The 54,346-nt window shown below is 60.0% G+C and carries 61 protein-coding genes and 2 pseudogenes (1 of these 63 cut by a window edge); 22 read left to right on the top strand and 41 right to left on the bottom strand.

The features are described 5' to 3' along the window. From AA105894_RS12700 to AA105894_RS12645, 12 genes are all read left to right on the top strand, one after another. A protein-coding gene (locus AA105894_RS12700) for a papain-like cysteine peptidase (protein ID WP_267312070.1) crosses the window boundary here: on the top strand, positions 1-254 show its end. 523 nt of this gene lie to the left of the window's left edge; 254 of the gene's 777 nt are visible here — the last part of the coding sequence; its start codon lies beyond the left edge, outside the window; it ends in the stop codon at positions 252-254. Continuing rightward, positions 251-685 carry a DotD/TraH family lipoprotein gene (locus AA105894_RS12695; RefSeq protein WP_267312069.1) on the top strand — a complete coding sequence of 145 codons (435 nt, stop codon included), beginning with the start codon at positions 251-253 and terminating at the stop codon, positions 683-685. Before AA105894_RS12700 ends, AA105894_RS12695 begins: the two co-directional genes overlap by 4 nt. Continuing rightward, entirely contained in the window at positions 678-1,601 is a 924-nt protein-coding gene (locus tag AA105894_RS12690; protein WP_267312068.1) for a type IV secretion system DotC family protein, read from the top strand. Before AA105894_RS12695 ends, AA105894_RS12690 begins: the two co-directional genes overlap by 8 nt. Continuing rightward, on the top strand, positions 1,598-2,734 hold the full coding sequence (locus AA105894_RS12685) for a secretion/conjugation apparatus DotM-related subunit (protein ID WP_267312067.1): 1,137 nt from the start codon (positions 1,598-1,600) through the stop codon (positions 2,732-2,734). The genes AA105894_RS12690 and AA105894_RS12685 overlap by 4 nt, the downstream gene beginning before the upstream one ends. Further along, complete coding sequence (locus AA105894_RS12680) at positions 2,731-3,111, top strand: hypothetical protein (protein WP_267312066.1); 381 nt, start codon at positions 2,731-2,733, stop codon at positions 3,109-3,111. The genes AA105894_RS12685 and AA105894_RS12680 overlap by 4 nt, the downstream gene beginning before the upstream one ends. Then, the gene (locus AA105894_RS12675; RefSeq protein WP_267312065.1) at positions 3,098-4,264 is read left to right on the top strand and encodes a type IV pilus twitching motility protein PilT; all 1,167 of its coding nucleotides are present in this window, start codon (positions 3,098-3,100) and stop codon (positions 4,262-4,264) included. Before AA105894_RS12680 ends, AA105894_RS12675 begins: the two co-directional genes overlap by 14 nt. Position 4,265: 1 nt before the next feature. Further along, the gene (gene icmT / locus AA105894_RS12670; protein ID WP_267312064.1) at positions 4,266-4,514 is read left to right on the top strand and encodes an IcmT/TraK family protein; all 249 of its coding nucleotides are present in this window, start codon (positions 4,266-4,268) and stop codon (positions 4,512-4,514) included. A gap of 13 nt (positions 4,515-4,527) precedes the next feature. Further along, positions 4,528-4,938 (top strand): hypothetical protein, encoded by a 411-nt coding sequence (locus AA105894_RS12665; RefSeq protein ID WP_267312063.1) that lies wholly within the window; start codon positions 4,528-4,530, stop codon positions 4,936-4,938. A 256-nt stretch (positions 4,939-5,194) separates the two neighbouring features. Beyond that, positions 5,195-5,656 (top strand): hypothetical protein, encoded by a 462-nt coding sequence (locus AA105894_RS12660; RefSeq protein WP_267312062.1) that lies wholly within the window; start codon positions 5,195-5,197, stop codon positions 5,654-5,656. Positions 5,657-5,660: 4 nt separating this feature from the next. Further along, positions 5,661-7,910, top strand: a complete 2,250-nt coding sequence (locus AA105894_RS12655) for a type IV secretory system conjugative DNA transfer family protein (protein ID WP_267312061.1) — start codon at positions 5,661-5,663, stop codon at positions 7,908-7,910. 90 nt (positions 7,911-8,000) lie between these two features. After that, a complete protein-coding gene (locus AA105894_RS12650; RefSeq protein WP_267312060.1) occupies positions 8,001-8,282 on the top strand; it encodes a hypothetical protein in 282 nt (93 codons plus the stop codon). A 65-nt stretch (positions 8,283-8,347) separates the two neighbouring features. Beyond that, positions 8,348-9,070, top strand: a complete 723-nt coding sequence (locus AA105894_RS12645) for a hypothetical protein (protein WP_267312059.1) — start codon at positions 8,348-8,350, stop codon at positions 9,068-9,070. A 306-nt stretch (positions 9,071-9,376) separates the two neighbouring features. Here the strand turns inward: AA105894_RS12645 and mobF are convergent, their stop codons facing one another. From mobF to AA105894_RS12625, 4 genes are all read right to left on the bottom strand, one after another. Next, positions 9,377-12,553 (bottom strand): MobF family relaxase, encoded by a 3,177-nt coding sequence (gene mobF / locus AA105894_RS12640; RefSeq protein ID WP_267312058.1) that lies wholly within the window; start codon positions 12,551-12,553, stop codon positions 9,377-9,379. Next, entirely contained in the window at positions 12,550-12,855 is a 306-nt protein-coding gene (locus tag AA105894_RS12635) for a hypothetical protein (protein WP_267312057.1), read from the bottom strand. Before AA105894_RS12635 ends, mobF begins: the two co-directional genes overlap by 4 nt. A 136-nt stretch (positions 12,856-12,991) precedes the next feature. Then, on the bottom strand, positions 12,992-13,414 hold the full coding sequence (locus AA105894_RS12630) for a type II toxin-antitoxin system VapC family toxin (protein WP_267312056.1): 423 nt from the start codon (positions 13,412-13,414) through the stop codon (positions 12,992-12,994). Further along, positions 13,414-13,671, bottom strand: a complete 258-nt coding sequence (locus AA105894_RS12625; protein WP_267312055.1) for a FitA-like ribbon-helix-helix domain-containing protein — start codon at positions 13,669-13,671, stop codon at positions 13,414-13,416. The genes AA105894_RS12630 and AA105894_RS12625 overlap by 1 nt, the downstream gene beginning before the upstream one ends. Positions 13,672-13,989: 318 nt before the next feature. Here AA105894_RS12625 and AA105894_RS12620 point away from each other — a divergent pair, with 318 nt between their 5' ends. The 3 genes from AA105894_RS12620 to AA105894_RS12610 all read left to right on the top strand — a co-directional run bounded on the left by AA105894_RS12620 (position 13,990) and on the right by AA105894_RS12610 (position 16,388). Then, positions 13,990-14,874, top strand: coding sequence for a hypothetical protein (locus AA105894_RS12620; RefSeq protein WP_267312054.1), 885 nt, complete (start codon positions 13,990-13,992; stop codon positions 14,872-14,874). Between the two features lie 90 nt (positions 14,875-14,964). Next, positions 14,965-15,741, top strand: a complete 777-nt coding sequence (locus AA105894_RS12615) for a hypothetical protein (RefSeq protein WP_267312053.1) — start codon at positions 14,965-14,967, stop codon at positions 15,739-15,741. After that, entirely contained in the window at positions 15,738-16,388 is a 651-nt protein-coding gene (locus AA105894_RS12610; RefSeq protein ID WP_267312052.1) for a hypothetical protein, read from the top strand. Before AA105894_RS12615 ends, AA105894_RS12610 begins: the two co-directional genes overlap by 4 nt. 227 nt (positions 16,389-16,615) lie before the next feature. Here the strand turns inward: AA105894_RS12610 and AA105894_RS12605 are convergent, their stop codons facing one another. Both AA105894_RS12605 and AA105894_RS12600 read right to left on the bottom strand, forming a co-directional pair. After that, complete coding sequence (locus AA105894_RS12605; protein ID WP_267312051.1) at positions 16,616-17,023, bottom strand: hypothetical protein; 408 nt, start codon at positions 17,021-17,023, stop codon at positions 16,616-16,618. Positions 17,024-17,166: 143 nt separating this feature from the next. Further along, positions 17,167-17,823, bottom strand: a complete 657-nt coding sequence (locus AA105894_RS12600; protein WP_267312050.1) for a hypothetical protein — start codon at positions 17,821-17,823, stop codon at positions 17,167-17,169. Positions 17,824-18,470: 647 nt separating this feature from the next. Here AA105894_RS12600 and AA105894_RS12595 point away from each other — a divergent pair. Both AA105894_RS12595 and AA105894_RS12590 read left to right on the top strand, forming a co-directional pair. Next, positions 18,471-18,986, top strand: coding sequence for a hypothetical protein (locus AA105894_RS12595; protein ID WP_267312049.1), 516 nt, complete (start codon positions 18,471-18,473; stop codon positions 18,984-18,986). Positions 18,987-19,016: 30 nt separating this feature from the next. Then, on the top strand, positions 19,017-19,217 hold the full coding sequence (locus tag AA105894_RS12590) for a hypothetical protein (RefSeq protein WP_267312048.1): 201 nt from the start codon (positions 19,017-19,019) through the stop codon (positions 19,215-19,217). Between the two features lie 106 nt (positions 19,218-19,323). Here AA105894_RS12590 and AA105894_RS12585 read toward each other — a convergent pair whose 3' ends face one another. The 9 genes from AA105894_RS12585 to AA105894_RS12545 form a co-directional block, all read right to left on the bottom strand. Beyond that, the gene (locus tag AA105894_RS12585; RefSeq protein WP_267312047.1) at positions 19,324-19,872 is read right to left on the bottom strand and encodes a hypothetical protein; all 549 of its coding nucleotides are present in this window, start codon (positions 19,870-19,872) and stop codon (positions 19,324-19,326) included. Positions 19,873-20,194: 322 nt separating this feature from the next. Further along, a complete protein-coding gene (locus AA105894_RS12580; RefSeq protein ID WP_267312046.1) occupies positions 20,195-22,204 on the bottom strand; it encodes an ATP-dependent helicase in 2,010 nt (669 codons plus the stop codon). 154 nt (positions 22,205-22,358) lie between these two features. Beyond that, entirely contained in the window at positions 22,359-23,720 is a 1,362-nt protein-coding gene (locus AA105894_RS12575; RefSeq protein ID WP_267312045.1) for a DUF1173 domain-containing protein, read from the bottom strand. Continuing rightward, entirely contained in the window at positions 23,717-24,199 is a 483-nt protein-coding gene (locus AA105894_RS12570; protein WP_267312044.1) for a transcriptional regulator, read from the bottom strand. Before AA105894_RS12570 ends, AA105894_RS12575 begins: the two co-directional genes overlap by 4 nt. 18 nt (positions 24,200-24,217) lie before the next feature. Next, entirely contained in the window at positions 24,218-24,910 is a 693-nt protein-coding gene (locus AA105894_RS12565) for a hypothetical protein (RefSeq protein WP_267312043.1), read from the bottom strand. A 10-nt stretch (positions 24,911-24,920) separates the two neighbouring features. After that, entirely contained in the window at positions 24,921-25,331 is a 411-nt protein-coding gene (locus AA105894_RS12560; protein WP_267312042.1) for a hypothetical protein, read from the bottom strand. After that, positions 25,328-26,302 (bottom strand): DUF3991 and TOPRIM domain-containing protein, encoded by a 975-nt coding sequence (locus AA105894_RS12555; protein WP_267312041.1) that lies wholly within the window; start codon positions 26,300-26,302, stop codon positions 25,328-25,330. The genes AA105894_RS12560 and AA105894_RS12555 overlap by 4 nt, the downstream gene beginning before the upstream one ends. A gap of 571 nt (positions 26,303-26,873) precedes the next feature. After that, a complete protein-coding gene (locus AA105894_RS12550) occupies positions 26,874-27,584 on the bottom strand; it encodes a hypothetical protein (protein WP_267312040.1) in 711 nt (236 codons plus the stop codon). A 4-nt stretch (positions 27,585-27,588) separates the two neighbouring features. Next, positions 27,589-28,164 (bottom strand): hypothetical protein, encoded by a 576-nt coding sequence (locus AA105894_RS12545; protein ID WP_267312039.1) that lies wholly within the window; start codon positions 28,162-28,164, stop codon positions 27,589-27,591. 144 nt (positions 28,165-28,308) lie between these two features. On the opposite strand from AA105894_RS12545, the gene AA105894_RS12540 reads away from it, so the two are divergent. Continuing rightward, complete coding sequence (locus AA105894_RS12540) at positions 28,309-28,557, top strand: WGR domain-containing protein (protein WP_306414314.1); 249 nt, start codon at positions 28,309-28,311, stop codon at positions 28,555-28,557. On the opposite strand, the gene AA105894_RS12535 is transcribed toward AA105894_RS12540, so the two are convergent. Next, a complete protein-coding gene (locus tag AA105894_RS12535) occupies positions 28,558-29,421 on the bottom strand; it encodes a DNA/RNA non-specific endonuclease (RefSeq protein WP_267312037.1) in 864 nt (287 codons plus the stop codon). Positions 29,422-29,483: 62 nt separating this feature from the next. Between AA105894_RS12535 and AA105894_RS12530 the strand changes: the two genes are divergently transcribed. Next, complete coding sequence (locus AA105894_RS12530; protein WP_267312036.1) at positions 29,484-29,963, top strand: hypothetical protein; 480 nt, start codon at positions 29,484-29,486, stop codon at positions 29,961-29,963. Here the strand turns inward: AA105894_RS12530 and AA105894_RS12525 are convergent. The 24 genes and pseudogenes from AA105894_RS12525 to AA105894_RS12410 all read right to left on the bottom strand — a co-directional run. Beyond that, positions 29,928-30,158, bottom strand: a complete 231-nt coding sequence (locus AA105894_RS12525) for a hypothetical protein (RefSeq protein WP_267312035.1) — start codon at positions 30,156-30,158, stop codon at positions 29,928-29,930. The genes AA105894_RS12530 and AA105894_RS12525 overlap by 36 nt on opposite strands. 32 nt (positions 30,159-30,190) lie before the next feature. Further along, entirely contained in the window at positions 30,191-30,373 is a 183-nt protein-coding gene (locus tag AA105894_RS12520) for a hypothetical protein (protein ID WP_267312034.1), read from the bottom strand. A 7-nt stretch (positions 30,374-30,380) separates the two neighbouring features. Then, a complete protein-coding gene (locus AA105894_RS12515) occupies positions 30,381-30,554 on the bottom strand; it encodes a hypothetical protein (RefSeq protein ID WP_267312033.1) in 174 nt (57 codons plus the stop codon). A gap of 323 nt (positions 30,555-30,877) precedes the next feature. Beyond that, positions 30,878-31,468, bottom strand: coding sequence for a hypothetical protein (locus AA105894_RS12510; RefSeq protein ID WP_267312032.1), 591 nt, complete (start codon positions 31,466-31,468; stop codon positions 30,878-30,880). A gap of 5 nt (positions 31,469-31,473) precedes the next feature. After that, positions 31,474-31,764, bottom strand: coding sequence for a DUF5983 family protein (locus tag AA105894_RS12505; RefSeq protein WP_267312031.1), 291 nt, complete (start codon positions 31,762-31,764; stop codon positions 31,474-31,476). Next, positions 31,761-32,162, bottom strand: a complete 402-nt coding sequence (locus tag AA105894_RS12500) for a hypothetical protein (RefSeq protein WP_267312030.1) — start codon at positions 32,160-32,162, stop codon at positions 31,761-31,763. Before AA105894_RS12500 ends, AA105894_RS12505 begins: the two co-directional genes overlap by 4 nt. Before the next feature lie 5 nt (positions 32,163-32,167). After that, positions 32,168-32,794, bottom strand: coding sequence for a hypothetical protein (locus tag AA105894_RS12495; RefSeq protein WP_267312029.1), 627 nt, complete (start codon positions 32,792-32,794; stop codon positions 32,168-32,170). A 58-nt stretch (positions 32,795-32,852) separates the two neighbouring features. Then, on the bottom strand, positions 32,853-33,533 hold the full coding sequence (locus tag AA105894_RS12490) for an LPD29 domain-containing protein (RefSeq protein WP_267312028.1): 681 nt from the start codon (positions 33,531-33,533) through the stop codon (positions 32,853-32,855). A gap of 592 nt (positions 33,534-34,125) precedes the next feature. Further along, a complete protein-coding gene (locus AA105894_RS12485) occupies positions 34,126-34,374 on the bottom strand; it encodes a hypothetical protein (protein WP_267312027.1) in 249 nt (82 codons plus the stop codon). A gap of 142 nt (positions 34,375-34,516) precedes the next feature. Continuing rightward, entirely contained in the window at positions 34,517-35,026 is a 510-nt protein-coding gene (locus AA105894_RS12480) for a DUF3085 domain-containing protein (protein ID WP_267312026.1), read from the bottom strand. A 9-nt stretch (positions 35,027-35,035) separates the two neighbouring features. After that, a complete protein-coding gene (locus AA105894_RS12475; RefSeq protein ID WP_267312025.1) occupies positions 35,036-35,419 on the bottom strand; it encodes a hypothetical protein in 384 nt (127 codons plus the stop codon). 168 nt (positions 35,420-35,587) lie between these two features. Continuing rightward, complete coding sequence (ssb, locus tag AA105894_RS12470) at positions 35,588-36,064, bottom strand: single-stranded DNA-binding protein (RefSeq protein WP_267312024.1); 477 nt, start codon at positions 36,062-36,064, stop codon at positions 35,588-35,590. Positions 36,065-36,380: 316 nt separating this feature from the next. After that, positions 36,381-36,686: a hypothetical protein gene (locus AA105894_RS12465; protein WP_267312023.1), complete on the bottom strand. Its 306-nt coding sequence runs from the start codon at positions 36,684-36,686 to the stop codon at positions 36,381-36,383. Continuing rightward, a complete protein-coding gene (locus AA105894_RS12460) occupies positions 36,686-36,817 on the bottom strand; it encodes a hypothetical protein (protein WP_267312022.1) in 132 nt (43 codons plus the stop codon). Before AA105894_RS12460 ends, AA105894_RS12465 begins: the two co-directional genes overlap by 1 nt. Before the next feature lie 229 nt (positions 36,818-37,046). Beyond that, positions 37,047-38,966: a ParB N-terminal domain-containing protein gene (locus AA105894_RS12455; RefSeq protein WP_267312021.1), complete on the bottom strand. Its 1,920-nt coding sequence runs from the start codon at positions 38,964-38,966 to the stop codon at positions 37,047-37,049. A 58-nt stretch (positions 38,967-39,024) separates the two neighbouring features. Continuing rightward, positions 39,025-39,516, bottom strand: coding sequence for a hypothetical protein (locus AA105894_RS12450; RefSeq protein ID WP_267312020.1), 492 nt, complete (start codon positions 39,514-39,516; stop codon positions 39,025-39,027). A 239-nt stretch (positions 39,517-39,755) separates the two neighbouring features. Next, positions 39,756-41,444 (bottom strand): DNA cytosine methyltransferase, encoded by a 1,689-nt coding sequence (locus AA105894_RS12445; RefSeq protein WP_267312019.1) that lies wholly within the window; start codon positions 41,442-41,444, stop codon positions 39,756-39,758. A gap of 238 nt (positions 41,445-41,682) precedes the next feature. Next, positions 41,683-42,195: a hypothetical protein gene (locus AA105894_RS12440; protein WP_267312018.1), complete on the bottom strand. Its 513-nt coding sequence runs from the start codon at positions 42,193-42,195 to the stop codon at positions 41,683-41,685. Further along, positions 42,192-42,608 carry a hypothetical protein gene (locus tag AA105894_RS12435; RefSeq protein WP_267312017.1) on the bottom strand — a complete coding sequence of 139 codons (417 nt, stop codon included), beginning with the start codon at positions 42,606-42,608 and terminating at the stop codon, positions 42,192-42,194. Before AA105894_RS12435 ends, AA105894_RS12440 begins: the two co-directional genes overlap by 4 nt. A gap of 51 nt (positions 42,609-42,659) precedes the next feature. Continuing rightward, a complete protein-coding gene (locus tag AA105894_RS12430) occupies positions 42,660-43,562 on the bottom strand; it encodes an ArdC family protein (protein WP_267312016.1) in 903 nt (300 codons plus the stop codon). 185 nt (positions 43,563-43,747) lie between these two features. Beyond that, positions 43,748-44,050, bottom strand: a complete 303-nt coding sequence (locus AA105894_RS12425; RefSeq protein ID WP_267312015.1) for a hypothetical protein — start codon at positions 44,048-44,050, stop codon at positions 43,748-43,750. Beyond that, positions 44,050-44,691 (bottom strand): hypothetical protein, encoded by a 642-nt coding sequence (locus AA105894_RS12420; RefSeq protein WP_267312014.1) that lies wholly within the window; start codon positions 44,689-44,691, stop codon positions 44,050-44,052. Before AA105894_RS12420 ends, AA105894_RS12425 begins: the two co-directional genes overlap by 1 nt. Before the next feature lie 12 nt (positions 44,692-44,703). Next, complete coding sequence (locus tag AA105894_RS12415; RefSeq protein WP_267312013.1) at positions 44,704-45,090, bottom strand: DUF6876 family protein; 387 nt, start codon at positions 45,088-45,090, stop codon at positions 44,704-44,706. Between the two features lie 189 nt (positions 45,091-45,279). Further along, positions 45,280-49,647 (bottom strand): annotated as a pseudogene (locus AA105894_RS12410) (DEAD/DEAH box helicase family protein); the annotation flags it as partial. Positions 49,648-49,776: 129 nt separating this feature from the next. Between AA105894_RS12410 and AA105894_RS12405 the strand changes: the two are divergent. The 3 genes from AA105894_RS12405 to AA105894_RS12395 are packed head-to-tail and all read left to right on the top strand — an operon-like array spanning position 49,777 to position 52,929. Then, positions 49,777-51,003, top strand: a complete 1,227-nt coding sequence (locus AA105894_RS12405; protein WP_267312012.1) for a tyrosine-type recombinase/integrase — start codon at positions 49,777-49,779, stop codon at positions 51,001-51,003. Next, complete coding sequence (locus AA105894_RS12400; protein WP_267312011.1) at positions 51,000-51,944, top strand: tyrosine-type recombinase/integrase; 945 nt, start codon at positions 51,000-51,002, stop codon at positions 51,942-51,944. The genes AA105894_RS12405 and AA105894_RS12400 overlap by 4 nt, the downstream gene beginning before the upstream one ends. Further along, on the top strand, positions 51,916-52,929 hold the full coding sequence (locus AA105894_RS12395; protein ID WP_306414313.1) for a tyrosine-type recombinase/integrase: 1,014 nt from the start codon (positions 51,916-51,918) through the stop codon (positions 52,927-52,929). Before AA105894_RS12400 ends, AA105894_RS12395 begins: the two co-directional genes overlap by 29 nt. A gap of 93 nt (positions 52,930-53,022) precedes the next feature. Here AA105894_RS12395 and AA105894_RS12390 read toward each other — a convergent pair. Further along, a pseudogene (locus AA105894_RS12390) lies at positions 53,023-53,751 on the bottom strand (lactate dehydrogenase); the annotation flags it as partial. Between the last annotated feature and the right edge of the window lie 595 nt (positions 53,752-54,346).

The following is a 54,346-nucleotide window of genomic DNA, read 5'->3' as shown; positions in this document are numbered from 1 at the left end:
TCAAGGAACTGGTCAATCATATCCGGGAAATGACACCACATGCCGAACTTCTGGCCATCCAGCTGCAGCCGCCCCGGGGCGGAGGGCAGAGCCTGAGCCTCGAACTCATCGAAGAGCGGGCGGGCTCGCGCCTCTATAATTTCCGACCGGCCTCCGATGAAAGCGGGTTGGGCTATTTCCCCGATATCGTCGATGAACTCGTCATCCTGCGCCTGGTCTGCGGCTATGCCCTTGATCTGAAGGCCTCCCCATGAATGGCCGACGTGTAATCGCGCGCCTGTCAGGCTGCGCTCTTGCTGTCAATCTCCTTGGATGCACTATGCCCCATCCCTCTCCCGCAGAGCCGATCGCGCAGGATATGGGACACGTTTTGCGTGGTTTCGATAAGATAGGCGCCATGCGTTTCCCGATGGTGCGGGACGGGTCAGTTCTGCCAGCCGAGCTACAGCGCCCCATGTCCTGGGTGTGGCGTGGCCCTGTTGATCAGGCCGTAAAGATCCTCGCAGAGCGGATCGGCTACAGGACCGTTATCGCGGACAAACCAGACGCGCCGACAGTCACATTCTCTGTCGATCATGGCACAGCAGCGACGATACTGGATGAAATGGCATCCGGGCTCGAAAATCGAGCCTCGATTATGATCGATGTCCCACAACATCTCATCAGGGTTGACTGGCATGCGTAAATCTCTGTGCCTGGTTGTCCTGGGTTTCGCCAGCTGCGTGAGTGCCCAGGCGCAGACCAACGGGCCGACGGACGATCAGGTCCCACCTGTTCCAAGTGCAACCCAACCCCGTGCAGCCAGTGCGCTGGATACGCCGATAGAGGGGGCACGTATCGCTCCCGAAATTCCGGATGTCGTTCACGCGCCATCCCTTGAGGAGCAGATGGCTCTGCGCCCTGGCTACGAACCAGGACAGAAAGACACGACCGCCCGCGATAACGCACTGAAGCAGGCGGGCTGGGCATATGGCGCTCGAGGCGGGCTTGCAGCGAGAAGCGAAGCGCTCAATGAGATGCTGCGTCGCTACGCGCCAACGCTCGATCGCGTGTTCGATTTTCGCACTGTCGTTCTTCCGATTGGTAATGGGGGCCTGCTGCTGCGCCCTCCTGTCGTGACCGAGGCGCAGATGGCCGTTGCGGTGGACCCTTCAGGACAGGCGGCGCGTGAAACCGGGCGGATCTATGAGATCACCCGTCAGGGCGCACTGGTTACCGCCCCGCCCCAATGGCGCACATGGCTTGTACGCAGCGTTGATGTACCGAGCGAGCCAGCGGAAACACTGCGCCCTAGAACACGCCACGAAGTAGAAATATGGGACGACGCTCTCGCCCGAGGACGCGCTGCGGGCGAGCGCCAGGCTGTCGAGATTTTTCTCGACGATCTCGCGCGACTACAGCGCGACCTCGTGGGCATGGCGCGCTACCGCCTGCTCTTGCAGGCCGGCAAGGTGCGTCCGCCTGAACTAACCTCTCACTATGCCTCCACAGAAGGAGGCCATGATCTCATGCGCATCGGGGATACAACACGCCGTATCCGTGAACAGCCCGGGCTCGATGCCGATCGAGCACACTGGAAAACAGAGGAAGACACACCTTGAGACCGATTCCGAACGGCGGCGGACTGCGTGGCAACGACGCAGAACGCATCATGGGTGTCCTGCTTGGCGGGCTGGTTCTACTGGTCGTTCTGGCGACCGGCCTATGGTGGCGGTTTCACACAGAAATGGCCCGTGCCCTGCTGGCTGAACAGCATCTGACCCTACGCGCCTTCTCGCTTGTCACGCATCGTTACGACGGATTGCGTCTCAGCCTCGAGGCGGCGTCGCCGGAACGGGTTACGGCGCTTAAACTCTGGCAGCTTTGCAATATCACGGGCAGCGCACTACGCTGGCCGCTCGCCTTGCTGATTGTGGGGCTGGCTGTCCTGTGTGTTCTTCGGGCCCCCCGAGAACAATATCGCGCGCGGTTCGGGCTTGATGGACTACAGAAAATCCTCGCCCGTATCCACCCGATCGGACATGCCTGGATCGGTAATGACGCTGTTCTGGTGGCTCCGCCCCCCCCCGGCGAGGCACTGCGCCCCCTCGATCCTGCCCTGCGGGCCGAAGAATGGGTAGACCGTTATTGTCGTACAGGCACCGTCCAGCAGCGCGTCAGTTCCGCTGAGGCGGCTTTGGGAAAGCAACTTGGCGCACCATGGTCGGGACCTCACGCAGCTACCCCCCTCATCCAATGCCTCTTCGTCGTCTTTGCGTGGCAGGCCGAACGCCGCAAGAAGGACGCTATCGGATTGCTAGGCGATCTGTCGAGATCTCTGTCCGGACAGTTCCACAAGGGGGCTCCCACCGCCCCGGTCGCTATTCCTCAGGCTTTTCGCCGGTCGATCGGACTGCATGTCGAACGGGGAGACTGGACCAAAGCCCTGGAGATCACGAACAGGCACGCTTATACCGTTCCGGCGTTGCTGAGCCTTTTGCAATATGCGCGTGTAAGGACCGGCGTGTTCAATCCGGGCCTGTTCGCCTGCATCCAGCTCGTTGATCGGGAGCTGTGGCTGGCGCTTTCGGCTGTGTCATATCCCAGAGACGGTCTGCCGCATCATATCATCTCGACAGCCTCTTGCCTCGAGGCCTCAGGAGCGCTCGAACACTGGCGCGCCGAGTGTGAAGAGGGCAAGCCGTTATCGCGCAAACATATCGAACATAGCGTCGATGCGCTGAACCTCCTATGAGCGCGCCGCTTCCTTTTGAATGCCATGGGTTCGGGCTGCGGTCGGCCTACCTGGCAGCGCGTAGTGCCTCAAAAGTCCTGATGCTCTGGCTGACAGACACTTACGATCTTGATGCCTCAGTCCTTGATCGCGAGCGCGCGCTTACCCCGGCGGCCCTTAGGCAAGTCAAGGATGAAGGACGTTTCCTTGGGTTCGATATCACTGACGCACCGCCCCTGCCTTTACTGGCCATGCGTGTCTATTTCGATCTCGTCACCTTCGACCACGCTGGCCGCCTCGCTCCTGCAGCTCTGACTCGGCATCGCAGCGGCGAAAACGCTGTGCTGGAAGTGGCGCTCCCCGATCTTTCAAGGACCATGCAGCATGGTATCGGATAAAATGCCTTACACGACGCAGGAGGATGGCGAGCTCGTCAATCTTTGGCCTGAAGACGGACGCAGTCTTTATCCAGAGATCCTCGACCGCCTCATCTCCTGGTCCCACGATTTAGGGGCCTCGAGGATCGATATCGAGACGGACCGGCATGTCACGCTGAACGTCCACGGACGTGTGATCCGCGTGACCTCAGACAAGGTACTTGAATCGGATGCGCATCAAGCGCTGGTCCATATGTATCAATCCCAGTCGGGCCTGACGACGCTCAGGAGTGGCGAGCCTCTGGACTTCGGGCATCGCTTCTGGCCGGAGCGCCGGAATGACGGCAAGCGCTACTGCTTTCGCGTCAACGCTTCGAGCTCGGTAATTGGCCCGGATAACGGGATCTCGATGGTCATTCGTCCGATCGTCGAAAACCCGCTGCGCCTCGCCCAACAGAATGTAGAGCCCGATATTCTGCAAGCGATCAATGCGGGCGACGGCTTCGGGATCATTTCAGGGGCGACAGGGTCGGGGAAAACCACGCTTGTGGGCGGGATCACCTGCTGGCGTCTTGAGGATCCGGACCAGCATGTGAACATCTTTGAAGGCTCCGCGCCGACCGAGCTCCTCTACGATCGTGTGCCCAGAATCAACGCCACGATCACCCAGGTCGAAATCGGTCGGGACGTGAAGACCTTCGCTGATTTCATTCGTGCCGGCATGAGACGCGAGCCAACCGATATCATCGTGCAGGAGATCCGCGACCCATCCTCCATGGAGGCCGGTATTCAGGCGGCCATTTCCGGTCATCGGGTTCTGACGTCTCTGCATACGAATGACTGTGCCGCCACAATCAGACGCGCGATCAACCTCTGCCCCGCAGAGCAGCGCGACAGTCTGACGATCGGGTTCGTCGAAAACCTCAGACTCCTCGTCAATCAACGGCTTCTGCCCTCGACGGATGGCAGACGCACACCGATACGCGAATTCGTGCCTGTCACCCGCAAACTGCGCAGCGCCCTGCTCGATTCATCGCGCGATCGCTGGCCGTCAATGGTACGCGAAGCCGTCGAGAAGGAAGGTCAGAGCTTCTCGCGTGCGATCGACAAGGCGCTACAGGAAGAGCGTATCTCACGCCAGACCGCCGAACGCGCCAGAATGGGAGAGCGCTAGAGTGTGGCGCAATACAGCGGATCCGGTGCGCATCGGGCCGGTCGATGCGCGGGCCCTTGCGCCCATGGCGGTCTTCCTTCCCCATTGGAGCTACACAACCTTCGGCATCGCTGTCGTCGGCGTCTTTATCTTTTCGGTATTAGCGTTTTTCGGCCTGACGCTGCCTGTCGCACTTCGGATGCTCAGAGTTATGATCGCCGGTCCCATCAGGCGGCATATTCCAGCGCATAAGCGTCGGGCCTATTTCTGAAAGAGCGTTTCCTATGGATGTTGATGATCTTGTCGGACCCATCACGCGGCTTTTATCAGCGCCGGAAAGAGCCATTTCGCGTGATGGCACATTGGAGCACACTTTTGCTCCAAAGGATCTGGCAAGGCCTGACGGTCTGCTTCCGGTGCTGCTGCGCATGGCCGAGGAACTCTGGCGGCGCGATACTGGCGTTGGCCTCTTCGGGCTCGTTCTGATCCAGGATGCGAAATCCTGGTCCGGGTACCGCATCACACGGATTTATCACGCTTCGGCCTCGATCGTTCTGCTCGCGATCGACGCCGTCATCGAGGAAATTCTCGAGATGGCTGGACAGACCACGATCACGCTTGCCCATTTCAATGCGTGGATCGGGCTTCACGCAGGCTCACAGGAAAAGCTTGAAAACCATAAACATTCAACCTGAACGACAATGAACGCCGACGGATCAGCGTTGTCATTCTTATAGTTTTCGGATCGTCTCTGTCATTGTATCGCACTCGTGATCAGGGTTGACACACAATAGCTTCGCTAGGGGAACCGTCACTGCCTCCGACATTTGACCAATGACACCACGATGAGCGTACTCAGGTCCTGTGGAGCGACTGTTTCGGAAGACCGACGCCGCACTCACATCGCACCGTCGTATCCTTTTGGGACGAACCTCAAAGGATACGCGGTCCATGCAAATCGAAATCCCCCTGCGCAGCGCCGTTACCGTGACGATCGATCCGGAGCGACACGTTCTGTGCATCACGGACCGGGAAGCGGACGTGCCAGTTTCGGGATCGGGACAGTCGCACCATGTGTGGCTAAGCAGGGAGCAGCATAGCACTGGCAGGAACCGGTTCAACCAGATCTCTCAGGAGCATGAGGGATACACGTTCGAAAAGCTTGTCGGCCGCCTGCTCAAGCGCAAGGTAGTCTGGGTCGCAACGATCGGCCTAACGTGCTTCCTCGGCTTCATGTATGCCCGGCACTCAGGCTCGTCTCATCAACGCGCCATGATTGTGGCACAGGAGCAACTGCACACCCTGCCGACGCCGGATACGACCCCATCCTTGCCTGGCACGCCTTTGCCATCAGTGCAGGCGCCGACGCAGCCGCTTCCCGCATCCCCTAACGCTGCTTTCGGACTGGATTGAACCCATGTCTGCGATAAGGCGCCGCATAGACGGCCCCCAGAACCAACATGAGCAGCGTGATGGCATCGTCTATCGCGATACGCGCCGTGTCGGGCAACAGCTCGCCGAGATGCTCACGACGGGGTTCTCGGCGGTGCCCCTTGCGGCGCTTGCCGGCCTCTGTCTCGTCGTGCCTGCGCTCTGCCCTGTCATAGCTGTCATTGCAGGCTCTTACGCGATGGTGGTCATGACCCGGCCGACGCAGCTGCCCTTGCGGTTGCCGGCCTCTGTCGGGGGCAAGGATCCGTTCAATATCGTCCCCGATCCAAAACGGGACGGGGGGGAAATACTCGGCCCTGCTGCTGGGGACTGGCTTCTTGGCTGGGATGAGGCTACCGGACAACAACTCTGGCTCGCAGGCAAGGATATGACCCTGCATGGCCTTCTCCCGGGTGCGACTGGTGCCGGCAAGACACAAACCATCTACAGCCTGCTTTGCAATGCCTTGGCGGCTGGCAGCGGCTTCACGCTGATCGACGGCAAGGCCTCGAACAATCTGGCGTTCAGCGTCCAGACCATGGCGCGCCGTTTCGGCCGTGAAGCCGATGTACGGGTGATCAATCTCCTCGTCTCCTCGGGCGACAAAAAAACAAACACCTGGAATCCTTTTGCGACAGTCAGCGCCGAGGGCATGACGGAGCTACTCAAAACGCTTTTTCTGCCCGATGAGGCAGCGGGCGGAGATGGCAGCAATCAGTATTTCCAGAGCAAGGCCGACTCTCTTTTCGCCGGCATGGCCTTCATATTCGTCTGGGTTCGCGACTGTCCGGGACTGCGTATCCCGATCACGTCCGAAACGATCCGCGTCACCTTTTCCGATATCGAGAAGCTGCGCGCGCTCGCAGAGGACAGGATTTTCCACTATTACGACTTTACGTCGCAGTCGGAATGCTTCGAGGTGCTCCCCGAAGACTTTCCTGACGTTCTGCTCAACCCCATCCGCTATTACGTCAAAGAGACGGGCGGCTTCAAGAAGGGGCAGTCGGTAGACGACCAGGCAAAAGTCCGCGAACAGCATAGTTATGTCGTCGGCGGCTTCGCCAAGACCTTCACCCAGATGGGCTCGACGCTGGGTCATGTCTTTCGGTGCTCGATCCCTGATGTCGATTTGCGCGATGTGCTCTATAATCGCCGCATCCTTGTCGTCATGCTGCCGTCTCTCGAAAATCATCCCGAGACCAATGCAGCCCTTGGCAAGGCTGTGATCACTGCCCTGCGCTACGCTCTCGCCGCAGCATTGGGCACATCGGTCGAAGGCGATTACGAGGACGTGGTTGTCAACCGCCCCTCCGCCTCCGACACGCCCTATCCCATGATCATGGACGAGTTCGGTTATTTCGCAACGCGTGGCATGGACACGATGATGGCCCAGGGCCGCGAGCTCAACGTGTCGCTTTGGCTCTCCTTTCAGGAGATCGGGACCATCTATGCAACGCTGGGGCGCGATCGCTCGGTGCCGCTGCTGGGCAATCCCGAACTACGAATTTTCCAGAATATCCGCGATCCGGGTCCGACCAAAGAGTGGGTCGAGCAGACAGGCGGCACGATGAACGTCTCGATGCTGCCCGGCTACGACAATTCCTCACCGATCGGTCTCTATGCCGATCAGGAACGTGCGGATATCCGTGAGGTCAAGCGTATCTCATGGAACGATATCTCAAGCCTGCGTCCCGGTCAGGCCATCATGCTCTGGCGGGGACAACGCATCTATATGCGCCTCTTCTATGCCGGCATCGAGCCAAAGGGACAGAACAGGGTCTTTCCGACCATTGCTCCCTCCTTCCAGAAAATCGGCGAAGACACGGCGCCAAAAGTGAGAACGCTGGACGATGTGACCAGGCAACTCGCGGCCGGCAGGCATTACATCCTCGAGGACCAGCTCGAAGCGCTACCAGGAGTTCTGGGCAAGGTCATGGAGCGTCTACCTCTGGTTCTCGGAACCATCGCAACGCCCATGCAGGATGCTGTGATCCTCCTGCGCGATCTGGCCACCGAGCAAGCGAACAAAGAGCCGGCACGCCCTTTTGCAGAGCTCTTTCACAACCGCCCGACGCCAGCACTATTGCAGCCGCCCAAAGGGCAGCCCCTGTCAAACGTGGAAGACCAGGCTTTGCTCGAGATCCTCTGCGAGGCGGACATGGCACTCGGAGAGGAAGATCCGAAAGACAGGATCGTCGCCATGCTCAACGCGAGGCGGACCTCCCAAGCAGGCTGAGACAGCCAACCTCCATCTCTTCTGCCAATACCCTGAGACGTAACAAGCTGGCCGTCTTGAGCTGGCGCGGACCATCGAAAGAAAGACCGAATGTCGTTTTTCCGTATCAATATCCTGATCGTCATGGCCAGCCTGTTATTGGGACTTGGCTGGGTAATTGCCCCCGAGGGCGCCAGACTGATCTGGATCATGATCGCTCAGGCCAGCTTCCTCGGCCTTGCCCTGTTCACCGTCATTGTCACGATAACCCGCAGAGCGGAAATTGATCGGACAACTGCGTTGCGGCTGATCCTTCTTGTTCCTCTCTGGCTAGGTTTGGGTCTCTTGAATCTAGCCTTCGCCGACACCTTGCATAAAGCTTGGCTGCCGTGAAACACTAATGCTCAGGCAAGGTTTCGGGTCGACTATCGGGAGGCAATATAGCGATGCAGCCGAGCATGATCCCCTTATGCGTCCCTTTCGAGCGCCGGGCCGAAGTTGCTGCCCGGGGCGCAGTATTCGATAGAGAGGAAAAATGCTGGGTCGTCGTTCGCGACACTGCAGTCGGCTTCGAGGCTTTTCTTCCATATCGCTACCGCGCAGATCGGACTGCGCCCTATATCCGCCCGTGGATGGTACCGCAGTCACTCTGGGGCCATAATCTACGCGCACTTCTTGCCAAAGAAGACTGGGATCGTATTCGCAAGGATACCTATGCCCGTGCCGGCTCACGGTGCCGCGTTTGCGGAGGGCGCGGTCCGAAATGGGCGGTCGAGGCCGATGAGGGCTGGGCCTATGACGATACACGCCGGATTCAGACCCTCAAGGGAGTGATCGCGCTATGCCCCGATTGCCATGCCGTGCGGCACTGGGGAAAGACCATGACTGAGGGGCGGAGCGAACAGGCACTCGACTGGATGGTCGAGATCAATGGCTGGACACGCGATCAGGCACGACAATGCGCCGATGAGGCTATGGCGCTCTGGCATAGACGCAGTGATCACACGGATTGGCAATGCGACATTACTTGGGCTGTACGGAACTACGGTGTCACGCCTCTTGAGGTCGGCACGCGCGCGGCGCGCGAGCTCAACCGGAAATTCGTGGCTCAAGCCCAAGCGCGTTTTGACGCGCGACCTGATCGCCGGGATGATCTCGACCACCACATCACCCATAAATAAATCTTCCGCCTACTTCATCATAATCAAATTTTGCGCCTGTGATCGGGATATCTCTCGTCATTCAGATGGCGGACCCGCGCAACATGAGGCGTATAGCCGCGGTTTTTCAACGCCTCGATAGAAGCCGCCTGAGTTCGAGAAGCTTGAAGAACACTGTTGGTATGATCTTCGACGACAAAACCTTTGATCGCTGCGGCTAGCACTTAACGGCGAAATCCGGCAACGGACAGTCTCTGCGCACCCGGATCGTCCGTTACCTATCAGCATGTTCACCAAGACGTTTATCAGTACCAGGGGTAAGGCGGCTCAACGCCCTCTCCCTGAATCCCTATCTTGCAGGGTGCCGCGCGGGAGGTTCAATATCGGCTGCGCCAAATCGCGACGCTCTCCGGTCCTGACCAACCCTTTGCTTTTAATGGCACGATCCATGGCGTTCTGAGTAGCGTAGCCTGCTTTGCGGAGTTTACGCCCCAGATCGTCCCATTGCTCGGGCTTGACCGCATCGAACCCTTTGCGTTCGCGCCTTTGCCTAGCACCTCTGCCTGGGCTTTTTCCCTCCTGAAGGGAGGCACTGTTTTCGTGTTCGGTCTTTATCCACGCGCGCCGTTCATCCTCGTAATCTAATCGCTGACGCACCAAATCAATTCCAAGGTCTTTGTAAGGGTGGCGCCCCATATCCGCTGCGAGGCGGTCATACAGATCATTCAGCGTTACCGGCGTCTTATCTCCCAAAGGTCGTGACCATTGTTCGGCCTCTCTGAGTGAGCCTTCGCCAATCCATGTCCAACACTGAGAAACATGCCGACTCTCTGCCACGTAGGTCTTGAACCCCGTTACTGCGGCCGAACCACGTGGCAGCGCGTTGATATGCTCGTCAGAGGTGACACCCTGAGCGGCATCAATCGTCATTGCATAGCCAAGCCCCAGTCGTAGCCGCCCTGTTTTCGTGTCGGTGAGCATATCCCAAGGCACAAAACCCTCTCGACCCTTCTCGTTGCGAAGAACTAGACCGTGATCGTCCCAAGACTTTACGGTAGCAAAGTCGCCGTTAGCCCCCAATTCGCAACGTCTCTTGCCCCACTGGGATTGATAGGTCCCCCATGTTCGTGAATACAGACGCAGCCGATCACCTGCAGCTATGGGAAGATCGTAGAGATCAGAGGCTGCCCCTCGCTGACTTATTGCCGGGCGGATCGTCTCGCGTACGTCGATCTCGCCGCGTTGCCGCAAGCGTTCTCGAACAGCCAAACCCAACGCTAGCGCGTCTTCATTCGTCGGGGCAGACATGGTGATGCCGCGCTTCGAGCCCGACACCGTAAGTGCGTCGCGCCGGCGCAAATAGAACTCTGCGGTCTCAGCGATGACTTGGTCATAATCCCCGCCTATCAGACTGAGGGTACCATCGCGACGCTTCATGTCGATTGCCTGCCGCGCGCGCGCCTGGTCGATCGCCTTTTGCTCGTCTTGTGTTTTGGAGAGGTCTCGGCCGGGACTACGAAAGAGACCTGCGATTTCTCTCTTGCGCGCGCTGTTCTGCCGTACTGTCGAATTCAACGCCATCTGCTGCTCCTTGGGCAGCACCCGCTCAAGGATTGCGATCGTATCTCCCGCCTCGATCGACTGCGCTTGCTCACGATCGCCCAGCAGGCGTAAAGTAAAACCTTGCTTTTCGCGATGACGCAGTAGCTGCAGTAATTGCTTAGGGGAGACTTGGCTCACTTCGTCGACTACAAGAACATCGTTCGGCCCGAGCTTCAGTTCGTCGCGCTCCATTCGCGCAAGAAGCGGGGCGAGCGCAAAGCCCGTCTTGATCCCTGCCTCTTTTAACGCATTGGCCTGTCTCCAGGCCATGGCCGTGCCAATGACGGTTCGACCGTCCTTGTGCCATGCATCAACGAGGGGCCGCAGCATCGTGGTTTTACCCGACCCTGCCACACCGACGAGCAGCGCTAGACGCCCGGCCTGTCCAAATCCCCTTATCGCCGCAATCTGTGCAGCGCCGTGATCCGGCTCCCGGTCAAAATCCAGTCCTGATCGGGCGATTGCCTCAGCGAGCTGTCGTTCGCTCAGCGCACCCTCGCGTTGCCGTGATGCCGCGCCCGCAAGACGCCCCATTTCGCGCTCGAGATCGACCTGCTGCTGCGTCGTCATCTTGACCCGGCCGTCGACTGACCGCACCAAAAGCGGCGTATGCTGCCCCTCCACCATCAAGCCACTTTGCTCGATATGATTGGCAAGCTGTTCGATCTCGTTCGTGTCTTTTAGACCAGCAGCGATGTAGCCATGAGCCGCGTGAGTTCTGAGAACGTCCCGATCCAAAACTGCCGCCGTCTTGAAGTCCTCAGCGATCATCCCGGACGCAACCCTGTACGCCTCGGCAAAACGCTGCTCACTGGTCAACTCAGCAGCTCGATGCCCGGTGAGCACGGTCTCGCGGCCCCAGCCGATTTCCTCTGCCTGGGCTTCCCAGATCTCGCGATCATTGTCGCCTTTATACTTTGCGGACCTGTACGCGAGATTGGCCTGGTGGAGCATCGTGAATTTCTGCTCGGCAGTAAGATCGTCCCAGTTCCGTCCCTGCTTCTTCGCGAAAGCTTTCGCCTGACGCTGGGCCTGCTTGCTACGCTTGGAGAAGTGATCGCATACCTCTTGCGGGACTGCTTCGATCGCGATTGATCTGCCCTTGTTCTCCGGCCTTACCTTAATCCCCAGCTCGCGCAGTTCCGCTGCAAACGACGCCTGGAAGAGGGCACCAAATAAGTGCGCAGTGGTCGAAGTAACCCTGGCAGAATCCAGTGAACCTAGATGACCGGTCTCTGTCGCCACAGCATTGAACATGGGGTTGTGGAGATGTGCCTGAGGATCTCCAGGGATTGGCACCTCCACTTGTGCCGTCGCCCCATCACGACCGTCCTGAATGTCCAACACGGGACGTGCTGACTGATGCCGGAACGTGACCCAGGCTACCTCGCCCTGCTCGACATGGGCGTTGTCCCCGGACCCGCGTCGGGCCTGTCCGATTTCCTTGGCGATGAACTTCATCGCTGTGTCATTTGCCCTGTGCATTGCCTGCCAAAGCAACGCCTGCTCCTCACTCGATCGCGCGAGTAGGATCGCGATTGAGACAGATTTGTGCGGCGCTGAGGTGAAATCGATTGCAGAGATTTCACGCTTTCGACCAGTATTGGCCCAGTGGTCCCCGGTGTCTGCCCTTCGAGCTTCAAACAAGCGCGCCAATGTCTCGTCCGCCGGTAATTTCAATGGGTCGATCCCGAGGGCATTAGCGATACGCTCCCCCATATCAGGTCCCCAGCTACCGCGTTCGTCTCTGCCGGTATAATAGCTGTTCAGACGCTCACCCGACTCCCGATCAGGATTGGCCTCAAAACGGGCATCCTGTTCTGGCTCCGTCTTGTGTTCGCGCAGATAGGCAAGGATAAGCTTTCCGGCTCCCTCCGCGCTGAGTTTTCTGAATGTGATCACCGGACAGGTGCCGGCCGCACTGTCTTTTCGACGAGGTCGAGCCGCTCCTCGATGCGGCTCTGCCCTTCAAGGATCTCGTTCAGAGTAACACCGAGGTTCTCAATCCCGTCCGCGATCCGGCTCATGACATCTACCAGTTTATCCCCTGTGTCATCTTCGGGGGGACTTACCAGACGATGGATGTCAGCGACTGTCTGACCGATATGGGTGAGCTTCGTAGCGACAAGGATCTCGAACCCACCCTTGACACCGGACGCGGCGCTCCGCTCTCCCAGTTCTCCTGTCTCATTGCCGTCGCGCATGGTCACCTCCGCCGTTTACTTCAAAGAGGATCATGCACGTATTCGATGTGAGTGCGCGCTGCCGCGCTTCATCTTCCTTGGCAGGTATCCCAGAGCGCCAGCTTACCTGACTCCAGGCACTTTCTCGCAGAGGTACTTATTCTGTGCCCCACGGGGAGATTACCGGGATAGGCAGGCCGAAAAAATGCCGAAGGTTCCTCGTGACAAGTGTGGCGTCATATCGCACGGCTATGGCCGCGATCGTTGTGTCTCGAAAGTCGACAGGTCTCCCGACGGCCTCACGCTCTGCAGCTAGCGTCGCTGCAACATCAGCAGCGCGGTCGTCGAGCTCAAGACCTGCACCGCCCAGATCCTCTACAAGCATGGCGGAGAAAGCGTCGTTCAGGGCAGTCCGTCTCCGGCCGGCTTCCATACGGGCAAGACCAAAGCGAACCTCGAACACATTCACTGACGTTGTCCGAAGAGCTGCATTGCCCTGCCGATCGAGCCATCTAGTCACGACGGGGTCCGGCTGCGCCTTCATCACGGCGGACAAGATATTGGTGTCGAGTACGAGCATCAGTCGAAAGCTGCCGGTGTAGCCGTCGTTCCTCTCAGCTCCTCGATCCCCTCATCCTCCCGAAATCCGGCCTGAGCGAAACGGGCGGCCATGCGCGCCCCCCGTCCTACCCCTGGGTGAATGCCAGCCTCTTCCGATGCGACCTTGTTTAGGATTTCGCGCACCTCTGCCTCCAGACCTCGCCCGTGCCGAGCGGCTCTTTGCCGGATCGCAGCATGAACGATGTCGTCAAGATTGCGGATAACGAACTGTGCCATGAGAACTCCTGATATCACGATATCATTGACCTCTATATCGTGATGGCCCCGCGCTCCGCAAGCTCAGGTTCAGCGTCACGACGCTTGTCGAAACGGCAAAGACGACCACCGATCCGAGTGCCTGCGTAGGTGTCGCAGTGTTCCCTTCCGAGAGCGGCGCGCAGCGCAAACTGAAAGTTTGCATTTGTATATGGAGAAAGAAAAAACTTGCATCCACTTCGCGTCTAATCTGCATCCGCAGTCAGTCCGTCACGCATCTGCCTTGCATCCGTTTCTATCGAGTGGTAGCTAGGGCGAAGACACCGGAGGGCCTGCCAGATGACGACGATCGCGATAACGCCGCGCAGCGCCCTTCACGACGCTCTCAGAGGATGTGAGCGCGGCGAGTGGCAACACTCCGCGCTCTATCTCTGGATGGCCGAGAATTTCGAGGTGATGGAGCGATCGATCAGCGGCGGCCGCGTTCGCTGGGGACGAATTGCTGAGGCCGCCCACGCTGATGGGCTGAGAGCCCGTCACGGCGGACCGGCTGCTGTGAACACGGTAAAATCCACCTGGTATCGCGTCAGGAAGGCGGTTCGAGCTGCGCTGGAAAAGCGGGAGGCAGAGGATGCGGCGAGGCTGTCCCGTCGAGACGCGACAGCCGCCAAGCTTGCCAAGGAAACCGCTGATCGTGAGGCGGCTTCAGTCGCTCGTGCAGGAGCAGAGCGCGAACTCGAGATCCGCCAGATAGCAGAGCAGGGCTTCCCTCCGACCCCGGCCACACAATCCAGCGCCCCTGTATCCGCAGCTGCCCCGACAATGCCGGCGCCCGTCATCTCCGAGACGACGGGTCAGGGCGATGCGCCGGACCTCGTCATCGGGCAGATCAAGCGGCCGGTGAAGATGCTGGAAGCCGCACCCCGCTATGGAGAGGATCGGTTCAAACCCTTGCCGCCTTCTTATGTCGGGCCGCGCCCTGCCGGGATGCCGGAGAATCTGCCGCTGGAGGCTTTGACACCACTGGACGCGACAGGAATGAAGCCTGATGGGCAGGTGGATATCAGGCAAATGCCCGGGCTCCCCCGCATGTCGTTTTTCGAGCGGGAGTCGGACTGGGCACGCGCCTGTGTGCCGATGATCGAGGCCGTACCACTTGAGAAGCGATCGTTGGTTCTCAAAGGTATGCTGCTGGTCGTAAAAGGCTATGCGCGCAATTTTTGACCTCGTCCTGTGAAGACTGTCAGCACTCACATCATCCTGTGTCAGGCTTCTTCTACGATCGGAAGATCGTTTTCAAAGGAGGAAGGCCATATGGCATCAGCAGAACCCCGAAAGAAGAAGACTCCCGTCGCCCTTGTGAAGACAGGACGCGGCAATCTCGGAGGATCGACATTTCTCTCGACTATAGGTGAGATCGCCATCTATAGGGGCGCCCCTCCTCTTCTCGCTGACGGTGATGCCCGCAATCCGGGCATCTCCATCGCAAAAGCGCTTTATGACAAATATGGCGTGCCCCGGCCTGCCTCGGAAGAAGCCGCAAAACTGCGCGAATGGTTTGCCGACACTTTTGGCAGAGCCGCCGCAACCGGCCAGTCTCTGGTGATCGATGTCGGCGGCGGCGATCGCACGCTCGAAAACTGGGCAAAGGATGAGAACATCATCAGGCTTGCTGAGGGGCTAGGCATCTCTGTCACCGGCGCGTTCATGATCGGCCCTCAGCAAGGTGACGCGGCTTATCTAGAGCGCCTCTGGGCGAGTGCGGCGTTCCGTCCGAGCCGCGCGGTTCTCGTTTTCAATGAATGGACCGTTCCCACTGGCCACGATCCCGATCGCATCTTTGACGAAGTCTTCACAAGGCTGACCGCACTAAGCTTCGACGGCTGTCAGACTGCCTTTCTACGTGTTCCCAAGCTGAGCTGCCTTCCTCTCGTCATGGAGAGCGGTCTCACCTTTCACGATGCCGCCGCAGGGAAACCTCGCCCGGATGGGACGCCTCTCGATCCGTTTCGTCGTGCGATGATCCAGCACTGGATCGACACGATCAAGGCCCGGATCAGCGAGGCTGGCATCGAGGACTGGCTCCCATGACCAGCCCTGATCCGAACGCATCGCAACTCATTGAGGGCCTGCGTCGTGCAGGCCTCGAACTCGAAGAGACTGCGCGGCTGGAAGGAATAGATCGCTACAGCCCGTTCGGTCGCATGATCGGGGCAATGCGGGCGTCGCTCGACGCCTATGCCGCTGTCTCACAGATTTCTGTCAATCAGGTCGAGCGCAACACCACGCTCGCCCATGACTCCGCTCAAGCGATCACCGACCTGGTGGCGGATGCTCAGAAGATCATCGACGCCGTGACCGTGCGCGCCGAGTTGCGCCTTAAGGAAGACGAGCAAAAGCACCGAGACCTCTACAACGCTACCGTTGCGGCAATGGTGAGCAGGCTGGAGTCCGAGATTGCACCGGCGGTTCTCGACAAGATCAAGGAGCGTGCCCCTTACGTCGAGAGGGGGTTCTATCAATATGCGCGTAACCGGTTCATCGCACGCCTGGCGCTGATAGGGGCCGGTATGTTTGCCGTCGCCTTTCTCTCAGGAATTGGTTTTTACTGGCGCTCGATAGAGATCGGCAACCAGTGCCACGACAGGAACAACATTTCTTACGCGGATACCGGCAAAGCCTGGTGCAGGTTGCCGGAATATGACCGTCTGCCAGCCGCCCCTGCGAACGGACCATAACCAAGCCGAACTATAATCCCATCCTGCTGCGAGCGTTGTCCCTGCTTTCCAGCCCGAAGGGCCGTAGGCGTCCCGTAAGGGACGCCGGAGCATATCCACAGGGCACGCGCTCGACCGTCAAGAGTCGAGAGCGCGTGCCCTGTGGATATGTGGCAAGTGGGGGCAACGCGGCCCCGCGAGGCGACGAACGCCCCGCTGCGTGAGTTGTGTCCAAATTTGCGCGGTAATTAACACCGATCCCGCGCATCGCGCTCCCGGTCTGTCGCCTCGATCCCTGAGGCGCTGAAATAAGCAGGGCGGCGGGCCAGCTCGTCAGCCTCTTCCATATCGGCCAGTAAGGGCACCTGCTTTTCGAGACGGGCGCGCAACCTCCTACGCCGCGTGTCCGCCTTGCGCTCCGGGCTCCAGCGTGTGACCGGCGGATGGTAGGCGCTCCATCCATGAGACCAGCCACAGCCGGGCTTTATGCTCGGCGCGTGCTCGGCGACGATTTCGCGTTCATACGCACGGTCGAGGACTGTGCAGGCCCATAGGGTCCGCCCGTCCGGTAAGGTTTCACTGTCTTCAGATGGTTGCGTGTTGGGATTACCCCAAAAGATGCATACGATCGAACGTCGATCATTTAACGCGGGCATGAATCATAATCCGTGCGTCTGCCCGCGTCTTGCGCGGGCCTAAAAAACCGCAACGGCGCGTCAGCGGCGTTGTCCGCCTCCCCGCCTTATCGAGGCCAAGGCCCCAAACGAAAACCGGACCCTTTCGGGTCCGGCGGAACGAATTAGATGCCGAGGGCGTCGAAAATGGCATCCCCTGCCCTTTCTTCAACGCTCCGGCGATTGTTGGGCACATAGGGCTGCCAGTCTTTGCCCATCAGCTCCTTGTAGGCGGCGCAGGCACCCTGTGCGACGCACGAGACTGCATAGGAGCGGGCCGCCGTGCTCGCTGCCACACGAGCGAGATTTTCCACTCGTCCGCGGTCGCCATCTGGCCCGGCCCGGCTCTCGTCGCGATGCGGGTTTGAGAAAGCGCTTCTGGCGTCGGCGGCAATAGCACGCTTGGCCTCGTATTTCTTCGCTGAGTAGTGCGCGGAACAGACCAGAGCCTCAACCAGACGATCAAGGTGGATTTTCAGTTCGAGATCCTGCAAGCCGTCGCGCCCGGTCCACGCGAGAATCGAGAACATTGCGTTATACTGATCGCGGATCATGTTAGAGCCAAGTCCGATAAGTTCGTCAGTGTCCCCCGCATCCAGACCCAGCCGGGATATGATCAGCGAAATACGATCTTCGGTTGGCGTGAGAGCCATGACTGATTCGAGCGTGGGGCGGTTGTTCGACTTGACACGTTCTTCGGCCTCTTTGAAGCGGCGGACTTCGCCTTTGGTGTACTTGCGAGCGGCTGGCTTCTGGGCGATGGTGTTGGCTGCGTCTGACATGAAACGACTCTTTCATTCTGGCGAAGTCCCGGAGTGGTGTTCCAGCACCTTCCGGGGCGCTTTTTGTGTGGGGCGTTATTGCCTGTCCACAAGTAAAGTTATATCGGCATTTCATAAGGAATAGAATAGACAATACTGCATGTCTATTTGCTCAGCCATGTACTGACCGCATAGTAGAAAATCATATAGTATTGTGACTTCGCTATAGATTCTTTTGAACAACAACATAACTACTTAATCTATTCATTAGCAAGCAGAAGTACACAGCACAATACGCTCACCGCGTGGGTGCGGCGTGTGACGCCGCAGCCGTAGGCCGCGCAACGCGCGCCCATGCCGTTCATCCGTAGCCACGAAACGCGCCCCAATCGGTGCGTGCTTGTCCGCACTCACATCGCAAACTCGTAACCTATGACCTGCGTGGCAACACGCAGGTTCCGTCACCCGATGGGGCCGTCACGCTACTGGGGCATATCACCTTGATCGTTTCTGCTGTCAGACGACTATCGTCATTTCACAACGCCACACGTTTTTACATTGCCACAGCCAGGGCGGTAACAGCGCTAGCCGCCTGCACTTGCAGCGCCGCCTATGCTGACGAGGGAGCCCATCCAAACACAGCTTACGCCCCTCCCCCGGCACAGCTTATGTCCACGCTCCCTTCACAGCCCAGCGCCGCATCTCGACTGGCGCCGACCACCTTGGTACATTTCGAAGTCAGTTTTCCTAAACTTGCGTCGGAAACGCCCCTCGAAACCCTTTACGGTTCCTCGGCTCTCACTTTCGAGCATGCGATTCATGCGGGCACATCACGTCTGGTGACCGACCCGGGCTCTGGGCATGCCGCTCCTGTCGTCACTGAGGATCTCGTTCTGACCTATGCGGGGCAGTCGAGCGACCGGATCAGCCTGCATCTCGCTTACGAGCAATTGACGGCCAAAGAAACTGCCGGTCAGGCCATACCCCGGACGGTGCCGCTTACGACACAAACCCGGTTCGATACGGATGTGACGTTGCCGATATGTCATGCTGATCGCCATTGCAACGATACGATCGTCACATTGGGTGACAGCGGCGCCCGCCTCCGGCTAGGCGCTGCACCATATGATGCGCCGATGCCGCGAATTCATAGCGACGCTGCGACAGGGCACGATGCCGGGTAATCCAATCAGGCCCCGGAAGGAGTCACATTCATGAATCTTGCAGATCGGGAACATGACCGCGAAGAAGCGAAAAAGCGGTGGCGTTCTGCCATGGGCATACGGAAACCGTCGCGCCTGAGGAAGACGCTCATGACCGCCTCTGTCGTCGTGATCGTCGTTGGCATCCTGACGGCGATCGGCCCCAATCATCTACTCGACGATCTGAGTTGGTATCTCGCTTCTTTTGAGTAGGGCGACCACCTATTACTCTGTGGTTCTCCCCGTTTCTGTCCACAGAAACTGGGGATAACTCCGCCCGTAGACCTCGCTTCAGCACAGCAGGTTTCCTGCGTGTGCTTCAATGCCTGGGGGTTGGTATGGGGGGAATTCCCTCGTCGATGCCTTTACGTGCGCGGCGTATTGTGACGGTTCCGACGGGGCGCCACTCACCTGTCGCGTCGTCGAAGCTGGCCTGACCGGCGATCTCGATCTGCTGCAGACTGGATGCTACATCCTCGATCGACAATCCGAGAAATCCGGATACTGCTGTCACCGAGCAGGATTTGCGCCGAGTCTTCCGTGCGAGGTGGACGAGTGCACCATGAACGGTATCGCGCAATGGGGCCGCAACAACGGGTCTCATCTCCGGGCCCCAGGGCACCTTTGTGTAAGCGCCATGACCGATTGCCGCGATTTCTCCAGCCGCCACGAGATCTTCAAGTGTCGCCACCAATGCGCCGGCCGTATCTGGCTCCAGCGATAGCCTTAACGCCATGACTGTCATAGGCTGCGAATCAAGCAGTTTCAGCAGGCGAAGCCGCAATGTGCGGCGTGCCCCGCGCTTTTCCTCAGGCGATTTGTCGTAAAAAGGGACCGTAGGTGGCGGTGAAGGCGTACGTGGCGGCATGAGGGCTCCAGATTTTGGCAACGCTCATGACGATATATGATCGCGATGTGAGTGCGGGCCGTCCCCTCGATCAAAAGCCAGCTTTGTACGATTGTCCCCACTGATGTATCAGAGGTCGGCAAGAGCGGGTTCTATTCTTTTGACCGCGCCGATAGCATGACTTGGCGTCTCCCGGTTTCGCGGTGGGCCATACAGTACCATGCCTGATCCCCACGGCGGCCGACAAAGCCGAACATGGCGCCATCCCCGCATTGCGCGCAGTCATGTGCCCATTTCGTTGCACGGGATGCTCCCTCTCTCGGATCTCCGGGTTGGCCGTCACTCATGACCTCAACCCGCTCTGGGTGAACACCGAGACGGGCTCGGCAGCGGTATCGCCGCCGTTCGGCACGACACGCCTCCTCGGCCAGCCCAGATGCCGCGAGGTCTGCGGAATATCGTCGATGAAAACGTTCGCAGCCGCGGGCCGACCGCCGCGATAGCGGCACCAAGAGATACTGACACGTCGGCGGCCTCGGGTCAGCGCCACATAGGCAAGCCGCCTCTCTTCGGCCGGATCTGCTGTCGCATTGGTCGACGGAAAGAGCGTGTCCTCCCAACCTGGCAAAAACACGTGAGCAAACTCAAGCCCCTTGGAGCCATGGATCGTCATGAGTTTCACCCTGCCGATTGGATCTGCGTCATCGCGCACACTGCCAAGGGCTGCATGGTCGAACAAGGCTTCAAGGGTCGGGAACGCCTCCGCAAGAGCACAGAGCTCGTGCAGGTTTTCGAGCGCTGTCTTTCCTTCGTCGCCTTCCTGGCGATGCATCTCGAGATAGCCGGTTCTCTCGAGGAGCATACGGAGCCTCTCTGCAACCGGCATCCCGACCTTCCCGGCGATCTCGCGGATCGTGGTAGTGAAAGACGCGAGCGCATCATGAGCCTTGGTTTTGCCACCTGCAGCAATCTTTTCAGCCGTCTCAAAGAGAGAAAGATAGGATTGCTCGGAGGTCTGCTCCAGACGCGCCATGAACACCGCGCCTATGCCCCGTCTGGGGCGGTTGGCCATTCTACGGAACGCCTCATCAGATTGCCGGTCGTCGAGACTGCTGCAAAGCCTGAGGAGCGCCAGAGCATCCTTCACAGGGACGCGCTGCCAGAACGCCGTATCGTTAACGAGCTCATAGGGAATATGGGCATGCAGCAGCGCTTCCTCGAGCTGCCGGGACTGAAAATTGAAGCGGTAGAGGATGGCCATGTCGTCGAAAGAGACGCCCTCCAGCCCTCGTCGCGCAATCTCGTCGACAATACCCTTGGCTTCTTCGGCGCCACCTGGCCAGCTGAGGATGTCGAGCGGCGCTCCATCTCCGGCTGCCGTGTAGAGCGTCTTTTGCAGACGATCAGGATCCGCCGCGATCACGGCATTGGCGGCTGCGAGGATATGGCCCGTGGAGCGGAAATTCTCCTCGAGCGCGATCATACGTCCGTGCGGAAATTCCGAAAGGAAGGAGCGTATGATGGATACACTCGCCCCTCGCCAGCCAAAAATAGACTGCGCGTCGTCGCCCACGCAGAACAACTCGCCATGGTCGCGCGAAAGTGCCTGTAGCCAGAGATACTGAAGCCGATTGACGTCCTGGAATTCGTCCGTAAGCACCGCATCGAACCGACCGGCCCAGTCGCGACGGTATGTCTCGTCTCGCAGCATGGTGACGGTAGGCCACAGGAGCAGATCCGCGAAGTCTGCCTTGTTGGCCTCTCTCAGGTGAGACTGGTAGGGACGGTAAAGCGCAGCAGCCTCACGCCAGGCATTCAGATCGTCTCCCTCATGCAACTGCCCCGAAGCAATGAGCCCCTCAGTCGAGCGTACGGCATCGTTGGGAAGAATGAGCCTCTCTTTGAGCAGGGCAATACGTGTCGAAACGGAGCGGATCCGCTGTTTCATCGTCACATCGTCTGGTGCTTCAAAGCCAGCCGCACAGGCTTCCTCCAGCAAACGACGGACGATAATACGGCTGTCCTCGGCGTCGTAGATATCGAACCCCTCGCGCAGACCGGCGATATCAGGATCGTTCCTCAGCTGGCGACGACCATGCCCATGGAAGGTGCCGACCCATCGGGGTGCATGGTCACTTCCAAGTACAGCTTCGATACGCGACCTCATCTCCCCTGCGGCCTTGTTGGTGAATGTCACGGCCAGAATGCGATGCGCAGGAATGCCGCGTCTGCAGATCCGATCAGCAATCCCCGCAACCAGTGTCCTGGTCTTGCCTGTTCCGGCACCGGCCAGCACCACAACGGTCCCGGGTTGACGGGCGGCGTCGCGCTGGACGTGCGTAAGGCCGGACATGATCGATGAGTGATCCGGTAACGGAGCGGTCTGATACATATCTGTTTCCCTGCCGCGCCACGCTGCAAACAGGCGCGGCTGGCGTTTTAGTCTCGTAAGGCAGGCCCAAAGCCTTTCGTAGCCAACGATGACAGCTGTCGTCGTTGGCTTTTGATCAGTCCTGAGGCAGGGGCAGGTCTGGCATGGCCTCCCCTAGGGCAGCATTCCAGCTCCACCAATTGCCGACACCGTAGACGTCCCGATAATGCGCCTCCTTGATGTCGCGACGCGCCCTGTAATCTTCGGTATCGAGGCCGTAGACTTCCATGGGTGTTCCTCGGGGATCTCTCGTATCGAGCAACTCGAAATCGGGATGGACAAGCTGTGTCGTCCTGTCGAAGCGAAGCGGTTTGCGGAAGATACGGGACGCCTGCTGCAGGCGGGTCAACAAAGCCAGCTCATGGCTGCTTGCGACAGGCACGCAGGACGGCCCGACTTCCATCAGGGCGACGCGTTCGATCCACCCTGTTGTGGCACGGCCGTCAGGCGTAGGTCTGAGCTGCGCTGTCACAAGGCCGATAACCTGGGCATTGCTCCGCTCGGCTCTGGCGTGCTGCAGAATGCGCCACGCCCACGGGAACTGCGTTTCCAGCGCCTCTGCCATCTGGGGCGGTCCCATGAGATGCAGGTTGAAGGCACGGGCGCCATCAAATCGCAGGCGGATACGCGGGCCATGAGCGCGTTGCTGGGGCTTTGCCGGGTCTGCAGCGCGCCCCGCCTCGATGTCGATTGCATCGACGATCCCGCAAAGCAGGACACGTCGTTCGCCCTGGGCATGGTCGCGGACCTGCTCGAACGCAGGCTGGCCTGCTTCATCATTATACCCGATCATGGCAAGGCTCCGATCGAGCGTGGCGCCCCCTGAGACGATGGTCGCGGCACTGCGCTCGATCGCCTGGCGTATAGCTCCCCACGACCAGCGTCGTCGCCTCTCTTCCGGTCGCCAGTTCGTCAGCCCGGATTGCTCCCAAAGGAGATGGAGAAGACCGAGCAGGCTCATCTGGCGTTGACGATCCCCCGGCCGGGCACCGCGCGGGATTTGACGCTGCGCGCGCTCCTCAGCCTCGCCGGCTACGCCACGGATGAGCAGGCCACCTTCCAGTGCAATCCGGAGGCTGCCGTCCGGCAATGGGGTGATGACACCTTGCTCGTATCCGGATCGTCCATCCCGGCGAATATCCGGTTCGTGGAAGGGGCAGTTCGCGCGATGAAGGGTCCCGCTCTCGGGCATGCGTGCGAGGTGATAGCGCCGTACCCTGTTCCCGTTTTCCCGCACTTCGCGTGAGCGAACGACGAGCTGCAGGGGCGCTCCATTCGCCCAGCAATCGCAATGCGGCCGGTGAGCATGATCGCCATGCGCCTGCGACAGGAGAGCCTGCCATTGGGGCGCTTTGGCTGGATCGTGGTCCCAGTCGAGACTGGCGCGGCGAGGACGTCCGTCGCGCAATGCGTGGGGGAACGTGATCCATGGGTTCATCGGACCGTCTCCATCGTCAGGCCATTGTTCATGTCAGGGCGTCTGGACACACGGGAGATCGCAGGCCGTGGCAGGTCACGGTGTCCATTCTCAAGCATTTCGAGCCAGCGGGACGACCTTGCGCCGAGCCTGCCGCCGCTCTCCAGCAAACGCCTCAGCTCAGTTCGGTGATAGCCCAGATGTTCGGCGAGACGGCGCTCAGACCAGCCGATGATCATAAGCGCACGACCGACCGCGTAGGCATCCATGGGAGCGCGATTACCTGCGGCGGGAACGTCGCGCGAAAGCGGGGTTGCATAGCGCCGGTGAAGTGCGTGCAAGGCGTCCAGCCATTCCATGAAAGACTGAGGTGGCTCACCGATGCCATTTCTCCATCTCGCAATCCGGTCCCGCGATATCTGGCTTCGTCGGCTTGCCTGGCAGACCGACCAGCCGATGCCGTTCAGTCTCACGCCGATGAGGGATGCCGCTTGATTCACTCAGCCCTCCTCCCCTTTCTAGCCGCGCCGCGCCAGCCCGTCAGGTTCGACGTCGTGGATCAACTCGATCCATGTGTCCCCGCCGGGTACAACTGAGATGATGTCACCTGTCGAAACAAAAACCTCGACGGGCAGCTCGAGATTCCATCCACCATGACCATCAGTGAAGCCCTTGGTGACGAGACCATATCGTTCGTCGTCTCCGTCATGAATGCACACGAACGCTTCGGGGAAATCCTGCGGTGAGGACAAGCCGCCAGGAGAAACCGTACGTGCCACTGTATCAGGCAGGGCCGACCAATCAGCGGTTGCAACTGCTGCAAGGTTCAGGAGCGGCACGACCGCGCTGCGTGCAGATACTGCATCCCGCCCAGGTACGGTTCCGATTTGACGAACGGCGTATTGCGCCGGATCGATCGAGCGGAACGCACCTGTATACAGATCTTCTCCGGTATAAATATCGAAGCACCGCCTAAGATCCCATCCGCCTGCGATGGGATCGGCCGACACGACGATCCCCGACATCACCTCTCCGGAGATGGGGCAAGACAGCTCAACAAGAGTCCATGGGTGGGTGCCGCCAAGCTCAGGGCTCCGGCGGCGGTAGTCATCGTATAGGAGATGCTTCAGGAATGCCTGTCGCAGCCCGACGATCCGATCATGGCCTGGGAAGAGCACGTTGAGATCGGCATCGGAATGATCGTGTGTCATGGTCGAGTTCTCACTCTGCAGGGATTTTGAAGGAGGCCCCTTGTCGAAGGGCCAAAATTTCGGTTGTGCCGACCCAGCCATTCACGGTGATGAATTCACCGGCGTTGCTGTGGTCGGTTGAAAAGAGGGTGAACTGCCCGTCCAGATCGAAGCCTGATTCAGGCATCATAGGATCGAGATCACCTCTTACGGCGAGGCCGGTCGCGCTCTGCGCCATGCCCTCACACTGGATGAAGAGAAGCGGTATGCTGGTACCCAGACCGGGGGCCGCCTGCAGCATCTGTGCAGCACGCCCGCTCACCAGGAACGCGCGATAGCAGGTCTCAGCTTGCGCGATCTGCGTGAGTACGTCTGTGGAAGTCGCGCAACCCTCAGGCTGTGATCTATCGCCGTTACCAGAGGTTCGATGCCGCCCGCTCATGCTGCCACCGCAGCGGATGCACCGTTTTCTGTCTTGCTGACCTGCAGCGCCTGGTTGAAATCATTGGCGCCGCCCGGGGGATAGAGCCGCATGCTATCCACCCCATTCTCATCAGCGAGATCGTAAAGCATGTCTGCGTATCTATGGCCTGAGACATCACGATCTGTCGCCACGACCAGCAGCGCATTTGGATTATGGCGCATAACATCGAGAAGATCCTGCAAAGCAGTGATGGTTTCCGGTCCCATGCCGCCACCCGTAGCGACATAGAGCGTATCGTTTCCACGCTCGACATCCATGGCGGCAAAGGAGAGCGCATCGATCGGCGCTTCAGCCACGACCAGACGACGCACAGGCGTGTTCGGCCTGAGCTGGAAGCGGAAGAGCGTCTTGACGCTATCCTTCAGCTGCAGGCGCGTCTCAGGCCCACGCCGCTCGACGCCCGTGATCGCCCCCTGAGCGTTGCGGTAGCTGAACCAGGCTGCTTTAAAACCGTCACGGATCGATCCGTTAGCCGAAGCCTTTCGCAGCAGCCACTCCGGCAGGCAGCGTGTTTCTGTCAGATACTGCCAAGCCGTGGTTCCCTTACGCAGCGGCCTGGCCTTAGCCCAGCGCTCGGCGGGAGGCGGATAATCGGATGAGGCCTTCTGTGCGTTCACCCACGGGGTCGAAGCGGGCGCGACACCGACCATCTTGCCCAGGTCGTTGCAAACATCCCGCCACCGGAGAGTGGGATCGAAATGCTTGACGAGATCGAAGACGTTCCCCTTGGCCTGGGAACCAGTATCCCACCAGCCTTTGCCCTGATGGGACACGATGTATGTCTCGCCCTTACCACGACGGTATTTCAGCGAATTGCGCGTACTCTCTTTCTTGTCGAGGGCGAAACCATAACGCTCCAACAGAAGCGCACAGGACACGCCGGAAGTAATGGTGTCGCGATCAGCCTCAGATAGTTTGAAACGTTCCATGGCCATTACTCCCTATCGAAATACATGAGGCCGATCCATTGCGAGTCCGGCCATTTCCTACAAACAGATACTATCACACCGACCGGGAGATACAACAAGAAAGCGCAATATTACACAATAAACATGCAATATCTCGCCGTTCCTATACCTCGCGATACTTCGAAAATCCGGTTTCGTTCAATAAAGAAAAGCAACAGCCTTTCGTTCGACCTGTGCCGGAGGCAAAGGGTCGAAAGGATAGCGCAGCGACGCCTTTCGTCCCGACACTTTCAGGACCGCTGTGGACGGAGATGGGGTCAAGATGGGTTCTCAGGGGACCCGTCTGCACGAAGCGACCAACGGGAGCGGAGGAAGATGGGGTGGAAACTGTCTTGACGCTATCGAGGCCTATGGCATGGCGCTATTGCGATTGATTCGGCTCAGGCATCGCCCTGATGAATGCGTCAACGGGATATGCCGAATGGCCAAGACCCGCAGGGGCTTGGGGCGGAGCCCGTGTCACGTGGCCCCGAAGGGGAGACGCCCGACTATACGAGTTTGGGTGGGACAGGATGATAGAGGGCGAGACCGGTCAGATGCCTGCCCAGTCTCGCGTCCGGATTTCTATTTGTCGCCGATCCTCGGCGCTGAGCTGAGCACCACTGAGATGCGTAACCGCAAGAGCTGGCCTTCCCCAAAGCATTGCTTCCTGAACCAGACGATAGGGTCGGGTAGGATGACTGGACCGAAGGAGCACCTTACCTGGCTGATGGCCCGGTATTTTCTTCAGCGTATCGTGGCCGATAACAAGGAAGCGCTCAGGCGGGTTGGCCGTAACCATTTCCTGCATCGCCTGGAGCGAATGGGCTTGCATCCGTCGTCGGAGAGCGAGCGGGATCGTCCGCCAGGAGGCGACTGAGACAGCACGGAAGAAATTGATATTGCCGCCCGCCATGGAGGTCATGAGCTCCGCGGGCCATATCTCGCGAAGAGCCCTGGCGAGGCGCCAGTTTTCGTAGGCGTAGGCGAGCTGATCCCGAGGCTTGTCCGGGCGCTTTAAGACTTCGGGCATGGTCTTGTCAGCTTCTGTGCATCCCGGTTGATAACCGAGGATGAACAATGAGGCGGCCGGAACCGGGGGGCCGTACAGGATCTCGTATCCGTAATCCTGCCCGTGCATCAGCGGGGCCAGCTCTGCATAGAGTTTATCAGTCGCTGCATAAGCTGCGCGGTAGACATCGTCATTCATAACGGGCGCCTCGCTGACGGGGCTGATATAGCCCCCGTTCGAGCGACGCATCATGGCCTCAACCCGGGGCCATGAGTAGAGAGTGACCAGCGCCTTGCGTATCCTGCACGCTGTGCTGTCCGTATTCCAGTTCGAGGCCATACCAGCGTTTGAACCATTCCGGACTGGGATGGATCACGAGGAGAGCGTCGAGGGCCTGTTTCGCCTGTTCCTTGGTTGGGAAAGGACCGGCGAGCATGTCGCCACTGATATTGTCAGCGACATGGAAGACGCCTGCCCCATCAGGAGCAGATTCCAGATAAGGCTCGACAGGAGGTGGTGGTGCCGACGGATCGGCGATATCGGCGAAGTCGCCCGGAAAGACGGAGGCAATGGGCGCTTCCAACAGCGCGAGCACCGCATTGACACGGGCATTGGTGGAATCACCACGATCCGCCCAGAGATCCCAGTCGATGCGCAGGAGGATCTCGTTGGCGAGGCGGTCGCGCAGATCGCTTATCGTGTCGTCATGAGCAATGGACACGCTCACAAGGTCGGGCGCGTTCGGCGCGGTGAAGAGTTCGAGCGGCAGGGCGCTTTGATACCCGGAGCATATGAATTTGAGCCTGACGGCTGTGAGGCAGGAAGAGTGCATGCGTTTTCTCCTGTCGCGGTCGCGCTGCTGCGCGGTCGACACGCGAGGTCGTGATGGAAATGGGGGGAAGTTTTGTGGCAGCATCGGGAGATGGCTATTTCCCGACGCAGATCGCGCAAAGCTGACAGCGGGGTGGGACAGCAGATGTCCCTCTTCCCGGTCGAGGCGCTATTGCGCCGTATCAGACCGGACAGGAATGAATGGCGGTATTACCGTCTGAGCATCCACCACGATCTGTTTGGAGGCGCGACATTGCTGCGGCAATGGGGTCGTATCGGCACGGCAGGCAGCACACGCGTCGATCTCTATCAGGATGAGGGAGAGGCCGCGGATGCGCTGACGCGCATGATCCGGTATCGAAAGAAACGCGGATACGCGCTTGTCGGCAGCTGATCAGAAGCGCCTGGAGAAGCCGCGCAGCATCGGATCGATGAGGGCGCGTCGCTCTGCAGCGGTCGATCGTGAGCGCGGGGTGTAAGGGCTGATTTCCGGCTGAGGAAGCGCGGGATCAGCACTGTGACTCTGCAGGGACAGGCTCGGGAACGGGTCAATACCGGTCCGTTGTTCGAGCGCCGCGAAGCTCAGCGTCTCGCAGACCGGCGCGTCGTCATTGCGGCACAGCCACGCGCCGCCTTGTTCGTGAACGGGATCGTAGACCGCCTTCCAGATCGCAACGGGGACCGGAATGCGGTCCCGGCCGATCGTCGGCCCATTAGCCTGAAGCACGGGACCGGTCACGACGTAGAGCTCGCCAACCCTGTGCGCCCAGTCGGCGACTGCCATCTCGATCCCGGTCCAGACCCCTTCGTTCAGAGCCGGGGTTTCGGGCACGACATTGGCGAGAGAGAAGGTCTCCTCCTGGGAGAGCTGATCAGGCGCTGAACCGCTCGGGGTGAGATGGCCGCGATCGAGGCCAGAGCCGCGGTAATCCGCCAGTTCTGCGCGCTGGCCATAAGGCAGCCCTGTTTCCGGATGGAAGAATTTCGTGACGCGTCCAAGGCTTTCCGCACTGTCGAGCGCCTCGTCTGTGAGATGCTCGGCCGACCACAGAGGAACGCGCGCGTCGAGCGACTGCATAGCGATATAGACCCTGCGACAGACGATCGCTGTATTTGGCCGGACTGGCTGCGCAAGCAATGCCGGCGGCGTGTGCCCGACAGAAAGATCATCGCAGGGGTGGGTCTGGGCATGAACCCCGGTCAGGGGCAGGGCCAAGGTCGCGAAGATTGCGGAAGCACGGAGAAAATCGCGCAACATACTGAAATCCCTTTACTTTATTCCCGGAGCGGCGCTTATCTTTCCTCATGCGAGGAGAACCCATGATTCAGGCAAGTGCAAGACTTCTTCGGTTTCCGGCCGAACGCTGTGCTGCGCCCACCTTCGATCATCTGCTGGCGCAGCTCCCCGCAGATACCAGCATGGCCGATGAGTGCCTGCGCTATGGCCTGTCGGCACCGGATCTGAATGCCTTGGGTGAGCAGGGCATCGCGATCGGTATGAAGATGCGTCGCCAGATCGTCTTGCCCGTCAATGCAGGCGAGGCCGCGAGCAAACGCGAAATCTGGTTTGCTCCCGCTCGCGTCACCATGCAGCGAAGCATCACGCGTATGCATGATCTGAAATGGCGTGCTGAGCAGACCGGAGATCCGCAGGATCACCGGGCCGCATTCAGCGCCCGCTATCGAGCCTGGCAGACGTGTCACCGATTGATCGCGGCCTGGGAAACGCTTTGCCTGGATGAAGAAGATGTGCGGCCGAGCGCATCAATCCTCACCTTCCAGAAGAAGGCGTCGGGCTGAGCGCTGGGCGCAACTGGCTTCACGGCGCCAGCTGGCGCTACGTGATGCGAGAAGGGCGTCCTCTTCAGAGGCGTCCCTGAGGAAGGCAGCTTCCGCCAGGGTTCGACGGGGATTTCCGAAATACGCGCAAAGCGCTGCGGCTTGCATGTCGGCGGAGGGGGCATAACCTTTGGCGGCATGGAGAGCGGTCCGCATGGCGAGATCCTTTCACCGTATGGCACGGCGTTTCAGAGTGAAGTCTTATTCCCGATTGCGGCGGCGACAGCCGCCTGGGCGCGCAAGCGCCACTGGGCGAACCACTCGACGAGGTCGGCGCCCTCTACGGGATGATCCTCTCCGAAGGCCTCGGCTTCGTAGCCGAGCGCCTCCTCGATGACCGAAATCAGGGAGCGGGGGATTGCGTCCGGCATTGTCGGATCAGCGCCGCGCGAGAAGCGTGGTGTGGTGAACAGGCCTGGCATCATCCCCGGCCAAGAGACTCGGGCCGCATGTGCAGGTCAGGACCAGCATCACGAAAGCCGCGACATAGAGGAACATGGCGGCGAGTTCGCGCGTGTTGGCGATCAGGGCCTGATTGGTTTCTTTCGTCATGACGGGTTCCTTTTCGGGATGGATCGGAACACCCGGCTAGCCACTTCTCATGGACCGCCTGGGTGGTCAGGACGGAGCAGACTGTCTGTCTTTTCTCCCCTTGACCCGATCCGCAGCTCATGGCGCGTGCAGCCCGGAAAGGGCGATGCGCCGGCACGGCGCGTCGGGAGCTTGCGACAACCCCTTGTAGGGCTGTGCGCGCCATGAGAGCGGTCCCTCTCCTCTTCTCTCCTCTTCTCTCCTCTTCTCTCCTCTTCTCTCGTTTTCTTCGGTACCTCCCCAGCGGTCCACTGGCCTTTCGGGGCGGACGGCATTGGGGAGGATCAGTCGGGGCCGACGCCACTGATCGTGACGGTTTGCCCAAACGCCGCCGCCGCGAGAGCGGTGCGGATGGGGAGCATGGCGGGTGTCTCTGATGTGGCCTCGCCATGCTGGTTCTGCATGACGCAGTCATGGGCCTGAGCGGCAGCCTCGCGATCGACATCGAGCACCTGATGGGTAGAGTGCTCGATCTGGTACGCCCAGTTTGTGAGGCTGATCGAGGCGATCTTTGTGCCCGTTGCAAGGTCCAGCACGATCGCACCGCCGCAATACGCATCAAGGCATGGCTTGCTGCAATCACCAGTCCAGATCAGACTCCAGCGAACCGGCAGGGTGAGCTTCTTCTCGCAGCAGGCGTACACGAAGGTCAGCACGTCCTCGATCGACCCACGTTCATCATGGTGAATCCACAGATGCTGGAGTTCGGAATCAGGAGGCTCGTTCGCCTCGGCCTTGAAGCCAACAGAGTCCGACTCAAAGGCCCCGTCAGCACCTTCCGCGCGCATTGCTTCGAGCAATTCAAGGGCCAGAATGCCCGCTTTAGCGCTGCATAGCGGCAGAAGAGTGGAGAATTTTGTGTAGTGGTTGGGCATTGCAGTCAGTCCTCATCGAAGAATGGAAGGGTCTCATCGACCGGGCCGTCCGCATCGAGCAGGACGTAATCGCAGTCCAGCTCACGCGCACGGGCGAGGAGCGCAGCGAGACCGGGCACTTCGCTCCATGTGAGGGGATCCGGCTCTTCCTCGGCGTAAATCATCCACCCGTAAGGTCCGACCAGACAGGTTCCGGGCGTGTTCCGGGTTCCTGGGGCGAGAGCCTGCGATAGCTGTTCGCGGTCGCGCGGCGAGAGATGCCCCGTGCTGAGATCAAGGAACTTACGAACGCTCATGCGTCATGCTCCTTCAGCCAGACGCGCAGGCGTCGGGCTGCGGCATGGCTTTCGGGGTGGCGTGTGTCCAAAATTGCGCGCGCAAGGATTCCATCCAGATCCCGCCGCATGTCGCGATCTGTCCGGAGGAAATCAGAGGCACCACAGGTCAGGATCAGGTCTTCGCTGCCAGACGCACGGACCTCGGCAAGGATATCCGTGTCCTCGACCGTATCGGGGTCGAGGGAGGCAGTTGATCCATCAGGCAGGATGACGGAACGGACGCCGCCACTGGTATCGTCAGAAACACCTGACAGCACAATCCGTGCTGCCGTTTCTGCGTTGCAGGCCTCTATCGCGAGGGTCGCCTGATCCCTCAAGATCAGGCGTTCGACGATCGTGACATCGAAGCGAGGCATGGCGCTTACTCCGTCACGTTGTGGGGGACGCAGTAACCAGCGCTCATAAGCTCGGTCGCCACGGCGAAGGGGTGGTGACGATCCTTGTATCGCCTGGTCATGATTGACGTGTCGGTTCTGTCGAACAGGGAGCAGTGCGAGTTTGTATAAAGCTGAACACGGGCATTGATCATCCGCAGCCAGCCATAATAGCCGAGATGCCCGTGAGCATGAGGCGTGAACTCGTCGGGCTCGGCATCTGTCCAGACAGGAGCGCGATCGCTGAGCTGGAATGGAGCCGTTTCTGCCCCCCACATACGCACGGGGGGCGTCCCGTCCTCGATCGTTGCATCGAGCGTGATTGTGAACAGGAACGCCTCCTCGCGCAGCCCGCCGTCTCGAGCGCATTTGGCGTACCAGCGCGGCTTGCGCGCGCCTGGAATGATCTCGGCGCAAACGAGAAAGGACAGTTCGCGCGAACGCTGTCGTATCAGCTGGCCGAAATTGTTCATCGCACTCGCAAGGGAGGCCGCGTTCGTGGCGTCTGCCTCATGGGAGAGGTCTGCAAAAATCCCGGGCGTGGGCTCGATCGCATACTGATTGGCTTTCTCGATGCGTGCGGCGGGGGACGCGACCAACTGGAAACGGGGCATCGTGAGTCTCCTGAATACGAAAAAGCCGCCTTGCGGCGGCTTGAGGGAATGGAAAGGATCAGGCTTCGGATCGGGAGGTGAAGACATACTCGGCACCGCCAAACGACTTGCTCCATGGCGTGTCTTCCTGCCTGGCGCAGTCGCTGTGATGGTCGAATGTGCCGGTCTTGAAGCGGCCGGTGATCTCGGACACCTGATCTTCAGACGGGCCGTCGCTCCAGCGAACGTAAATGCTGCCGTGATCCGACTTGCGAACACTGAATTTCGTTCCCTTGAACGCAGCCTTGAGAAGTTTGCGGATGTTTTTCGCGGCGAGTGCTCCGTCGCGAGCATCACCCTGTTCCAGATCGACATAAGCCGGGTCGGCTTTCAGGGCTTCAACCGCACGTGCGAACGCCGCCTCTTTCTCGCGCTTTTCTGCTTCCCTTGCCGCAGTATAGGCATCTGAAGCTTCCTCGAGGGCGGCAAGCTTCGAGGCGTCAGCAAAACCTGTTTCTCTCGGAAAGATTTTCCATTGTACGCCACGCAAAATGCATTCGGGGAGTTTCCTGGAGCGTCCCCCGGATTCGAAGACGATATCAAACTCGGCCTGACCGCCAGTCGCGAACATGTTGAGGACTCGCCTGACCGTCTCCGGCTTCTGCTCGCCGTAAATTGCTGTGATGTAGCCAATTCCCCGCCCGTAGAGGCCTGTTGAAACCATGGTGCCGACTTCGAGGGTATGTGCTGTATCTGACATCCTGCGTCTCCTTCATTTTTTGCTGGATGCCCTCCCGCTGACGCGAACGACTGGCCGGGGCCAGGGCGGCGCGCGCGCCGTTCACGGAGCCACGCGCAGCTTGCGAGCATGGCGACGCCCTGGCGGCGGACTGGCGTTTGTGTCAGCCCCTCTCTCCTCATTGTCTCGCGGGTTGCGCCGTGATGAGGGAGGGTGGATGTGAAGAGGGCAAAGAAAAGGGCGATGCCTCTGCGCGGAGACATCGCCCTTGAAAATCGTATCCGGATTGACCATCATCGGAGGTGATCGAGGGGTACCTCGGGAAAAGATAGCCCCTCGATCGGTGTGGAAATACTACTCGAAAAGGCTCTTCAGAGCGGCTGTAACCGCCTGAAGGGCTTTCTTCGTTTTACGAAGAGATTTCGAGAGCCATTTCCTGTCCACCACAATCAAGACGATCACGGAGGACTCTCCTCTGACAATGGGCGCGACACCACGGCCCCGCGGCATCTGACCCGGCTACGAGATATGGGGCCGCGACGGTGCAGAGGTGTGCCCTCTGGACCGTTTCGCCCATGCCCGGCTCGTCAGGCGGCCCAAATGTTCGGTCGCGTCAAAATGGGATCTCCCACTCCTCGAGCGGCGGAATCGTTTTCGGGGCCGTAAGATCGCGCCATGCGTCGATACCGTGCTCGCTGACATAGTCATGAGCGCTGTCGTCTTCCGGATGGGGAACGCGCGATCCGACATAAAAAGGATTGGGGTACCAGACGTCACGGTCGCTGAGCACCCATGCACAGTCGGTGCGCACCCGTCCTGCCTCAAGGGCGTATTCGCGATCGGCGAGAGATTCGAAGCTCATCCTGCGTCTCCTTATATTTCTGCTGGATGCCCTCTCGCTGACGCGAACGACTGGCCGGGGCCAGGGCGGCGCTCGCGCCGTTCACGGAGCCACGCGCAGCTTGCGAGCATGGCGACGCCCTGGCGGCGGACTGGCGTTTGTGTCAGCCCCCTTTCTTCTTCCGGCCCGCTCTTTTGGGTTTGGGAGACGCGGGTTGAAGCATAGGAACGCTAATAGAGGTAGGTGTCACCTCGAACCATACAAGCGGATCGGGCGCCGTCGCATCGCACGCGGCCTGAATAGCCGATGCGTCAAGGAACTCGCATCCGTCATCTCCACCGAATGCTGATCTCTTTATGAACCACCAATTGTCAGGGTCCGCCTTCGGATCACATTCAACGGCGTAGACTGCGGCATTTTTCCCTGTTTCGGGATTCTTTGGATGGTCGGGACCATTCGACATGAGATAGATGCCATCATCGCCGACCAGCCAGAGCCCCGCTGGAATTTTGGTCCCATCGATATCTTCGGCCCTGGCGTACGCCCGAGTGGGTGCTCCAGCTTTAAGGAACTGAGGATCAAAGAGCTGCTCGCCACTAGGCAAACGTGATGTTGCGCTACGGCTATGCTCGAGAAGACGAAGTGTTTGCTCACGGTTGAAGTGCAGTTTCATGGTATTTCCTCAGGAGGGGTGGCGGTCATTGAAGACGCGTGTTGCAGGCGATCCGGTACGGACTAGCTGCCATGCGGGGTTGGTGCGGCTGGCTCTCAGCGGCAGCGGTTTGTCGTGACGACCGTCCCAGCTCAGACCTTCGCAGGGACCGAGGAGCTTTGCGGCCTGGGCGACGCGATCACGGCCGGGGCAGACGCGCTCATTGCCGCCCGCACTGCGCTGGCAGGGATTTCCGGGCGTGGCGCTGCAGTCGGGACAGGCGAAGCGGTAGGCCGGATCGCCGTCATCCCATTCGTGATGGCAACGGCGGCACGTCACGCTCTCGGACGTGCAGGACCAGCGAACCGGTGTGCTGAAAGTCGGCATTCTTCTGGAAAACAGATCGTAGGTCATCGACAATCTCCTCTTGGTTGCCTCCCGCGCGACGGGGCGTCGGTTTTCGGGTCAAGGGCGACGCGCAAGCGTCGGGCGCAGCCTTCCCTTGATGCGAAAACCGACGTCCCGTAGCCCTCTCTGCTTTGTTGGTGGGGCACGCGTGTTGGGTGCCCCTGCCCTTCGGGTTCAGGCGAACGGGATCTCGTCGTCCAGATCCCCGCCTGAGTTGCCGCCATCTTGCGGCTGACGCGGCGGAACATTACGGGAGGGGCGATCATCGAGGCCGTAGCGGCTCTCATCGCTGTAGCTCTGCGCGTTATCGAGCAGGGTGAGCTCGCCACGAAAGCGGTCGATAACGATTTCCGTGGTGTAGCGGTCCTCGCCGGACTGATCGGTCCATTTGCGGGTCTGAAGCTGTCCCTCGATGTAGACCTTGCGTCCCTTACGCCCGAAGCGCTCGGCTACGTCGGCAAGGCGTTCGTTGAAGATCACAACGCGATGCCATTCAGTCCGCTCCTTGCGCTCGCCCGAATTGCGGTCGTTCCAGCTTTCGCTCGTGGCGACTGAAAAACTGACGATCTTCGCGCCAGATTGGGCGTTACGGACTTCCGGGTCGCGACCGAGATTGCCTACGAGAATGACCTTGTTGACGCTTCCTGACATGAGGGAATCTCCATGAATGCGTGAAGAGAGGACCGTCCCGGCCACCTGGCGCACAGTCGCAGAAGTTGCTCTGCCTGCTCGGGATCATGTTTCTCTCTTGATGCTTCCCGGGAACCGGGACGGCGCAGCCGGGGCAATCGCGGCGCTCTTGCGCCGGGATCGGCATCGACCCGCAGCCACGCGCAGCTTGCGAGCATGGCGAGGACGCGATGCCGACCCACCGATTGCGCCGGCTGCGCCGTTCTGGTTTCCCCCTCTCCTCTCTCTCCTGTGTGCAGCGTTCTATGGATGCATTCGAGACGGCGCGACGCGACGCCTAGGTTGGCACCATGATCTCGCGCCAACGCTTACCTGCATGCCACTCGGCGACGCCTTGCAACGCCCAGTTCGACCCTTCGGGGTGGTATTCGCAGGACAATGCAAGGCCCGGAAATTCTCTGCTGATACGATCACCCAGAAGATAGGTGGGGCCGTCATCAAGGCCAAGCTGGTCGAAGTGCAGCTCCCGCAGACCGCCAGCCGCAACGGCTGGCGCCTCCTCGACCATCAATTGCGCCCGCAGGCGCTCGATATCGGCGGCGCTACCGATTGCCGTGAAGATATTGTGGCTACGATTGCCCATCACGCCGCCTCCTGCGCAATTCTGGACACAAGCGCGGCGATATTCCAGCTTTCGGGCAGGCACTGCGTCGGCATGCCCCGACAGATCGGGACGAGCAGAACGGTATCGGTCGATGTGGCATCAGAGCGCATGAGAAGTTTCCTTGAAACTGGCTGGGAGTTTTTCTCAGCCTTCTCTTCGCGGCCGCCGCAGACGCTGGGTCGGGTCAAGGGCCTTGCGCCCTTGATGCGACCGGGCGGCTGTGGCCCGCCTTTGCCTCGGGTTTTCTGAACTTGCCTATCCCGCAGAACCCGCCCTCCTCCTCAAGAGAGGCGCGATCTGCATTGGCCCTGCGCAAGGGAGGGCCAATGCGCTCGAGGGTCAGACGCAGATGATTTCCACGTGGTCATCGAAATGCTTCCGCCCCGCAGGGGTGGACGCGAAGCTGTCCCGCAAGCGGGCCGACAGGGCAGCGAGGGTTGGATCGGCAGTCTTACTGTGCGGGGCGATCTCGATCGAGGCGGCTTCGTCCTCGACCGGGTCGCTGGGCGGTATCATCTCCGGGGCAACCGCATCTGCGTCGTCGCCTGTGACGTCCTCGCCCGGGTCCTCATCTTCGGCATCCGTGTCATCCGTGTCGGTATCATTCCATCGAGCGAGGCGTCTGGCTTCTTCGGCGGCCTGAGCGCGCCAGACGTCCACGGCCTGCGCGAACCCAGCCTCGGGCGGCACCCAATGACCCTGCCCTACATGGTTGATAAGGCTGGCACGCATGAGCTTGCCAGTTGCCTGTTCTGCAAGACCGAGTGCCTGGACGGCTTTGGTAATACCGGGCTTGGAGTAGGTCTTGAGAAACTCCTCAAAGGCGAGGCTCGGCATATGCGCATCGGCATTGAAGTGAACGCCCAGCAGCTGAGCCGAGAGGCCGCTGCCCGAGTGAATGCTGATCTCGCAATTCGAGATCGATTTCAGCACTGTGATCGCATGTTGGCGGAGCAGATCGGGATCGCGAACGAGGACACCTTCAGGAAAGAGCGCGCTGCGTGCCCGGGTTCTGGCGTTGTTCGCATAGGCACAACCTTTGGAGCGATCGCCATCAACGCGGATATTGCTGTTCGACAAAGCGAGCAGGAGAGCGCCGACCAGATCCCAGGGATCGACATCGGCAACCTGCGCATCAAGCGCCTCGTCCAGCGCCCGTGTGCGGATCTCGCCGATCATCTTATCGCCGGTGCCCGAGATATCGGCACGCTCCTTTTTGGCGACGGGAGCAGGTGCATATGTCCCTGACGACGATGACGGTGCGGCGACCTCATATCGCCGGAAGTCCCACTCCTTCACCAGGAGCGTGCGAGGATCCAGCGCGTAAGCCTGTCCTTCTGTCGTATCATCGTAATGACTCTTCCCGAATCCATCCGGGAAAAGGGGATAACCGTACTCACTACACTCGATCCGGATCTTGTCCTCGCCGAGAATGCTATCAATCCACGCGGACTGCGCAGCGGAAAATGCCAAAGCGTCCCGTGTATAGCGGCTATCCTGGTCGGCGGGCGCAAAGAGATCTTCTTCCCAGACGATCCCATGCTCCTTTGCCAGATCGTCGCCAAAACGGGCATCGCGCGCGTAAAATTCGTTATGGGAGAGGGCGTGTGCCAGCTCGTTCCACTCGTAATTCTGCGCTTCTTTCTGCGTCATACGATACTGGGCAGGGTCAGCGCCGTCCTGAACATGGTCGGACCACATTTCAAACCACGCGGCCTCCTGTTCCTCGATCGGCGATTTCGCAATGGCTGCGCGAGCTTTACCCTCGGGTCCGTAACCAAGCGCAATAGCGTCTAGAATGGGGGGGTGCAGACGAGACAACAGTTCGAGCTGTTTCAAGTCGGTCGGCGTAATCATCATTGCCTTGCGAATCTGGGCGTCGCTCAGCCCTTTTTCTTTGCGCAGCCTGACCACGAACGCCCATTGATCGGGTTCGCTCATGGCCTGCCGGATCATATTCTCTGACCCGGCGATGAGCGCATCGAGTTTCTCGTCTGCCTCAGTGACGTGAACCGGGATCTCCGTGAGTTTGGCCTTGATGCACGCACGAACGCGTCGTGAGCCGGCGATGATTTTCAGCGAACCATCTTCCTGCTCACGGACTAAAGGCGGGTGAATGAGACCGGCAATCTGGATGTTGAGTGCAAGGCGGCGGTCATCCTCTTCGGAGGCTGGTGAGCGGCGCGGGTTCGTGTCGTTGGCCACGAGTGTCCTGGGATCGACAAGGCGCAGTTCGGGTGTCGCATTGGTCATGGTCATGTCTCCTCATCTCCTGCGCCACGCGCAGGAGCGGTTTCATTCGTAGGTTTTGGGGGCGTCAGGCGCTGAAGAGGTAGGCTTCGTGCTCGACGATGCGCTGGGTGTGCGAGATGGATAGATCGCATGTGGCAAGGTCGAAGACCGCTTCGCCGTAGCCGCCTGCCCCGTCGTTCCATTCTGGCTTGGACCGAAAAAGAACGATCTGGACGCAAAGCCAGGCAACATCGCTCAGTGTGTCAGGAAAAATCAGCGCGATCTGAGCCGGAAGACCCATGGCATCGACGGCTTCGGGCAGGCGGATTGCTTCAGGAGAGGGCTCGCCTTCAGATGTCCCTTCGAAGCTGACCGTGGGAGCATCGATCCCGCCGTCCTGGCAGTCATAGTTCACTCTCAGTCGCGTACCCGCACCGGCCTTCATCGCATCCCAGATAAGCTCGAGGTTCTGTCGCAGCGCCTCCTGACGTAGTGCCTGGCGGCGTTTCAACTGCTCCATGTAATCAGGCCCAATCACTGAAGGACGTTCCATCTGGGGTGCGATCTGTTCGGACATTGTCCTGTCTCCGGCTTGTGTCTCGCGCTCTAATCTCTGCGCTTGACCATTCCGGTAGGTGGCGGGTCGGGCCGGGTCAGGCGCGGCGCGTTAGCGCCGGGACCGGACCCACGCGCAGCTTGCGAGCATGGGGAGGACCCACCGCTTGATGCGGACCGATCCCGTCACCTACCCCCTCTCTCCATTTTCCGTTCGTCGCCTTTCCCCGTCCGAGAACCTCGGACGGGCGGGTCAACGGCTCACGCTGGGAGGGGCACATCGACGCTTGCGGCGACCGCGATCGGACGCACCCAGATGGGTTCGACACCGAGCATGAATGTCTCGCCATTCCATGCGGCCAGCAGTGTTCGGCCCATGGTTTCCGCAATCGCGCGCGCCGCATCGGGCGGGACTGCATTGCCGATCCGCTCACGCCAGGCAGAGTCATTCAGACCGTCGAGCTCGGCCTGCTCCTCAGGATCGTAGAGCGACTGCAGTGCCGCCAGCTCGGCTGTCGTGAAGGGGCGATGCCAGGTACCGTCGAGGGCGCGGATAACCGCAACGAGCTTCTCGGTCGCGCAGGGCAGCGCCTGACGGGGATCAGCCACAGCCCAGCGGCCGTTATCATGGCCAGCAGCGGCGCTCACGGCGCCGGTCGCGTCATCCCATGAAACCACCCCATAATGGCCCGCGGTGAGGTAGGGATCTCCCTTTTCGCGCGACAGGTTCGGTCGCGGATCGGCGATGCGCTGTCCCGAACCTCCCGGCTCGCCGAGCATACCTTCATCCCCTGTCCAGGGGACGATCCTGTATTCATTCGCCAGTGCGGATCCGGCGAGGTCGCGCGGGTCTGCGACTGCATGCGGACCGCCTCCAACAAGCATTTTTCCCGTGACGACGGGAGCTGGCTCGTCCCAGCGCCGGATACCGTGCTGGACTGAGCGCTCGTGACCATCGATCCGAGGGTCGGCTACATTGAACCGTCCATTCGTCGCATTCGAGCGTCCTGCGACCACGCCAACTGCATCACTCCAGGGGACAACGCCGAGAGGGCCACCACGCCAGGTCTGTTCCGATACCAGAAGGTAGTCGCGCAGAACGCCGTTTTCCACAGCAAGCCGTTGTAAGGAACGCCAGTCCTTTCCAGCTTCGACAAAAGCAAGTCTGGCCCAGGTCTGCCACTGGAGACGAGGCACGCGGTGCATCGGTCCTGCCAGTGGATCGCCCGGCAGGCGCATACGCCCCAGTACATCGCCCACGCCGCCGATTGCGCGTTTGGGTGGTTCCCAGAGGAACGGCCGCACCTTGGCGGCATGCCGCGCGACGAGGAGAAAACGCTTGCGCGATTGCGACAGCCCGCCCAATGCGCCGCAGTCATGCGTCGTCTCGGCGACAGCGTACCCATAGCTCCCAAGAAGCGCCACGATCTGATCGAGCAGGTGCCTGCCACGGGTCGCGATGCGCGGCACATTTTCGAAGAGAATGAATTCGACCGGATCCTCTTTGTACGCTTCCAGAGCAAGCCATATACCGCGAAGCGTCAGGCGGTTGAGCGCCTGATACCGCCCTGTCCGGCTCATGGTTTCTGACAAGAGACCGGAGAAGCCTTTGCAGGGTGCAGACAGGAAAAGGATGTGCGGCTTGCGGTTATTGAACGCGCGATGAATGTCGGCCGTGGTTGCTTCGGACCAGTCGGGCGCAGGGTCTGCGCCATGGAAATCCCGATACTGACCACGATCGAACAGGTCTAGGACGGTGCCCTTGACGCCTGACAGGCGTTCAAAGTCGCGGATCGCTGCAGGATCCACATCGATCCCGCCGAGGCATTCGAATGACGCTGTCAGGGCGCCGTGTCGGGCCTTGGCTGCGTTGAAGCCCTTTGCTCCCCCGCCGAGGCCGCAGAACAGGTGTGCGTGTGTGATAACGTGATGCGTCGTCAGGTCTGGCATGATTTCTTCTCCCTTTACGACTTCCCGGCTAGTCGTCAGGGGCGGTCCGGGTCAGTCGCGGCGCACAGGCGCCGGGACCGGACCCACGCGCAGCTTGCGAGCATGGGGAGGACCCACCGATTGAGGCGGACCGGGCCTGTCGGCTAACCCCTCTCTCTCTGTTCCAAGCGGCTATCGGGATCTCTTTCACCCGATGCGGCATTGGGCAGGGGCAGTCGGGCTGCCATCTTGGCAATCGTCAGAAGAGACCCAGTTGCACAGGGGCTGCGCTCGGCATCATCGGCGCCCCGGCGGGGGCAAGGTGTTTGTATTTCGCGCTAAGCGCCGCGAGCATCGCGCGCTCGGTATGCTCCTTTTCGCGGCGTAGTTCACTGCGATAAGCGTCGGCGAGGCGCGCAGCGCGCAGCCGGTTCTGGATCTCGCGCTCGACATCGGACCAGGTATGTGTCGGCTGGCCCCAGCAAGGGTAGGCCTCGATCTGTTCGAGAAAAGCAATTCGCGCCTGGGTGGTGGAGAGTTGCTCTTCCCAGAAACCGTTGATGTCATAATGGGCGATGAACCCGAACATATTGGACAGGCGCCGATAGAGGCGCTTGTTCCATGCGCTGCGCGGCATGCCGCGCGCGATGAACGAGAGAAGCATGTCGCCCATGCGCGCCTTGTCTTCGGCGGTCTCGAACGACGTCGCAACAAATGCGTGGGACGCCAGAGGGGGATTGCGCAGCGTGGCGTATTTGAGTTCCGCGCTCATGCGGCAATGCAATCCCGCGGCTCACGGCGCCATGCGCCGTGATAGCGTGCCACGTCAGGCAAGGAGGGATACCGGCTATCGGGCGCAGCACCTGCGTCCTCGAGCGCGCGCAGCCAGCTGACCGAGCAGGTCATGCGTGTGCCGCAAGCGAGCGATCGCAGAATGGCGAGATCGGAGCGTCCGGAGATCGTACGATCTTCCCAGCGGCCCGTTACCGGGTTGCGGCAGGCTGCCGCATAGGTCCCGTTGAGGAAGCTCTCGAGAATATAGGGTTCAGACGCGCTTACATCTGTGCGGGCCTGAGCATTGCGGAGGCTACGGGGAATGCGAAAGATCGTGCCGGCGGCAATTGTGCCGACGCGCAAAGGGTTATCCCCGCCCTGAAAGGGCGAGGTGTAATACTGTCGCAGCATGGTGCGCTCCTATGTCAGGGATGTAGACGCCTGCTATGCAGGCGCGAAGAATCAGGCAGCGACGAGTTCAGCGTCCATCGGCTGCATTGCGGCCTCGTCGGGAGGCAGGATAAAATTCGCGGCCTCGGTGGCCAGACGGGCTGCGGTGAAGATTGCGCGCTTGTCTTCCTTCATGAGGGCGAGCCAGGACCCGATATAGCTGGCGTGATCCGAGCGCGGCGCGATACCCAGCTCGGCCATCACGAAAGCCGCCGTCATCTCGGCAACCAGCTCCTCGGCTCCATAGCCATGGGTTCCGAAGCGGTTCGACAGATCGCGGGCGAGGCGATGTTCTGCTCCCGACCAATGGGCAAGTTCATGAAAGGCGGTGTTGAGGAATGCTGGCTGCTCGGCGAAAGCCTCACGCTGTGGAAGAGCGATGTAGTCCAGAGTGGGTGCGTAGAAAGCCTTGTTCCCACCAAAGCGGATATCGGCTTTTGTGGCGGCAATCACGGCCTCGGCGGCCTCGTGACGCTCGGCCAATGGCGTAGAAGTCGGAACCTCGCACGCGCTTTCTGGCAAGCCGTCACATTGCTCGATGTTGAAAACGGTGTAGCGCTTGAGAAACGCGATCGTCTTAGGATCGTCGCGCTCGGCCTGGCTCTTGGGCACAAAGCGATTGGCATAGAAGACCGTCGTGCCTTTCTCGCCCTTGCGTACATTTCCACCCAGTTTCTCAGCCTGCCTGTAGGTCAGCCAACGCTGTGCGCGGAAACCGCCTGTTTGCCCGGCGATCCAGAGCAGGATGACGTTGATCCCGCTATAGCGGCTTTCCGTCGTCGCATTACGCGGCAAGGACCCTGACGTCATGGTGTTGGTCCACGGCTGAACCCAAGGCGCATAGCCTTTTTCGAGTTCCGCGATGATCCGGTCGGTCGTTTCCTGGTGAAGGTCGGCGCGGGTACGGTCGGTCATGGGAGAGGCTCCGGATTTGGTGTGTGCTCTTTCTCTGAGCTTGACCTCTCCGGTAGTTGGCGGGTCGGGCCGGGTCAGGCGCGGCGCGTAAGCGCCGGGACCGGACCCACGCGCAGCCTGCGAGCATGGGGAGGACCCACCGCTTGATGCGGACCGATCCCGTCAGCTACCGCCCCTCTCCTCCATCATTCTGCTGCGACCACCTCGGCGGGTGCCGCTACTGGCTCCGGGTTTATCCGGTCGTCATCGAATTCGACATCCTCTGCGACCGTATCATCGCCGATCGGGACATCACTCCCGTCAATCCAGCAGATAATTCCCTCGCGGCGCGCGGTAAGTTCGATATGTTCCGGTTGACCACTCTGTTCCATCATCTCGCGTGCGGCAGCCTTGGCCCGTTCGATGATTTCGCCGGGGCTATCGGCCTCTATCTCTGCGCTGTCATAGGCTCGGAGCCAGAAGCCGATCTTGACGGTGTATCGGGGCATTACGCGGCCTCCATGCCGGCAAAAGCATTTGGCGAGACCAGCTTGAGCACGGGCTCCTTTCTCTTCGACGGGCCGTGAACCCTCGCCTTGTTGTAGATGGGGCGTTCGTCAAGCGTGTGGAACGCGAAGAAAAACGCAGCATGCAGCGGATCTCGCAGGGGGCTCAGCTCCCATAAGGCGTAATCACTATCTCCCTGCGGCGTCATCAATGCCTCGAGCTTTGCGAGACGCTCCCTCTGCCACGAACGGAGCTTCGTCCGTGTCACCCTGATCGACGCGGAAACTCCGATGCCGGTCTCGCCGAAGCCATCCCGTGTAAGGGCTCGCTCGAGGGTTGAGCGGTTCTTGTGGATATAGGTCTCTGCCTGCGTGCTGCGAGCATTGGAAAAGCGCATCCCGCCACCTTCACAAGAGGCCGCGTATTCGACGACCTTGCGCATGACGACCCACTCGCAATCCGCGCCAATCAGATCCCAGGAGCGGGTACGCGCGCCGGTATCGCAGTCATACATATTGTTATCGCCCCCGAGTTCGAAGAGCATGAAATAGTCATCCCTCCCATGCTCGGTCGGGCAGGCTGCGACGAGCTGGGCGGCCGTGAATTTCACAGCCACCTGATCATAGACGATGCGATAAGACATAGCCGGCCTCCCTCAGTATTCAGAGGTCAGCATGACGACCTTGGCCCCAAGGCCCTCGTCGCTGATCGCATAGAGTTCGAGGCTCTCGAGCGGAAAATCCGTGCCGATAATTGTCTGCCTGAAAAGCCTGATCGGCTGACGGCCTTCCTTGCCTCCATCCGTGCAGGTGACGACGGCAGTGCTCGTCGCGAGATCGACCTTCAAAGACCATGCTTCGAATGGCTCCCGCCGAACTTTCGGATCGACGCGTGCAGATGCGATCACATCGACAAGCCATTTTGCTCCGTTCCTGACCAGAAACGCGGCACCGTCCGTCAGGACAAGGTCGCCGGTGTAGCGATGATATTTCGAGGTGCCGTAGAACTGGGCGAGTTCGGCTTTGGTAAGGGCAGTCGTCATGGAGGTCTCCGGGGTTGTCTCGCGCACCTTGATATTCTCTGCGCTTGACCCTTCCGGTAGCGGGCGGGTCGGACCGGGTCAGTCGCGGCGCGTGAGCGCCGGGACCGGACCCACGCGCAGCTTGCGAGCATGGGGAGGACCCACCGATTGATGCGGGCCGATCCCGTCAGCTACCCCCCTCTCCTTCCCTCAGGCGGCTATCGGGGTTTCACCCACTTCCGATGCGGCATTGGCGTCCGCGTCGGCCGCCAGATCAGCCTCGAGATCTGCGAGAGCGCGCTTCTTCTCATCGAGCGCAGCCTGGTCGCGGAACGGCGTGCCAAGCCGCGCGCGGTAAGCCGGCAGGCGGGCGGTGATCTCGTCACGCGCCTTGCGGGTTTCCATCAGCTCTGTCTCGATGCGGCCGAGCCGGTGCTCGATTTTCGAAATCAGGCCAAGCGGCTTGGTATCGCGATCGAACGACACTTCGGACGCGTTGGACGTGAACGCGATCGCAAGACCTGCCTCGATTTTCGGCGTTCCGTCTTTCAGAAACCGCGTCTGAGCAGCTTCGAGCAGGATTTCGAAACCACCAATGCGACCGAGACGCCACGACCCCTCCTCGCCGTTCTTCTCCACCCTGCGCGCCTGGGACAAAAGCCATGCCCCGGCTTTCTCGCGCTCGGCCAGAACGCCCCGCGGCCCCTCGAAGGAAAAGGCCTCGCCGCGCGTCTCCACACGCTGCGCGAGATCGGCCTCCAGGGCCGGGATCCGACGCTCGAGCGACGCCAGCTCACGCTCGCCAGTCTGAATCGAGCGACGGACAGCAAACTGGTCATCGTAATGCGCGGCTGCGAGACGCTCGAGACGCGCTAGATCGGCTTCGAGCCCGGCTTTCTGCATCAGGCGCATGTCGCCAGAGGCGAGCGCCTTGGCCATGGCGAACTGGTTGCCCTCATCGTTGATGTCCTCGATCCGTCGGATCGAGCGATCGCCTGACATGGCGAGCGCGATGAAGCGCAGCTTGCGCTCGAGAAGCTGCCAGTTGGTTGCGTCCACCGAGCCTTCCTGCGCATAGGCGTAGATCTCGATCTCGGCATGCTGGTTGCCCTGTCGCTCGATACGGCCCTCGCGCTGAATGATGTCGGAAACGAGCCAGGGCACATCGAGATGGTGTAGAGCCTTCAGACGGGCCTGGGCGTTGACGCCCGTGCCCATGGTGGCGGTGCTGCCAATCAGGATGCGCTTGCGTCCTGCGTTCAGATCGCCAAACAGGCGAAGCTTGGCCGCAGCCTTCTTGTAATGCTGCATGAACGCGATCTGATCGGCGGGTACGCCGAGACGGATCAGCTCGTCGCGGATATGCAGATAGGCCGAGAACCCGCGTTTCTCGAACGCGGCTTCGGTGCCGAGATCTGAAAAGATCATCTGCACGGCGCCCGTAAGTGGCGCGCTCTCTCCTGTCTGCAGATCGCGATAGGTGTTCTCGCTCGTGTCGACCCAGATGCGATGGACGCGAGCGATCAGATCGTCGAGCTTGCTGGCCTCCTCAGCGTCACAGCGTACGAGACGCAGATCGATCGCGGCATGTCGGGCATCGTTGATGACCGAGAGCAGGATATCGTCGCCCTTCTGGGGCTTGCCTTCCCGTTCCTCGATCGCCTTAATCCGGTACGCAAGCGCACGCTGGTAGGCCTTGAAGTCGTCATTGGCGGGCGTGACGACGATCGCACGGTGTCCGCCCTTGATCGCGGGCAGTTTGACATAGCGGCGCAGATCGTCCTGTTGGACCACATCGGCGAAATGGCGATACATGGCCATTAGATCAGCGACGTTGACGAATTCGGTGAAACGCGTGACGGGCTTGTAGAGCCCGCTCGGCTGCAGCTCGAGTTCGGTGCGCGTCTCGCCGAAATTCGCGGCCCAGGCGTCGAACTCGTGGAGATCGCGTGCGCGCAGATCCTCGAGTGCCATGAAGCGCTGGACGGTGAACAACTCTCCAATCGTGTTCGTGATCGGTGAGCCCGATGCGAGGATCAACTCGCGACCGGAATTGCTACGGGCGAGATAGCGGGTTTTCACGAACAGATCCCAGGCACGCTGGCTGCCATTCGGGTCCACGCCCTTCAGGTCGGACTGGTTCGTCGCGAAAGAGAGCTTGCGGAACTGCTGAGCCTCATCGACCATGATCTGATCGATCCCGATCTCACCCAGATGCACCAGATCGTCCTTGCTGCCCTGCAGGCTCTCGAGACGCTCCTGCATCCCCTCCTTCATACGCTCGATGCGCTTGCGTGAGAGGCGGTCGTCAGCATCGACATTATCGAGGATGGCCTCGTAGGACGCGATCTGGTCCTCGATCATCTCACGCTCGAAACTGCTCTCGACCGGGATGAACTTGAAGGCGTCATGCGTGATGATGATGGCGTCCCAGTTCCCCGTTGCAGCGCGCGCGATGAAGCTCTGGCGCTTGGCCTTCACGAAGTTCGTCTCGTCGGCGACCATGATATTCGCAGTCGGGTAGAGCATCAGGAACTCGCGAGCCATCTGCGCCAAGCAGTGCCCCGGCACGACGATCATCGCCTTGGAAATCAGACCGAGGCGCTTTTGCTCCATCACGGCCGCGCACATGGAGAAGGTCTTTCCGGCACCCACGGCATGCGCCATGTAGGTGCGCCCCGAGGCGATGATGCGCCAGATGACGCGCTTCTGGTGGTCGCGCAGCATGATAGCCGAGCTGGCACCCGGAAGCCGCAGGTGGCTCCCATCGAAGAGGCGCGGGACGAGATTGTTATAGGTCTCGTTATACAGGCGCACGAGGCTGTCGGCGCGCTCGCTATCCTGCCAGACCCAGTCCTGGAACGCAGTGCGGATCGTCCGGAGCTTCTCCTTGGCGGCCTCGGTCTCCTTAGCGTTGAGCACGCGCTTTTCGACCCCGTCCTCCTTATAGGTGTCGAAGATCTTCGGGCTTGCCTGTGTCAGGGCGTCCTCAAGCAGCTCGCCGGCATGACGGCGTTCGGTCCCCCAGACCGAGGTCGCCTCGGCGCGGCCGGCAAAGGCCTGCTTGTCGATCGACCAGCAGGCTACGGCAGCGGTGTGGTAGATCCGGGCCTCCACGCCGATCACCTCGGACACGAAAGCCGTCACGACCTCGACCGGAACCCACGGCGCACCCAGACGGGCTGTAATGTCGCTCGGACGCAGATCCTCGGGCTGCACGGCCTCGAGCGCTGAGACGTTACGCGCATAGCGCGCATCGCGCGCAGCGGCTTCGCGCGCCTCGGCGAGCTTGGTGCGCACGGCACCGGAAAGATACTCGTCAGACGTCACCCATACCGGGCGTCCATTGCTCGAGCGGCTCGGCTCGAGGAAGATGCTGCTGCCCAGCTCGGCCGTCACGGCTTCTTCGCTCTGCCCCATCAATTCGGCCACGATCGGCAGATCGACGCGTCCGGCTTCGTGCAGGCACACGGCCAGGGCATCATGGACGGAATGGATCTCGGGTTCGGACGGCGCCTGAATCACGCGATCGGTAAAGAGCGGCCCCGGTTCGGCCGCATCCGTCTCCTCGTCATAACGCTCGATCGAGGACACGAGCCAGACATCGGGATCGTCGAGGAAGGTCTGCAGGTTCGGGCGGCGCTGGGTCTCGCTCTCGGCGCCGGTCACGGCGTCGACGCGGGTTGTCGTCTTCGTGTGGTTGATCGGGCCGAACTGGCGCGTGAAGTTCAGCCAGGCACGCTTGAGGCTCGCCTGCAGACCGGCAAACGGCTTGTTCTCGAACTGCGCCCGCAGCACAGCGCGCGTCGCATCGCGCACGGGGATCATCGCCTCGATGATACGCGCGTGCTTCTGGAAGATGCCCTCCTTCTGCTCGCCCTTGCGGATGGCGACCACCCTCCCCTGTCCGCCGACGATCTGGTGCAGGATGCCGCCTTCCATGAAGTAGCTGCCTTCACGCAGGTCGCCGCCCTCTTCACGCGTTTCCTTTGCAGGGCGGACGATGCGGCTATCGGCCACGGGCGGGAAACGCAGTGCAGGCGCAATACGGCCCAGGGCCTCGGGGAGTGCGTCAGCCAGATCCTGCCCGTCGCGGGCAACGCAGGTGTAGTCCATGCCAAAGGCCGTGCTGGCCCAGCCATGAGAGCCCAGAACCTGCTCGGGGTGCGCTTCCATCCACGCATTGATGCGCAGGGCCCCATCCCCCATGTTCGTGCCTTCGATATCGATGCAGGACAGCCAAGTGTCGTCACCCGGCATCTCGCCGATCTCGCGCTTGCGGAAGAGCACGATATCCACGACCACATCCGTGCCGGCATCGGCGCGCATGGTGCTGGCCGGCAGGCGCACGGCACCCAGGAATTCGGCTTCCTCGTGAATGAGCGTGCGCGCACGGGCATCGGTCTTGTCGAGGGTGTGGCGCGAGATCACAAAGGCCGCAACACCATTAGGGCGCAGGGCATTGATCGAGCGGGCCAGGAACCAGTCATGGAGCGACAGCCCCTTGAGGTCACGCGGCTCAGTCTGGCTCACGGTACGGTTCGAGAACGGCGGGTTATGTGCTGCAGCACATAACCCGCCTTATGTTGTGTTCGGACTTATGTTGACGGAGCCGGCTTTCCGACCCCGCTTTACGGATCCATGAGCATTCGTCGTGCAACATAACCTCATGGGCGGGAGGCAGGCCATGTTCAGAGGAGGTTTGCCATGAGTCAGATTTCTATCTCTCATCGAGATCTGCGCCCATCCAAGGACGACGCACCTTTCGCCGAAGAGCGACGCCGTTATCTAGATTATTTTGCTCAACGCGGAGCTTCACTCGTTTCGCTAAGGTTCAAGCGAAACGAGCTGATATGGATTGCGACACGCATTCATCCAAACGCGCCTTTTTCAGGTGTCGGCATTGAAGAATTGCGCAAAATCGCTGCCGAGAGGCAGCAGGTTTGTGGAGGCAGAGAGGCTACGCAACGAATCATCGGAACAGGGAAGGCCTGGCTCAAATTTCTTCTATGGTGGCGAGAGCCTGCTGCGGTTTTCAAATATTCGAGGCAGATTGATGAATACGTAAGGTGGATGCGTGATGAACGCGGTTTCTCTCTCTCGACCATTGAGGTGTGGGCTCGTGTGATACGCCGGTTCTTACACTGGTGCGTCCAGCAGGATTTGGAGCTTGTGACCCTTCGCGCCAAAGACATGGATGCTTATTTCGTGAGTCAAGCCTCGGGGCGCTGGTCTCGCGTCTCAGTAGCAAATATTTCCGCGGCGTTGCGTAGCTTCATACGCTATGCGGAAGGACGGGGAATATGCGCACAGGGTCTAGCTGAGGCGGTTTGCGCTCCACGCCTCTATAAACAGGAAACTTTGCCATACGCTCCAGCATGGTCGGACGTTCAGCGCATGCTAGAGGATGTCGACACCGACAATCCGCAAGATATTCGCGATCGAGCAATCCTGCTTCTACTTGCTGTCTATGGTATGCGAAGCGGCGAGGTAGCTGCATTGCGTCTCGATCAGATCGACTGGGCTGGTAAAGTTTTGAGACTTTTTCGTCTAAAGCGTCGCCAGCCGCAATCCTACCCCTTGATATTATCAGTCGCCGAAGCACTGGCACGATATGTGGATACAGTAAGGCCCCGATCGTCATGCCCGGAAGTCTTTCTTTGCATGCAAGCGCCGATCAGACCTTTCAAGGCTGGTAGCATCTACCATGTGGCCAATCGTCGATTTGTCGCTCGCGGAATCAACGTGGCGCATCGCGGCGGCCACGCATTACGCCACGCCTGCGCATCGCGGCTCCTTGCAGAAGGCCTGTCAATCAAAGAAATTGGTGATCACCTGGGTCATAGTAGCGCGACATCGACCAGCATCTACGCCAAGGTGGAATTGGCAGCGCTTCGTCAGATAGCGGCATTCGACCTGGGGGATCTGCCATGATACTCAGCAGCGTCATCGACCATTATCTATCTCATAAACGATCTTTAGGTATGCGTTTCGAGACACCCGAAAGGATGCTGCGTCGCTTTTGCCGTGGAGCGGGTGATCCCGAAATTACCGCAATCTCGTCGGTTATGGTGTCAGAGTTTATCCGAGGCCGTGGCACCCCCAGCTCCACATGGATCTTTCGCTACAGAATTCTGACTGGCTTTTACCGTTTTGCCATTAGCCGTGATTATGCCGACTGCTCGCCTCTCCCTGTAACGGTTCCAAAACCACCACGACAGCAAACGCCCTACATCTACTCAACGGAAGAGCTGTGCCGTTTATTGGAAGCAACATCGATCCTTGGTCTTAGACGACGACCGGAAATTCCTGCACTCTATCGAACTCTGCTCCTACTTCTCTATGGCACAGGTATGCGCATCGGTGAGGCGCTTCGCCTTACCTTGCAGGATGTGGATTTGGCCGAAAATCTCATCACCGTTCGTGACACGAAGTTTTTCAAAATGCGTTACGTGCCGTTTGGGACAAGGCTCGGGAAGGAATTGGCTGGACATCTACAACGCCGGCGCTGCTTCCCGATGATACAAGGGGAGCGTTCTCCATTTTTTACGACTCATAACGGCCAGCCATGGCGTTATACGCGGGTCATCTCACTGTTCCAGCGTATCCGGGAGGAAGCAGAAATTACTTGTCCCATCGGCGAATTGCGACCACCACGACTACATGACATTCGGCACACATCAGCTATGCATCGAATGCTATCTTGGTATCGGTCCGGTCAAGATGTGCAGCAGCTGCTTCCGCGACTCTCAACTTATCTTGGCCACGTCGATATCCGTTCAACGCAACGCTATTTGCATATGACGCCAGAGCTCCTCGAGGCGGCCAGCCAACGTTACGCACAATATGCCCGGGGGGCGGACTATGAAGGATGAGAACTTGCTGGGCCCTTGGGTCCGTCGTTTTTTACTCGAGCATCTAGTGGCTGAACGAAACTTGTCTCGCAATACGCAAGCCAGCTATCGAGATACAATGAAAATCATGCTGCCATTTGTAAGTAAATGCGCGAACCGAGCCATTGACCGCATGAACGTGGAGGACCTGGCCCCTGCGACAATCCGGAAATTTCTGGATCATCTAGAACACGACAGACAATGCAGTGAAGCAACTCGCAATCAACGTCTTGCCACCATCCACTCCCTTGCCCTTTTCATAGGAACACGCGCACCTGTACACTTGGGATGGTGTTCCGAGGTTAGAACGATACCATTCAAAAGAACGACAAAAGCCTCGATTGGCTACCTCGAAAAAGCCGAGATCGACGCAATAATTGCACAGCCAGACAAGCGTACCAGCCTCGGGCGACGCGACCGCACTCTGCTGCTCTTTTTATACAATAGTGGAGCACGGGCAGACGAAACGGCTCAGTTAATCATTGAGAACCTTCAAATCGGTCGCTCTGCGTCCGTCCGCCTCTACGGCAAAGGAAACAAAACCCGGGTCTGTCCGCTTTGGCCAGAAACTGCTGCATCGTTAGCTCTTCTCGCAGGCAATAGAAATAAAGAAGAGCGAGTATTCCTTGGACGGACCAAGGAGCCTCTGACCCGTTTTGGAATACATCGGATTGTGAGGCAATATGGGAGAGCGGTAAATGAGGCCACCCCAGATCTCTGTATTAAACGTGTTACCCCACATACGATCCGGCATACGACTGCCGTCCACCTGTTGCGCGCAGGCGTGGATATCAACACGATCCGCGCCTGGCTGGGCCACGTATCAGTAGATACCACCAATATTTATGCAGAGGTGGATCTCGAAATGAAAGCTGCGGCACTGGCAAAGGTAGATATCAGCAGCTTGAAGAGACCTTCACGGTCACAGCACCTACCATCACTAATGGCGTTCTTGAACACGCTCTAGTGGATTGTTCACAAATTATGTGCCGGCTTGGGTCAAGAAACTATATGCAAGCCTCACTCAAGCCGGCTCCGTCAACATAAGTCCGAACACAACATAAGGCGGATTGCCGATCGCCAGATCGTAGCCCGTGCTTAGCTTCGCACGGGTGAAGTCCTCTGCACGGATCCACTGTTTCGGATAGAGCTTCGCGGCAATGCGCGCCGTGAGCGGGTCCATCTCGATGCCGGTGAAGGCGATCTTTCCCTCGAGCTTCTCGGGGCGCGATGCGACGAACAGGCCTGTCCCGCAACCCGGCTCCAGCACGGACCCGCCCGCAAAGCCACGCGCCATCATGAAGTCCCACATGGCATGAACGACCGTTTCAGGGGTGTAGTGGGCATACTGGGTCGAGCGTGCGAGGGCGCTGCGCTCTGCCTCGGTGGTGCAGGCTTCGAGATCGGCACCCAGCTTTTCCCAACCCGCGCGATAGGCTTCATCGGCGCGAGGGAAGAGCGCATTCGCCAGCTCCCCTGCCCCGAACCCGGTGAAGCGGCTCAGCTGCGCCTGCTCTTCGCTTGTCGCGTTACGGGCTTCGCGCTCGAGGGTCGCGACCAGCTTGATCGCCTCGATGTTGTCACGCGCACGCGCCTTCCAGCCCTGGGCCAGACCGCGCAGACCGGCGAGACGGAAATCACTCTGAGGAATGACGAGGGGTTCGACCGCAGGCAGCAGCGCGCCCGGTGCATCGCCCTCTTCGCCTTCCAGTTCACCCCAGAACAGGTTCGCATTGCCATCAAGGGCGGTATCGCCAAACAGGCTGAGTTGGAAATCGGCGTTCGACATCTTCTGGCATCCGTGCAGGACCGGACCTCACTTGTGCTCTGTGGCTCGGGAGGGTGCGGTGATTGGAGAGGATCCGGGATCGAGATTTTCTTTTCTCTCTCCCTTCTCCATCTCCGGCACCAGGACGCGGCGGCAGGGTTAAGCCCGGTGCGCTCGCGCGCCGGCACCGCAGCCACGCGCAGCGACCGCAGGTCGCGAGCATGGCGAGGAGCCACGGCTTAGCCATGACGGCGGGTTCTGGTCCGCCTCTCTCTTCTTTCGGTCGCGAGAGATGGAAGTGCTGGTATCGGAGGGCTCAAAAAGAGGCGGCAATAGCGTTGGGGTCTCACGCCATCACGTCGTTACGACTTTACGCCTTTACGTACCTCCTCCCCTGCCGCAGGGACGGGGGAGGGCGCGCAGCGCATGGGGTTCTCCACGTAAAGGCGTCATTACGGCTTTACGTGCCCCTCCCCTGCCGCAGGGAAAGGGGAGGGCGCGCAGCGCGTGGGGGTACCCACGTAAAGGCGTCATTACGGCCTTACGTGCCCCTCCCCTGCCGCAGGGAAAGGGGAGGGCGCGCAGCGCGTGGGGTTCTCCACGTAAAGGCGTCATT

Source organism: Asaia spathodeae NBRC 105894 (genome assembly GCF_025994195.1).
GTDB classification, from domain to species: Bacteria; Pseudomonadota; Alphaproteobacteria; order Acetobacterales; family Acetobacteraceae; genus Asaia; species Asaia siamensis.
The sequence above is the reverse complement of the archived record's forward strand: the minus strand, read 5'-3'. Positions and strand labels throughout refer to the sequence as shown.

What these genes read in the sequence shown, in the direction of transcription:
- AA105894_RS12455 (WP_267312021.1), bottom strand. Translation starts at nt 38,966, where the DNA reads ATGACCATGACCAATGCGACACCCGAACTGCGCCTTGTCGATCCCAGG.
- AA105894_RS12535 (WP_267312037.1), bottom strand. Translation starts at nt 29,421, where the DNA reads ATGTTGCGCGATTTTCTCCGTGCTTCCGCAATCTTCGCGACCTTGGCC.
- AA105894_RS12600 (WP_267312050.1), bottom strand. Translation starts at nt 17,823, where the DNA reads ATGTCAGACGCAGCCAACACCATCGCCCAGAAGCCAGCCGCTCGCAAG.
- AA105894_RS12440 (WP_267312018.1), bottom strand. Translation starts at nt 42,195, where the DNA reads ATGAGCGCGGAACTCAAATACGCCACGCTGCGCAATCCCCCTCTGGCG.
- AA105894_RS12695 (WP_267312069.1), top strand. Translation starts at nt 251, where the DNA reads ATGAATGGCCGACGTGTAATCGCGCGCCTGTCAGGCTGCGCTCTTGCT.
- AA105894_RS12435 (WP_267312017.1), bottom strand. Translation starts at nt 42,608, where the DNA reads ATGCTGCGACAGTATTACACCTCGCCCTTTCAGGGCGGGGATAACCCT.
- AA105894_RS12675 (WP_267312065.1), top strand. Translation starts at nt 3,098, where the DNA reads ATGGTATCGGATAAAATGCCTTACACGACGCAGGAGGATGGCGAGCTC.
- AA105894_RS12630 (WP_267312056.1), bottom strand. Translation starts at nt 13,414, where the DNA reads ATGCTCGTACTCGACACCAATATCTTGTCCGCCGTGATGAAGGCGCAG.
- AA105894_RS12590 (WP_267312048.1), top strand. Translation starts at nt 19,017, where the DNA reads ATGAATCTTGCAGATCGGGAACATGACCGCGAAGAAGCGAAAAAGCGG.
- ssb (WP_267312024.1), bottom strand. Translation starts at nt 36,064, where the DNA reads ATGTCAGGAAGCGTCAACAAGGTCATTCTCGTAGGCAATCTCGGTCGC.
- AA105894_RS12475 (WP_267312025.1), bottom strand. Translation starts at nt 35,419, where the DNA reads ATGACCTACGATCTGTTTTCCAGAAGAATGCCGACTTTCAGCACACCG.
- AA105894_RS12485 (WP_267312027.1), bottom strand. Translation starts at nt 34,374, where the DNA reads ATGAGCTTCGAATCTCTCGCCGATCGCGAATACGCCCTTGAGGCAGGA.
- AA105894_RS12580 (WP_267312046.1), bottom strand. Translation starts at nt 22,204, where the DNA reads ATGTCCGGCCTTACGCACGTCCAGCGCGACGCCGCCCGTCAACCCGGG.
- AA105894_RS12680 (WP_267312066.1), top strand. Translation starts at nt 2,731, where the DNA reads ATGAGCGCGCCGCTTCCTTTTGAATGCCATGGGTTCGGGCTGCGGTCG.
- AA105894_RS12655 (WP_267312061.1), top strand. Translation starts at nt 5,661, where the DNA reads ATGTCTGCGATAAGGCGCCGCATAGACGGCCCCCAGAACCAACATGAG.
- AA105894_RS12660 (WP_267312062.1), top strand. Translation starts at nt 5,195, where the DNA reads ATGCAAATCGAAATCCCCCTGCGCAGCGCCGTTACCGTGACGATCGAT.
- AA105894_RS12420 (WP_267312014.1), bottom strand. Translation starts at nt 44,691, where the DNA reads ATGTCTTATCGCATCGTCTATGATCAGGTGGCTGTGAAATTCACGGCC.
- AA105894_RS12415 (WP_267312013.1), bottom strand. Translation starts at nt 45,090, where the DNA reads ATGACGACTGCCCTTACCAAAGCCGAACTCGCCCAGTTCTACGGCACC.
- AA105894_RS12540 (WP_306414314.1), top strand. Translation starts at nt 28,309, where the DNA reads ATGTCCCTCTTCCCGGTCGAGGCGCTATTGCGCCGTATCAGACCGGAC.
- AA105894_RS12585 (WP_267312047.1), bottom strand. Translation starts at nt 19,872, where the DNA reads ATGCCGCCACGTACGCCTTCACCGCCACCTACGGTCCCTTTTTACGAC.
- AA105894_RS12565 (WP_267312043.1), bottom strand. Translation starts at nt 24,910, where the DNA reads ATGACACACGATCATTCCGATGCCGATCTCAACGTGCTCTTCCCAGGC.
- AA105894_RS12690 (WP_267312068.1), top strand. Translation starts at nt 678, where the DNA reads ATGCGTAAATCTCTGTGCCTGGTTGTCCTGGGTTTCGCCAGCTGCGTG.
- AA105894_RS12505 (WP_267312031.1), bottom strand. Translation starts at nt 31,764, where the DNA reads ATGAGCGTTCGTAAGTTCCTTGATCTCAGCACGGGGCATCTCTCGCCG.
- AA105894_RS12400 (WP_267312011.1), top strand. Translation starts at nt 51,000, where the DNA reads ATGATACTCAGCAGCGTCATCGACCATTATCTATCTCATAAACGATCT.
- AA105894_RS12620 (WP_267312054.1), top strand. Translation starts at nt 13,990, where the DNA reads ATGACGACGATCGCGATAACGCCGCGCAGCGCCCTTCACGACGCTCTC.
- AA105894_RS12560 (WP_267312042.1), bottom strand. Translation starts at nt 25,331, where the DNA reads ATGAGCGGGCGGCATCGAACCTCTGGTAACGGCGATAGATCACAGCCT.
- AA105894_RS12545 (WP_267312039.1), bottom strand. Translation starts at nt 28,164, where the DNA reads ATGCACTCTTCCTGCCTCACAGCCGTCAGGCTCAAATTCATATGCTCC.
- AA105894_RS12650 (WP_267312060.1), top strand. Translation starts at nt 8,001, where the DNA reads ATGTCGTTTTTCCGTATCAATATCCTGATCGTCATGGCCAGCCTGTTA.
- AA105894_RS12460 (WP_267312022.1), bottom strand. Translation starts at nt 36,817, where the DNA reads ATGCGCTCTGATGCCACATCGACCGATACCGTTCTGCTCGTCCCGATC.
- AA105894_RS12610 (WP_267312052.1), top strand. Translation starts at nt 15,738, where the DNA reads ATGACCAGCCCTGATCCGAACGCATCGCAACTCATTGAGGGCCTGCGT.
- AA105894_RS12405 (WP_267312012.1), top strand. Translation starts at nt 49,777, where the DNA reads ATGAGTCAGATTTCTATCTCTCATCGAGATCTGCGCCCATCCAAGGAC.
- AA105894_RS12665 (WP_267312063.1), top strand. Translation starts at nt 4,528, where the DNA reads ATGGATGTTGATGATCTTGTCGGACCCATCACGCGGCTTTTATCAGCG.
- AA105894_RS12425 (WP_267312015.1), bottom strand. Translation starts at nt 44,050, where the DNA reads ATGCCCCGATACACCGTCAAGATCGGCTTCTGGCTCCGAGCCTATGAC.
- AA105894_RS12595 (WP_267312049.1), top strand. Translation starts at nt 18,471, where the DNA reads ATGTCCACGCTCCCTTCACAGCCCAGCGCCGCATCTCGACTGGCGCCG.
- AA105894_RS12490 (WP_267312028.1), bottom strand. Translation starts at nt 33,533, where the DNA reads ATGTCAGATACAGCACATACCCTCGAAGTCGGCACCATGGTTTCAACA.
- AA105894_RS12625 (WP_267312055.1), bottom strand. Translation starts at nt 13,671, where the DNA reads ATGGCACAGTTCGTTATCCGCAATCTTGACGACATCGTTCATGCTGCG.
- AA105894_RS12635 (WP_267312057.1), bottom strand. Translation starts at nt 12,855, where the DNA reads ATGCGCGACGGCAATGAGACAGGAGAACTGGGAGAGCGGAGCGCCGCG.
- AA105894_RS12605 (WP_267312051.1), bottom strand. Translation starts at nt 17,023, where the DNA reads ATGCCCGCGTTAAATGATCGACGTTCGATCGTATGCATCTTTTGGGGT.
- AA105894_RS12445 (WP_267312019.1), bottom strand. Translation starts at nt 41,444, where the DNA reads ATGCCAGACCTGACGACGCATCACGTTATCACACACGCACACCTGTTC.
- AA105894_RS12450 (WP_267312020.1), bottom strand. Translation starts at nt 39,516, where the DNA reads ATGTCCGAACAGATCGCACCCCAGATGGAACGTCCTTCAGTGATTGGG.
- AA105894_RS12550 (WP_267312040.1), bottom strand. Translation starts at nt 27,584, where the DNA reads ATGATGCGTCGCTCGAACGGGGGCTATATCAGCCCCGTCAGCGAGGCG.
- AA105894_RS12645 (WP_267312059.1), top strand. Translation starts at nt 8,348, where the DNA reads ATGATCCCCTTATGCGTCCCTTTCGAGCGCCGGGCCGAAGTTGCTGCC.
- AA105894_RS12495 (WP_267312029.1), bottom strand. Translation starts at nt 32,794, where the DNA reads ATGCCCCGTTTCCAGTTGGTCGCGTCCCCCGCCGCACGCATCGAGAAA.
- AA105894_RS12615 (WP_267312053.1), top strand. Translation starts at nt 14,965, where the DNA reads ATGGCATCAGCAGAACCCCGAAAGAAGAAGACTCCCGTCGCCCTTGTG.
- AA105894_RS12530 (WP_267312036.1), top strand. Translation starts at nt 29,484, where the DNA reads ATGATTCAGGCAAGTGCAAGACTTCTTCGGTTTCCGGCCGAACGCTGT.
- AA105894_RS12515 (WP_267312033.1), bottom strand. Translation starts at nt 30,554, where the DNA reads ATGACGAAAGAAACCAATCAGGCCCTGATCGCCAACACGCGCGAACTC.
- AA105894_RS12525 (WP_267312035.1), bottom strand. Translation starts at nt 30,158, where the DNA reads ATGCGGACCGCTCTCCATGCCGCCAAAGGTTATGCCCCCTCCGCCGAC.
- AA105894_RS12555 (WP_267312041.1), bottom strand. Translation starts at nt 26,302, where the DNA reads ATGGAACGTTTCAAACTATCTGAGGCTGATCGCGACACCATTACTTCC.
- AA105894_RS12465 (WP_267312023.1), bottom strand. Translation starts at nt 36,686, where the DNA reads ATGGGCAATCGTAGCCACAATATCTTCACGGCAATCGGTAGCGCCGCC.
- AA105894_RS12510 (WP_267312032.1), bottom strand. Translation starts at nt 31,468, where the DNA reads ATGCCCAACCACTACACAAAATTCTCCACTCTTCTGCCGCTATGCAGC.
- AA105894_RS12395 (WP_306414313.1), top strand. Translation starts at nt 51,916, where the DNA reads ATGCCCGGGGGGCGGACTATGAAGGATGAGAACTTGCTGGGCCCTTGG.
- AA105894_RS12430 (WP_267312016.1), bottom strand. Translation starts at nt 43,562, where the DNA reads ATGACCGACCGTACCCGCGCCGACCTTCACCAGGAAACGACCGACCGG.
- AA105894_RS12520 (WP_267312034.1), bottom strand. Translation starts at nt 30,373, where the DNA reads ATGCCGGACGCAATCCCCCGCTCCCTGATTTCGGTCATCGAGGAGGCG.
- AA105894_RS12575 (WP_267312045.1), bottom strand. Translation starts at nt 23,720, where the DNA reads ATGAACCCATGGATCACGTTCCCCCACGCATTGCGCGACGGACGTCCT.
- AA105894_RS12500 (WP_267312030.1), bottom strand. Translation starts at nt 32,162, where the DNA reads ATGCCTCGCTTCGATGTCACGATCGTCGAACGCCTGATCTTGAGGGAT.
- AA105894_RS12480 (WP_267312026.1), bottom strand. Translation starts at nt 35,026, where the DNA reads ATGAAACTGCACTTCAACCGTGAGCAAACACTTCGTCTTCTCGAGCAT.